Origin of the sequence: Faecalibacterium faecis (genome assembly GCF_040096475.1) — a bacterium.
Taxonomy (GTDB): domain Bacteria; phylum Bacillota; class Clostridia; order Oscillospirales; family Ruminococcaceae; genus Faecalibacterium; species Faecalibacterium taiwanense.
The window spans coordinates 1-52,428 of record NZ_JBBMEP010000020.1 but is presented as its reverse complement, the minus strand read 5'-3'; the positions used below and the strand labels follow the sequence as shown (position 1 = coordinate 52,428).

The 52,428-nt window shown below is 56.5% G+C and carries 55 protein-coding genes and 2 pseudogenes; 34 read left to right on the top strand and 23 right to left on the bottom strand.

Annotation, left to right across the window (positions count from 1 at the left end):
* Positions 1-144: 144 nt before the first annotated feature.
* Entirely contained in the window at positions 145-945 is an 801-nt protein-coding gene (locus WMO17_RS10655) for an SDR family oxidoreductase (protein WP_349138045.1), read from the bottom strand.
* Between the two features lie 520 nt (positions 946-1,465).
* On the opposite strand from WMO17_RS10655, the gene WMO17_RS10650 reads away from it, so the two are divergent.
* The 6 genes and pseudogenes from WMO17_RS10650 to WMO17_RS13215 form a co-directional block, all read left to right on the top strand.
* Entirely contained in the window at positions 1,466-3,520 is a 2,055-nt protein-coding gene (locus WMO17_RS10650; protein ID WP_349138044.1) for a TIM-barrel domain-containing protein, read from the top strand.
* A gap of 171 nt (positions 3,521-3,691) precedes the next feature.
* Positions 3,692-5,209, top strand: a complete 1,518-nt coding sequence (locus tag WMO17_RS10645) for a Y-family DNA polymerase (protein ID WP_349138043.1) — start codon at positions 3,692-3,694, stop codon at positions 5,207-5,209.
* On the top strand, positions 5,190-5,687 hold the full coding sequence (locus WMO17_RS10640; protein ID WP_349138042.1) for a YolD-like family protein: 498 nt from the start codon (positions 5,190-5,192) through the stop codon (positions 5,685-5,687). Before WMO17_RS10645 ends, WMO17_RS10640 begins: the two co-directional genes overlap by 20 nt.
* A gap of 97 nt (positions 5,688-5,784) precedes the next feature.
* Complete coding sequence (locus WMO17_RS10635) at positions 5,785-5,997, top strand: HFLK protein (protein WP_120080727.1); 213 nt, start codon at positions 5,785-5,787, stop codon at positions 5,995-5,997.
* A 116-nt stretch (positions 5,998-6,113) separates the two neighbouring features.
* A complete protein-coding gene (locus tag WMO17_RS10630) occupies positions 6,114-6,491 on the top strand; it encodes a desulfoferrodoxin family protein (protein WP_223387934.1) in 378 nt (125 codons plus the stop codon).
* A gap of 128 nt (positions 6,492-6,619) precedes the next feature.
* A pseudogene (locus WMO17_RS13215) lies at positions 6,620-6,703 on the top strand (DNA/RNA nuclease SfsA); the annotation flags it as partial.
* Positions 6,704-6,788: 85 nt separating this feature from the next.
* Here WMO17_RS13215 and WMO17_RS10620 read toward each other — a convergent pair.
* Positions 6,789-7,442, bottom strand: coding sequence for an NAD(P)H-hydrate epimerase (locus tag WMO17_RS10620; RefSeq protein WP_349138041.1), 654 nt, complete (start codon positions 7,440-7,442; stop codon positions 6,789-6,791).
* Positions 7,443-7,635: 193 nt separating this feature from the next.
* On the opposite strand from WMO17_RS10620, the gene WMO17_RS10615 reads away from it, so the two are divergent.
* The 7 genes from WMO17_RS10615 (at position 7,636) to WMO17_RS10585 (ending at position 12,794) form a co-directional block, all read left to right on the top strand.
* A complete protein-coding gene (locus tag WMO17_RS10615) occupies positions 7,636-8,619 on the top strand; it encodes a Gfo/Idh/MocA family protein (protein WP_349138040.1) in 984 nt (327 codons plus the stop codon).
* 95 nt (positions 8,620-8,714) lie between these two features.
* Positions 8,715-8,924, top strand: coding sequence for a hypothetical protein (locus tag WMO17_RS10610; RefSeq protein ID WP_097772305.1), 210 nt, complete (start codon positions 8,715-8,717; stop codon positions 8,922-8,924).
* A 582-nt stretch (positions 8,925-9,506) separates the two neighbouring features.
* Positions 9,507-10,277: an EFR1 family ferrodoxin gene (locus WMO17_RS10605; protein WP_349138039.1), complete on the top strand. Its 771-nt coding sequence runs from the start codon at positions 9,507-9,509 to the stop codon at positions 10,275-10,277.
* Between the two features lie 17 nt (positions 10,278-10,294).
* Positions 10,295-10,921: an alpha/beta fold hydrolase gene (locus tag WMO17_RS10600; RefSeq protein ID WP_337679666.1), complete on the top strand. Its 627-nt coding sequence runs from the start codon at positions 10,295-10,297 to the stop codon at positions 10,919-10,921.
* 32 nt (positions 10,922-10,953) lie between these two features.
* Positions 10,954-11,343 (top strand): C-GCAxxG-C-C family protein, encoded by a 390-nt coding sequence (locus WMO17_RS10595; protein WP_154258576.1) that lies wholly within the window; start codon positions 10,954-10,956, stop codon positions 11,341-11,343.
* A gap of 383 nt (positions 11,344-11,726) precedes the next feature.
* Complete coding sequence (locus WMO17_RS10590; RefSeq protein WP_349138038.1) at positions 11,727-12,485, top strand: cyclase family protein; 759 nt, start codon at positions 11,727-11,729, stop codon at positions 12,483-12,485.
* 18 nt (positions 12,486-12,503) lie between these two features.
* Positions 12,504-12,794: a YbaK/EbsC family protein gene (locus tag WMO17_RS10585; RefSeq protein WP_349138047.1), complete on the top strand. Its 291-nt coding sequence runs from the start codon at positions 12,504-12,506 to the stop codon at positions 12,792-12,794.
* Between the two features lies 1 nt (position 12,795).
* Here the strand turns inward: WMO17_RS10585 and WMO17_RS10580 are convergent, their stop codons facing one another.
* The 4 genes from WMO17_RS10580 to WMO17_RS10565 form a co-directional block, all read right to left on the bottom strand.
* Complete coding sequence (locus tag WMO17_RS10580; protein ID WP_349138037.1) at positions 12,796-13,695, bottom strand: 4Fe-4S binding protein; 900 nt, start codon at positions 13,693-13,695, stop codon at positions 12,796-12,798.
* On the bottom strand, positions 13,692-14,150 hold the full coding sequence (locus tag WMO17_RS10575) for an FMN-binding protein (protein WP_154255819.1): 459 nt from the start codon (positions 14,148-14,150) through the stop codon (positions 13,692-13,694). Before WMO17_RS10575 ends, WMO17_RS10580 begins: the two co-directional genes overlap by 4 nt.
* Complete coding sequence (locus tag WMO17_RS10570) at positions 14,147-15,256, bottom strand: FMN-binding protein (protein ID WP_349138036.1); 1,110 nt, start codon at positions 15,254-15,256, stop codon at positions 14,147-14,149. Before WMO17_RS10570 ends, WMO17_RS10575 begins: the two co-directional genes overlap by 4 nt.
* Positions 15,257-15,356: 100 nt before the next feature.
* Complete coding sequence (locus tag WMO17_RS10565) at positions 15,357-16,193, bottom strand: hypothetical protein (RefSeq protein WP_349138035.1); 837 nt, start codon at positions 16,191-16,193, stop codon at positions 15,357-15,359.
* A gap of 289 nt (positions 16,194-16,482) precedes the next feature.
* On the opposite strand from WMO17_RS10565, the gene WMO17_RS10560 reads away from it, so the two are divergent.
* From WMO17_RS10560 to WMO17_RS10550, 3 genes are all read left to right on the top strand, one after another.
* Positions 16,483-17,265: a ZIP family metal transporter gene (locus WMO17_RS10560; RefSeq protein WP_154255822.1), complete on the top strand. Its 783-nt coding sequence runs from the start codon at positions 16,483-16,485 to the stop codon at positions 17,263-17,265.
* A gap of 247 nt (positions 17,266-17,512) precedes the next feature.
* A complete protein-coding gene (locus WMO17_RS10555; protein WP_349138034.1) occupies positions 17,513-18,124 on the top strand; it encodes a class I SAM-dependent methyltransferase in 612 nt (203 codons plus the stop codon).
* A gap of 22 nt (positions 18,125-18,146) precedes the next feature.
* Entirely contained in the window at positions 18,147-18,383 is a 237-nt protein-coding gene (locus WMO17_RS10550) for a hypothetical protein (RefSeq protein WP_242961855.1), read from the top strand.
* A gap of 87 nt (positions 18,384-18,470) precedes the next feature.
* Here the strand turns inward: WMO17_RS10550 and WMO17_RS10545 are convergent, their stop codons facing one another.
* The 3 genes from WMO17_RS10545 to WMO17_RS10535 form a co-directional block, all read right to left on the bottom strand.
* Positions 18,471-19,601 (bottom strand): SLC13 family permease, encoded by a 1,131-nt coding sequence (locus tag WMO17_RS10545; protein ID WP_005939712.1) that lies wholly within the window; start codon positions 19,599-19,601, stop codon positions 18,471-18,473.
* Positions 19,602-19,724: 123 nt separating this feature from the next.
* The gene (locus WMO17_RS10540; RefSeq protein WP_005939716.1) at positions 19,725-20,183 is read right to left on the bottom strand and encodes a threonine/serine exporter family protein; all 459 of its coding nucleotides are present in this window, start codon (positions 20,181-20,183) and stop codon (positions 19,725-19,727) included.
* Positions 20,180-20,950 (bottom strand): threonine/serine exporter family protein, encoded by a 771-nt coding sequence (locus WMO17_RS10535; protein WP_005939719.1) that lies wholly within the window; start codon positions 20,948-20,950, stop codon positions 20,180-20,182. Before WMO17_RS10535 ends, WMO17_RS10540 begins: the two co-directional genes overlap by 4 nt.
* Before the next feature lie 425 nt (positions 20,951-21,375).
* On the opposite strand from WMO17_RS10535, the gene WMO17_RS10530 reads away from it, so the two are divergent.
* Complete coding sequence (locus WMO17_RS10530; RefSeq protein WP_005939725.1) at positions 21,376-21,846, top strand: Hsp20/alpha crystallin family protein; 471 nt, start codon at positions 21,376-21,378, stop codon at positions 21,844-21,846.
* 342 nt (positions 21,847-22,188) lie between these two features.
* Here WMO17_RS10530 and WMO17_RS10525 read toward each other — a convergent pair whose 3' ends face one another.
* Positions 22,189-22,317 (bottom strand): oxaloacetate decarboxylase, encoded by a 129-nt coding sequence (locus WMO17_RS10525; RefSeq protein WP_097782029.1) that lies wholly within the window; start codon positions 22,315-22,317, stop codon positions 22,189-22,191.
* Between the two features lie 13 nt (positions 22,318-22,330).
* A complete protein-coding gene (locus WMO17_RS10520) occupies positions 22,331-23,461 on the bottom strand; it encodes a sodium ion-translocating decarboxylase subunit beta (protein WP_005939727.1) in 1,131 nt (376 codons plus the stop codon).
* Between the two features lie 437 nt (positions 23,462-23,898).
* Between WMO17_RS10520 and WMO17_RS10515 the strand changes: the two genes are divergently transcribed.
* Both WMO17_RS10515 and WMO17_RS10510 read left to right on the top strand, forming a co-directional pair.
* Complete coding sequence (locus tag WMO17_RS10515; RefSeq protein ID WP_243111972.1) at positions 23,899-24,408, top strand: peptide-methionine (S)-S-oxide reductase; 510 nt, start codon at positions 23,899-23,901, stop codon at positions 24,406-24,408.
* A 2-nt stretch (positions 24,409-24,410) separates the two neighbouring features.
* Positions 24,411-24,551, top strand: coding sequence for a hypothetical protein (locus WMO17_RS10510; protein ID WP_242959377.1), 141 nt, complete (start codon positions 24,411-24,413; stop codon positions 24,549-24,551).
* Positions 24,552-24,653: 102 nt separating this feature from the next.
* Here the strand turns inward: WMO17_RS10510 and fabZ are convergent, their stop codons facing one another.
* From fabZ to acpP, 10 genes are all read right to left on the bottom strand, one after another.
* Entirely contained in the window at positions 24,654-25,124 is a 471-nt protein-coding gene (fabZ, locus tag WMO17_RS10505) for a 3-hydroxyacyl-ACP dehydratase FabZ (RefSeq protein ID WP_005939736.1), read from the bottom strand.
* A gap of 3 nt (positions 25,125-25,127) precedes the next feature.
* Positions 25,128-26,366, bottom strand: a complete 1,239-nt coding sequence (gene fabF / locus WMO17_RS10500; protein ID WP_097774745.1) for a beta-ketoacyl-ACP synthase II — start codon at positions 26,364-26,366, stop codon at positions 25,128-25,130.
* A 15-nt stretch (positions 26,367-26,381) separates the two neighbouring features.
* Entirely contained in the window at positions 26,382-27,131 is a 750-nt protein-coding gene (gene fabG, locus WMO17_RS10495) for a 3-oxoacyl-[acyl-carrier-protein] reductase (protein WP_349138032.1), read from the bottom strand.
* The gene (gene fabD, locus WMO17_RS10490; protein WP_349138031.1) at positions 27,128-28,060 is read right to left on the bottom strand and encodes an ACP S-malonyltransferase; all 933 of its coding nucleotides are present in this window, start codon (positions 28,058-28,060) and stop codon (positions 27,128-27,130) included. The genes fabG and fabD overlap by 4 nt, the downstream gene beginning before the upstream one ends.
* Positions 28,057-29,124, bottom strand: coding sequence for an NAD(P)H-dependent flavin oxidoreductase (locus WMO17_RS10485; RefSeq protein WP_332376677.1), 1,068 nt, complete (start codon positions 29,122-29,124; stop codon positions 28,057-28,059). Before WMO17_RS10485 ends, fabD begins: the two co-directional genes overlap by 4 nt.
* Positions 29,118-30,053, bottom strand: a complete 936-nt coding sequence (locus WMO17_RS10480; RefSeq protein WP_120019642.1) for a DUF561 domain-containing protein — start codon at positions 30,051-30,053, stop codon at positions 29,118-29,120. Before WMO17_RS10480 ends, WMO17_RS10485 begins: the two co-directional genes overlap by 7 nt.
* A 149-nt stretch (positions 30,054-30,202) precedes the next feature.
* The gene (locus WMO17_RS10475) at positions 30,203-31,156 is read right to left on the bottom strand and encodes a beta-ketoacyl-ACP synthase III (protein WP_249235711.1); all 954 of its coding nucleotides are present in this window, start codon (positions 31,154-31,156) and stop codon (positions 30,203-30,205) included.
* Entirely contained in the window at positions 31,153-32,106 is a 954-nt protein-coding gene (locus WMO17_RS10470; RefSeq protein ID WP_005939761.1) for an acetyl-CoA carboxylase carboxyltransferase subunit alpha, read from the bottom strand. The genes WMO17_RS10475 and WMO17_RS10470 overlap by 4 nt, the downstream gene beginning before the upstream one ends.
* On the bottom strand, positions 32,103-32,975 hold the full coding sequence (accD, locus tag WMO17_RS10465; RefSeq protein WP_097774750.1) for an acetyl-CoA carboxylase, carboxyltransferase subunit beta: 873 nt from the start codon (positions 32,973-32,975) through the stop codon (positions 32,103-32,105). Before accD ends, WMO17_RS10470 begins: the two co-directional genes overlap by 4 nt.
* An 11-nt stretch (positions 32,976-32,986) precedes the next feature.
* Complete coding sequence (acpP, locus tag WMO17_RS10460) at positions 32,987-33,214, bottom strand: acyl carrier protein (protein ID WP_005939770.1); 228 nt, start codon at positions 33,212-33,214, stop codon at positions 32,987-32,989.
* A 243-nt stretch (positions 33,215-33,457) separates the two neighbouring features.
* Here acpP and WMO17_RS10455 point away from each other — a divergent pair, with 243 nt between their 5' ends.
* From WMO17_RS10455 to WMO17_RS10395, 13 genes and pseudogenes are all read left to right on the top strand, one after another.
* Entirely contained in the window at positions 33,458-34,138 is a 681-nt protein-coding gene (locus WMO17_RS10455) for a GntR family transcriptional regulator (protein ID WP_338428659.1), read from the top strand.
* A gap of 173 nt (positions 34,139-34,311) precedes the next feature.
* Complete coding sequence (locus WMO17_RS10450) at positions 34,312-35,772, top strand: NAD(P)/FAD-dependent oxidoreductase (protein WP_097782022.1); 1,461 nt, start codon at positions 34,312-34,314, stop codon at positions 35,770-35,772.
* A 3-nt stretch (positions 35,773-35,775) separates the two neighbouring features.
* A complete protein-coding gene (locus WMO17_RS10445; protein WP_349138029.1) occupies positions 35,776-37,008 on the top strand; it encodes an NAD(P)/FAD-dependent oxidoreductase in 1,233 nt (410 codons plus the stop codon).
* Positions 37,005-37,367, top strand: coding sequence for a DUF1667 domain-containing protein (locus tag WMO17_RS10440; protein ID WP_349138028.1), 363 nt, complete (start codon positions 37,005-37,007; stop codon positions 37,365-37,367). Before WMO17_RS10445 ends, WMO17_RS10440 begins: the two co-directional genes overlap by 4 nt.
* 350 nt (positions 37,368-37,717) lie before the next feature.
* Positions 37,718-38,197, top strand: a complete 480-nt coding sequence (locus WMO17_RS10435; RefSeq protein ID WP_097774755.1) for a MarR family winged helix-turn-helix transcriptional regulator — start codon at positions 37,718-37,720, stop codon at positions 38,195-38,197.
* Complete coding sequence (locus tag WMO17_RS10430) at positions 38,184-39,929, top strand: ABC transporter ATP-binding protein (protein WP_349138026.1); 1,746 nt, start codon at positions 38,184-38,186, stop codon at positions 39,927-39,929. The genes WMO17_RS10435 and WMO17_RS10430 overlap by 14 nt, the downstream gene beginning before the upstream one ends.
* On the top strand, positions 39,919-41,565 hold the full coding sequence (locus tag WMO17_RS10425) for an ABC transporter ATP-binding protein (RefSeq protein WP_349138024.1): 1,647 nt from the start codon (positions 39,919-39,921) through the stop codon (positions 41,563-41,565). Before WMO17_RS10430 ends, WMO17_RS10425 begins: the two co-directional genes overlap by 11 nt.
* 371 nt (positions 41,566-41,936) lie before the next feature.
* Positions 41,937-42,848 (top strand): hypothetical protein, encoded by a 912-nt coding sequence (locus WMO17_RS10420; RefSeq protein WP_207698290.1) that lies wholly within the window; start codon positions 41,937-41,939, stop codon positions 42,846-42,848.
* A 201-nt stretch (positions 42,849-43,049) separates the two neighbouring features.
* On the top strand, positions 43,050-43,403 hold the full coding sequence (locus tag WMO17_RS10415; RefSeq protein ID WP_349138023.1) for a hypothetical protein: 354 nt from the start codon (positions 43,050-43,052) through the stop codon (positions 43,401-43,403).
* A gap of 173 nt (positions 43,404-43,576) precedes the next feature.
* Positions 43,577-44,206, top strand: a complete 630-nt coding sequence (locus tag WMO17_RS10410; protein WP_349138022.1) for a TetR/AcrR family transcriptional regulator — start codon at positions 43,577-43,579, stop codon at positions 44,204-44,206.
* A gap of 39 nt (positions 44,207-44,245) precedes the next feature.
* Positions 44,246-44,431: pseudogene (locus WMO17_RS10405) on the top strand (TfoX/Sxy family protein); the annotation flags it as partial.
* Entirely contained in the window at positions 44,416-44,655 is a 240-nt protein-coding gene (locus WMO17_RS10400; RefSeq protein WP_412375372.1) for an RNHCP domain-containing protein, read from the top strand. The pseudogene WMO17_RS10405 and the gene WMO17_RS10400, both read left to right, overlap by 16 nt.
* 241 nt (positions 44,656-44,896) lie before the next feature.
* Positions 44,897-45,637, top strand: coding sequence for a GNAT family N-acetyltransferase (locus WMO17_RS10395; protein ID WP_349138021.1), 741 nt, complete (start codon positions 44,897-44,899; stop codon positions 45,635-45,637).
* Positions 45,638-45,944: 307 nt separating this feature from the next.
* Here the strand turns inward: WMO17_RS10395 and WMO17_RS10390 are convergent, their stop codons facing one another.
* Together WMO17_RS10390 and WMO17_RS10385 are read right to left on the bottom strand one after the other, a co-directional pair.
* The gene (locus WMO17_RS10390) at positions 45,945-47,495 is read right to left on the bottom strand and encodes a helix-turn-helix transcriptional regulator (RefSeq protein WP_349138020.1); all 1,551 of its coding nucleotides are present in this window, start codon (positions 47,493-47,495) and stop codon (positions 45,945-45,947) included.
* Positions 47,496-47,527: 32 nt separating this feature from the next.
* Entirely contained in the window at positions 47,528-48,859 is a 1,332-nt protein-coding gene (locus tag WMO17_RS10385; protein ID WP_349138019.1) for an ABC transporter substrate-binding protein, read from the bottom strand.
* A gap of 455 nt (positions 48,860-49,314) precedes the next feature.
* On the opposite strand from WMO17_RS10385, the gene treB reads away from it, so the two are divergent.
* Positions 49,315-50,415, top strand: coding sequence for a PTS trehalose transporter subunit IIBC (gene treB, locus WMO17_RS10380; RefSeq protein WP_349138018.1), 1,101 nt, complete (start codon positions 49,315-49,317; stop codon positions 50,413-50,415).
* Between the two features lie 18 nt (positions 50,416-50,433).
* Positions 50,434-52,059 (top strand): alpha,alpha-phosphotrehalase, encoded by a 1,626-nt coding sequence (gene treC / locus WMO17_RS10375; RefSeq protein WP_349138017.1) that lies wholly within the window; start codon positions 50,434-50,436, stop codon positions 52,057-52,059.
* Positions 52,060-52,428: the final 369 nt, after the last annotated feature.

The following is a 52,428-nucleotide window of genomic DNA, read 5'->3' as shown; positions in this document are numbered from 1 at the left end:
ATGCCGACCCCTCCCCATAGTATCATAAACGGTTACTGTAATTTATGAAGGAGGGCTTGCCTTTTTTCCGGACTCCGAGGAGAACAACTCTGCTTCGTTGTCCACAAAATACGGATATAGCAGCTTTGCGGAGCAATGCGCCGGTTACCCGTATATTTTCCCCACGATCTTTCCGCGTGCTGCGGCAGGCAGGAGTTTGCACAGGAGACTCAGGAATTTATACTGTGCGCCGGCAACATAAACGACTGCCGGGTTCTTTTTCTCCACAATACCGGCGATGTACCGTCCAATGCGTGCCGGGTCCATGCCGTTTTGTTCGTCGTGCTCCATCTGACTGACGCTCCGGGAGATACGTCCGCCGTATTCATCGTCGCCGAGAATGCTTTTCTGACGTGCTTTTGTAAATCCGGTGCAGATGTCACCCAGCTCTACGACGGTGACATGGATGCCGTAGGGCTTGACTTCGTTTGCCAGCGCATAGGAGTAAGAGGAAACGGCGGCTTTGCTTGCAGAGTAGAAGGTCTGGAACGGAATGTGCGCTACGGCAGCAACAGAGCTGATGTTCACAATATGCCCTTTCCCTTGATGGCGCATGAAGGGGAGAACCGCTTTATCTACAGTGACTGTCCCGAAAAAGTTTACATCAAACTGTGCTTTGGCTTGCTCCATGGACGTAAACTCCACCGCACCGGAAATGCCAAAGCCTGCACAGTTGATCACTGCATCGATTTTGGTCTCTTTTTGGATGACCTGCTGCACAGCGGCGTTGACCGCATCTTCATCGGTCACATCGACAGACAGATGGGTAACACCCTCCATAGGGATATTTCTGCGGCTGAACTCATAGACGATGCAGCCGTTCTCTTTCAGAGCAGATGCCGTGCACCGTCCGATGCCGGAGCTTCCGCCGGTAACAATAACGACCTTGTTGGTTTCTCCCGCCATGATTTTTCCTCCTGAAAATGTTGATCTGGTTCGAGTATACCGCATCGCAAGATGACTGTCTATACTGATAGCCGGATTGTGAAAAAGCACAGGGATCAACTTGCGCAAATTTTTACGCAGATTGGCCTCTCTTTTTTACACAGCCAATGCCAATTAGCGCTTGAAATCGAAATGCTGCGCAAGTATACTATACTAGCTATGCTGTACAAGCTTGATCAAAAATCAGTATGCCAGTTGACCATAAAAGACATACCAGAATTGAAGTGCGTGGCAGAATCAAAACCCTATGAGGATGAAAATGAAATTCGATAGAAGGCTTACAGATGAAATCTACACTTCCGATACGGTAAGGCTGGGAAAAATGCGTTTCAGGCCATGCGGGAGACGATCTATCATAATGGTGGTGTTTCGTTTCGCGGTGCATCGGGCGAGATGATTTTGCATCGTTTGGATTTAAAGAAAATTTTTATCTCGACAGGATCAGCATGCGATTCAAAAAACAGAGGAGAGATATTTTACTATGATTTACAAAAAGCGATACGGTCAACCGTTTGATACCGAAAGTGTAGTGGGTTCTTTTTTGCCCATGATGGAAACGATACCCTATCTGACCAAGGAGCCGGATGGTTTCTCCTATGCCATGGAACCGCAGGATGTCCTGTATGGTCTTGGCGAGAACGTCCGTGGTATCAACAAGCGCGGATGGGTGTACGAAAGCAAATGCTCCGATGACGGCAACCATACCGAGGGCAAATCCTCGCTGTACGGTGCTTATAATTTTATGATCGTGTCCGGCAAGGATACATTTGGCTTTTTTATTGACTACCCGGGCAAGGTCACCTTTGACTGCGGCTACACCGACCTGGATACCTTACACATCACGGTGGCCGAGGAAAATTACGATCTCTACATCATTGAGGGCGAAAGCCTGACCGATATTGTGCGCCAGTTCCGCCAGTTGGTGGGGCGCAGTTATATTCCGCCCAAATGGGCTTTTGGCAACGCCCAGAGCCGCTGGAGCTACATGAACGAGGACGAGGTCCGCGAGGTGGTGGCAAATTACCGTGCCAATCATATGCCGCTGGACGCTGTGGTTCTGGATATCGATTACATGGAGCGTTACAAGGACTTTACGGTGGATGCGCAGCGCTTCCCGCGCTTTGCGGACTTTGCCGCCGAGATGAAAGCGCAGGGCATTCATCTTGTCCCCATCATCGATGCAGCAGTCAAGGTCGAAGATGGATATGATGTGTACGAGGAGGGCGTGAAAAACGGCTACTTCTGCACGAATCAGGATGGCACCCCCTTTGTAGCCGGTGTGTGGCCGGGACGGGTACACTTCCCTGATATGCTCAACCCGGAAGCCCGTGCTTGGTTTGGCAGTCAATATAAAGTTCTGCTGGATCAGGGGATCGAGGGCTTCTGGAATGATATGAACGAGCCTGCTATCTTCTACGCAGAAGAAAGACTGAAAAAGACCTTTGCTCAAATTGAGAAATACAGCAAGCAAAACCTGGATATTTCCAGCTTTGGTGCTTTTACCGGCATGGTGGCAGGGCTTTCCAACAACGAAAACGATTATAAGCTGTTCTACCACAACACCAAACAGGGGCGTATGCGGCACGACAAGGTACATAATCTTTTTGGTTATAACATGACCCGTGCGGCAGGTGAGGCTTTCGAGCGGCTGGAGCCGGACAAGCGCATTTTGATATACTCCCGTTCTGCCTGCATCGGGATGCACCGGTATGGCGGCATCTGGACTGGCGACAACCATTCTTGGTGGAGCCACATTCTGCTTGCGCTGCACATGATGCCCTCCCTGAATATGTGCGGCTTCCTGTACGAAGGCCCCGACATTGGCGGCTTTGGCAGCAATACCACGGAGGATCTGGTGCTGCGCTGGTACGGCTTGGGCATCTTCTCTCCGCTGCTGCGGAACCACTCTGCCGACGGCACCCGCCGGCAGGAGCCCTACCGCTTTAAGAACAAGGCTGCCTTTGCCGGTATTTTACAACTGCGCTACCTGCTGCTGCCCTACATTTACAGCGAGTACATGAAAGCTGCCCTGCACGACGGCATGTACTGTATGCCGTTGGCGTTCGCCTTCCCGGAGGACGACTTTGCCCGCCGGGTAGAGGATGAGGTGATGATCGGTGAAAGCCTGTTGATCGCCCCGGTATATGAGCAAAATGCCCGTGGTCGGTATGTTTATCTGCCGGAGGAGATGCTGCAGGTGCGGGTAAAGTGCAGCGAAAGCAACCGCATGGAAACCAGCGTGCTGCCGGCAGGCCATCATTACATTCCGGTGGAGCTGGATGAAGTGGTGTTCTTTATGCGCAAGGGACACCTTCTGCCCCTTGCCAAGGACGGCAAAAAGATCCAGAGCGTTGCCGATGTGGACTTTGCAGATCTGCGCCTGCTTGCCTATGCTCCCGATGGTGCATCCTATGAATACTATACCGATGACGGCGAGACAAAGGATTACGACAAACCGGAACATTTTGTGCATATCACGCTGGATGCGGATGGAAACGCAAAGAGCGATCGTGCTACGGTCAAAGTAGAAGGATAATCGTCAGTCATTACGCAGTTCCTACAGAGTGACAGCGTTTCAGCTTGAAATGCTGCCACTCTTTTTTGTTGTCTATATCACGGATAAAATGGCCATTCCATCTTGAAAACAGCGTAAAGATTTATTATAATAAGATAAATAGTTGTAGCTTTTGCAAAGGAGGGCTGAAGTATGGCAGCGCCGCGCACCTATCTGGCAATCGACCTGAAAAGTTTCTATGCCTCGGTGGAGTGCGTAGACCGCCATCTGGACCCCCTGACCACCAATCTGGTGGTGGCAGATGCCTCCCGCACCGAAAAGACCATCTGCCTTGCGGTGTCGCCCTCCCTGAAGGCCTACAAGATACCCGGCAGAGCACGGCTGTTTGAAGCCGTTCAGCGGGTGAAAGAGGTCAACGCCCAGCGGCTGCAAACTGCCATCCGGCAGAAAAAGGCAGTCCGGGGAGAGGACGGCAGGTACCACTTTGCCAGAACCTCTTTCGATGCCAATGCCCTGAACGCAGACCCGGCGCTGGGGCTGAGCTACATCGTTGCGCCACCCCGGATGCAGCGGTATCTGGACGTTTCCACCCAGATCTACAAGATCTACCTCAAATATGTGTCCCCAGCGGATATCTACCCCTACTCCATTGACGAGGTTTTCATTGATGTGACGGGATATCTGCCCTACTACCACATGAGTGCCCATGAACTTGCCATGACCATGGTGCGGGAGGTGCTGTACAACACCGGCATCACCGCAACGGCAGGCATCGGCACAAACCTCTACCTTGCAAAATTGGCGATGGACATTGTGGCAAAACACATCCCGGCGGACAAGGATGGTGTTCGCATTGCAGAGCTGGACGAGCAGTCCTACCGGTATCTGCTGTGGAATCACCGCCCTCTGACGGATTTCTGGATGACCGGCCCTGGTACCGTCAAGCGGCTGGAAGCCCACGGCATTTATACGATGGGGGACTTGGCACGGTTTTCCATCCATGGAGAAGATCGTCTGTATGAAATTTTTGGCATGGATGCAGAAATCCTTATTGACCACGCATGGGGCTACGAACCCTGCGGTATGGCAGAGATCAAAAGCTACAAGCCCAGCACCAATAGCATCAGCGAGGGACAGGTGCTTTCCACTCCTTATCCGTATGATAAAGCAAAACTCATTGTCCGGGAAATGGCAGAAATCTTGATGTTCCGGCTCACCGAAAAGAAGCTGGTGACGGAATCCATCACCTTGGAGATAGGCTACGACCGGGAGAACGTGGACAAGGGCGGTTATCGTGGTCTGACCCAGACCGACCGCTACGGCAGAACCATCCCCAAGGCAGCTCACGGCACTATCCGGTTTGATGCGCCCACCAATCTGGGCAGCACCCTCATCAACGAAAGCGCAAAGCTGTTTGAGCGTATCACCGACCCGGCGCTGACGGTGCGGCGCATTACCATCAACGCCAACAAGGTCACGCCGGACGAGGGCTTCTATCAGGTGGACTTTTTCACCGACACCAAGAAGCTGGAAAAGGAGAAAAAACTCCAGCAAGCCATGCTGGGCATCAAGAACAAGTACGGCAAAAACGCCGTGCTGAAAGCCAGCAGCTATGAGGAAGGTGCCACCATGCGACAGCGCAACGCACAAATCGGTGGGCACAGTGCAGGAGGTTCGGCGGGAGGGTCAGATGGAAAACTACAAAAATAGCAAAATCGGGCGGGAAACCGCCCAAAAGTACGGGAACATCCTGGAGATGGAACGCCCCCAGACCGAAGAATCCCTCCGCAAGCACCCCCGCATGACCCTTCAGAACCGTGCCAAGATCTTCTCGCCCTTCTCTCCGCTGCGGGGCTATGACGAGCAGCTTGCCGCAGAAAAGCAGCGCACCGAGCGGGTGACCAAGCGCATTTTGACCGAGGAAGAAATGTCGGCTCTGTCCGATCGGCTGATGCAGGTTACCAAGGGCATGACCATCACGGTGCGGTACTTCAAGGAGGATACCGCCCACCCGGAGGTTCCGGCAGTGGGCAACTACATCACCCTGACCGGAAAAGCAGACCGCATCGACCCGGTGTTCCGCACCCTGCAGGTGGGAGACACCGTGGTGCCCTTTGAAGATCTGGTGGAACTCGGCGGGGAGGGCATCATGGACATTGATGCGTATCTGGGCATCGGGGAAGAATGAGATGACAAGAAATGTTGAAAGAGATATTTATGGGACAGTTCTTTCGATAAAATAACCTCAGAAGAAGCAAAACACACTTCGGATGGAGGAAAATACAATGGCAAACGATGATTACGGCTATTTCGGCAAAGGTGACACGGGCTATGCCCAGTACATGACAGCCTTCAACCGCAACTTCGGTGGCTCGTCCGGCGGCGGTGGCGGCGGCCACAACAATGGTGGCGGCAGTGGTGGAGACGGAAGCGGCTGCGGCTGCCTCATCGCCATTGCGGTGGTGGTCGTGCTGGTGCTTATTGCCATGGGAAGCTGAGGGGCATTTCCACAGCACTGGACTGCTTGCGTGACCCGGTCACAGAAAATTTAACTAGGAAATGTTATCATATAGTCACAGGAAACACCAACAACATTCCGATGGAGGATTTTAATATGAAGGCAAAGTTTTATATCTGTGAGCACTGTGGCAACCTGGTCACCACCATCCACAACGCAGGCGTTCCGCTGGTCTGCTGCGGCGAAAAGATGAAGGAACTGCTCCCCAACACGGTGGAAGCCAGCGGCGAAAAGCATCTGCCGGTGGCAGAGCGTTCCGGCAGCACCCTCACGGTTACGGTGGGTGCGGTGGAGCACCCCATGGTGGATGTGCACCACATCCAGTGGCTCTTTGTGGAGACCGAAAACGGCGGACAGCTCCGCTACCTCGTCCCCGGTCAGGCACCCAAGGCGGTGTTTGAGCTGGGCGGCGAAAAGCCGGTGGCGGTCTACGCCTACTGCAACCTGCATGGTCTGTGGATGACGAAACTTTAAGAAATGAACGGGCTCCTGCCAGTGGTTAAACGCTTGCAGGAGCCTGTTTTGGCGTGCAGTCAATGGTTCTGGCGCAGGCGTATCAGACAAAAATGAAAATAGGGTAAACATTGAAATACAGAGAGATCGTGGACGGCATTTTTCTTGACCGTCCCAACCGTTTTATTGCCCATGTAGATGTGAACGGCACGGTGGAAACCGTCCATGTCAAAAACACCGGGCGGTGCAAGGAACTGCTGCTGCCCGGTGCGGCGGCTCTTTTGTGCGCAGGTGCTTTTCCGCAGCGGCAAGCCCTCGTCAAAATTCCGGGTGCCATTCATCCCGGATGCCAATGTCGGCACAGACGATCTTTCCGCACAGCGGCGCAGAAGCTTCTGCCATATGCAAAGGCTTATAGCTGTCGAAGGTTACGGTCAAGTCCGCATGGGCAGCACCTTCGGCAACCTCGCCGGTATCCGTATTGATGCCGCTGGGCAGGTCTACGGCCAGCACAAAGGCACCGCTCTTGTGCAGACGGCGCATCAGCCCGCAGGCAGCAAGGCCGGAAGGCCGCAGCTCACCATGGAACCCGGTGCCGTAGAGGGCATCCACAGCAGCATCAAAGCGCTGGGTTTCCAGCACGGAACCGTCGGCGCAGATGTGCAATGGCAGGGAGTGCAGACGCTCAAAGTTGCGGATGGCGTCAGCGGTTTTCGGCTCGCCCTCGGCCAGAAGAACGGTCACATTCCAACCATCTTTTGCGGCGGCGCGGGTGATCACGAACCCATCGCCGCCGTTGTTGCCCTTTCCGCAGACCACCAGCAGCCTGCCGGGATGTGGAAACTGCTTTTGCAGTTCGGCGTAAGCCGCCAGCCCGGCGTTTTCCATCATTTGCAGGTAGGGCAGACCGTGGGCATTCCCGGCTCGTTCAATTTCCTTCATCTGCACAGCCGTCACAATGCGATGTTTCATGTTGGCACCTTCTTTCTATCTCTATTATAATGGATGAGAATGTTTGGAACAAGATGAAGGATAACGGTGCATAGAATCTGTCCCCGGAGAGTTGGAACAAGCCCTCCGGGGGCATTTTTGTTTTTCGGAAGCTTTTCCACAAGGGAAAATCATGGTATACTGGACCCAAAGCCATAAAATGGGAGGTACCGTTATGAAGTGGGGAATTTTAGCGACCGGCACCATTGCCAAAAAGTTTGCGTCTACGGTGGAACAGATGGGCGCAGAAGGGGAGCAGCTTGTTGCCGTGGGCTCACGGCATCTGGAAAGCGCACAGGCGTTTGCGCAGCAGTACGGCATTCCCCGCTGCTATGACTCCTACGAAGCCCTTGCCGCCGACCCGGAGGTGGAGGCCATCTATATCGCCACCCCCAACACCCTGCACTACGAAAACTGCAAGCTCTGTCTGGAGCAGGGCAAGCACGTTTTGTGCGAAAAGCCCTTTACCATCAGCCCGGAGCAGGCGCAACAGCTGTACCGTCTGGCGGAGGAAAAGCACCGCTTTCTCATGGAGGCGTTCTGGATCTGGCTGCTGCCGCTGTACGACCGCCTGCGCGAGATCCTTACTGCTGGCACCATCGGGGAGCTGAAGCAGATCACCTGTCAGTACGGCTTTGTTGCCTCCGGTGCCCGGAAGGACCGCAAGTTTGATTCCGGTCTGGGCGGCGGTGCGCTGCTGGATATCGGCATCTACAATCTGGGCTTTCTGCGCATCCTCACCGGACAGGACCCGGAGAAGGTGGAGACCAAAGAGGTCCACATCAACGAGTACGGCACCGACGATTACAGCCGCCTTGCGCTGACCTACCCCGGCGGCTGCAAGGCGGAGTCTGTCCAGACCATCGGGCAGGAGCTGGAGCGCAATGCCCGTATCGTGGGTACCAAGGGCAGTATTTTCCTGCCGGATTTCCAGCACGCCGAGACCATGACGCTGGAAGTGGAGGGCAAAGAGCCGGAGGTCATCCGCTGCCCGGTGGACATCAACGGCTTTGAGTATGAGATCCGGGAAGCAAGCCGCTGCGTCAAACTGGGGCGCACCGGCAGCGACCGCTACACCCCGCAGGACAGCCTTGCCTTGACCCGCCTGATGTACGACACCCGCATGAGCTGGGGCATGAAGTTTGCGGGTGAGGTGTAAGCACACACCTTGCCGCAAAGGGCTTTTTACGTGCGGAGACTATGGCATACGGAGAGCGGCAACTCGGAATTGATATAAAAAAGAAGGACACATAGATGAAAACAGTGGTTCTTTATAATATTATTTCTTTTATCATCCTCGTTGCTTTGATTTTTGTCTTAAGGATTGTTAGTAAGAGTAATTTAAGACAAAATCAACAACTTGTTATTAAAGTCATTGCAACTATTTTAATTGTTTGTGTGATAGCGTTCGTGCTTTTTATTGATGCAATAGCATTTGGCATTATAGGACCAGTTCAAGATTAACAATTCCAGTTTGACAAGGAAGTGCTTTGCATGAAAAAGCGTATATCAAGGATTCTCGGTTTAATAATGCTGATTATAGCTATTGCATTTATAGTGTTTGCATTGAACCATCCAGAAATGAGTTTTCCTTGGAACAATACCATTACTTGGTTACTGTATGGTTTATATATTCTTGTGACAGTCATGTTGCTTATTGCGCCTAAGACGAAGAAGTAAACAATTCGCGTTTGTGGAGCGAAGCAGAACAATGAAAGCCCCAGTGGGGCTTTTAAGCGACCGAACGGTCTTGCGGCAGCAAGATGGAGGGGCCTCGCCCCGACAAGTTCGCGTTTGTGGAGCGAAGCGGAACAATGAAAGCCCCAGTGGGGCTTTTAAGTGACAGAACAGTCTTGCGTAGCAAGATGGAGGGGCCTCGCCCCGACAAGTTCGCGTTTGTGGAGCAAAGTGGAACAATGAAAGCCCCAGTGGGGCTTTTAAGCGACCGAACGGTCTTGCGGCAGCAAGATGGAGGGGCCTCGCCCCGACAAGTTCCAGTTTTCCGGGCAGACAGGTAACTGAAAAACACAAAATGAGGGAGCAGCCATGGTACTTTATTTTACGGGAACCGGCAACAGCCGGTATCTGGCGCGGCGCATTGCCGAAGGGTTGGAGATGCCGCTTTACGACCTGAACGCCTGCATCAAGGCAGGGAATACCGCCCCGGTGCAGACCGGGCGTGACGTGGTGCTGGTCACGCCTACCTACGCATGGCGTATCCCCCGGGTGGTGTCGGAGTGGCTGGGCAAGACCGCGCTGACCAGGGCAGAGCGTATCTGGTTTGTGATGGATTGCGGCAGCGAAATTGGCAATGCGGCAGGCTATAACCGGCAGCTTGCAGCGCAAAAGCAGCTGCAGTATATGGGCACAGCCCAGATCATCATGCCGGAAAACTATATTGCCATGTTCAATGCACCTCAAAAGGAGCAGGCACGGAGCATCGTGGAGCAGGCAGAGCCTGCGCTTCAGAAGGTGCTGGCGCAGCTCAAGGCCGGGCAGGAATTTCCTCCGCCGAGAGAGACCCTCTACGACCGCCTTATGAGCGGCCCGGTAAACCCGGTGTTCTATCGCTTTTTTGTAAAAGCGGATGCCTTCCGGGCAACGGATGCCTGCATCGGCTGCGGTAAGTGCGTGGAGCTGTGCCCCTTGAACAACATCCGTCTGGAAAACGGCAAACCGGTCTGGGGCAAAAACTGCACCCATTGCATGGCCTGCATCTGCCACTGCCCTAAAGAAGCCATCGAGTACGGCAAAAAGAGCAAAGGCAAGCCCCGGTATCACTTTGAAGCACTGGAAAGGAAGCAGCAGGACGTGTGAAGGAGAGCGGAAATTAGATGAAGTTTTTGTACTTACATGGGTTGGGACAAAAACCAGACAGTTGGGACAGAGTAATAAAAGAAACGAAGGTCTCGGATAGAAGCGCCAGCTTGAGCTTGGCAGAGATGCTGGAAGGAAAAGCGGCCACCTATAAGGAGTTGTATGCTGCATTCTCAGGAGAGTGTGATAAGGAACATGATGAAATCGTCTTGTGCGGGCTTTCCTTGGGTGCTGTTCTGGCACTTAATTATGCGATAGACCATCCGAATAAAGTAAAGGCACTGGTGCTAATTGCAGCACAATATAAAATGCCTGAAAAGCTATTGAAGTTCCAGAATATGCTGTTTCGCTTTATGCCGAATACAATGTTCAAGCAATTTGGATTCAAGAAAGCAGATGTGATTAGCTTGTGCGGTACGATGACGGAATTGGATTTCAGGGATTCATTATGTAAGGTGTCCTGTCCGGCATTGATCGTTTGTGGGGAAAAGGACAACGCAAACAAAAAAGCCTCAAAGGAACTTGCCAGTTATTTGAGCGATTCCCACTTCCATGAACTTCTGAAAGCAGGTCATGAAGCAAACATAGAATCTCCGGAGGAATTGGCAACAGTGTTACAGGAATTTTATGATAATGTCGAATAAACTACGATTCATCAAAGAAAGAGGACTTTAAAATGAACATCGAAGAACGGGCAGCACAGGCTGCCGCATGGAAAGCTACTGGACAGTGCAACTGTGCACAGGCGGTGCTGAAGGCATTTGAGGACAAGCTGCCGGTGGATGCCGACACCCTGATGAAGCTGGGCGCAGGCTATGCCGCCGGCATGGGCTGCATGGAGAGCACCTGCGGCGCACTGATCGGCGCTGTGATGGTGGCGGGCATCGTCACCGACGGCAAGCGCACACCCCGCATTTCTAAGGAACTGCTGCAAAACTTTCAGGAAAAGTGCGGTGCTACCATCTGCAAGGATCTGAAGGGGATAGAGAACGGCGCACCGCTGTGCCCGTGCCCGGAGTGCGTCCGCAACGCTGTTCTGGCACTGGGCGAGGTGCTGGGAGAGTAAGATGAAGAAGATCTTGTCTGTTTGCCATGGCAGGATGTGCTGGAGGGGTGCACCGCCCTGCTGGAAGAGCTGCGATAAAAGGGAAAGGGGATGACGAAACGTTATTGCAAGGGCGAACGGTTTGCTGACCTGTCGTTTGCCCGGGAAGTCTTTGAAAGAATAAACCTATTGACATGGTGCGAAAATGGGTTTATACTATCCCCAACACAAGGAAGGGAGCACAGACGGATGAAACATACAGCAGATGCCCGGCACAGACTACCCGGGCGAATGCGCTGCTCCCAGACAAATTCCCGGCAGACAGACTGAGAAAAAACAGGAAGATGCCGTTGTCTGGGAGAAGTGCCCGAACATACATCGTCACAATAAAAGGAGAACCGACAATGGCTGATTATAAACTGTGGAACGCACTGAAGAACGCTAAAAAATATCGCTGGGTGGAACTTTCTCACTCGCTGAACAACGAAAGCCCCTACTGGTCCGGCATCCCGGAAGGCTCTGTGGAGCTGGCAAAGACCGTGTGGGACTGGGGCAAGCCGGAACTGGAATGCCTGATCCAGACCTTCAAATTCCCCGGACAGTTCGGTACCCATATCGACTTCCCGGGTCACTTCATCAAGGGCAAAGCGCTGTCCGAAAAGTATGATGTGAACGACCTGATTTTCCCGCTGGTGGTCATTGATATTTCTGAGCAGGCCAAGAAAGACCCTCGCTACACTGTGACGGTGGAGGACATCAAAGCCTATGAGGCAAAGTACGGTCCCATCCCGGATGGTGCGCTGGTGGCTCTGCGCAGCGACTGGTACAAGAAGTGGCCGGATATGGATGCGCTGTCCGGCATCGACGCAGAGGGCAAAGAAAATGCTCCCGGCTGGTCGCTGGAAGCATTGGAGTATATCTACAAGGTGCGCAATGCCGCCGCCAACGGCCACGAAACGCTGGATACCGATTCCTCTGCGGTGGCGGAGGAAAAGGGTGACCTTGCCTGCGAGCGCTATGTTCTGGACAACGACAAGCTGCAGGTGGAGGTGCTTGCAAATCTGGATAAAGTTCAGCCTGCCGGTGCGGTGGTCATCGTTTCTTATCCCCGCATTGAAGGTGCAACTGGTCTGCCCGCACGGGTCTGGGCTATTACCGAATAAGAGCGGAGAAGTGGGAAAATGTCCTTTGAAAAAGCAAAAGCAGACCTAGAAGAAAAAGGCTTGGGAGACCATGTCATTGTGCTGAGCGAGTCCTCGGCAACCGTGGCGGAGGCAGCTCACGCACTGGGCGTAGAGCCTGCCAGCATCGCCAAAACGCTGTCGGTTTTGCAGGGCGAAAAGCCGGTGCTCAGCTTCAACTCGGCCCTCATCCTTCTGGGGGCTCTGGGCATCCTGCCCCCTGCCACCAGCGCCATGCTGCATAACCTTTCCACCCTTGGCATCAGCCTGCGCAGCAGCCTCCTTTTTTAGTTCAGATGAATCGGCAAAAGCCTAGCCAGCAGCCCAGCAGGAAGAAGAGCAGCGCTTTACCCAGCACCGGCAGCCATAGACGCTTGCACAAGGTGGTATCCCACCGGTGGATGTTCTGCTTGGGGCAGGTGCCAACGCAGGCTTCACAGGCGATGCATTCCCCGCTGCGCAGGCTGGTTTCCTCCAGCTTCAGGTACACCGGGCACTGCTGTTTACAGGCATTGCAGCCCGGGATGCAGCCGTCGCTCTGCCGGTGCAGCCGCGCAAATGGCAGCACCGGCAGCAGGGCAAACACCGCTCCCATGGGGCAGAGGAACTGACAGAAGAACCGGGGCTGCACCGCCATACCCAGCAAAATGAGCACAAGCAGCCCGATGCCCACACCAAAGCCCTCCGGCGGCAGATGCAGAGCCGTCAAGCGGGAAAACACCTCCCACGGGCTTGCGCCGGTCAGCATCTTTTCCTGCCGGGTCACATACAGTGCTACCAGCCATGCCAGCAGCAGATATTTGACCTTCTGCCCCAAAAGCACCGCCCGCTCCGGCAGACGGAGCTGCTTTTTGCGGTGGAACAGCTTTTTTTGAATAAGCCCGGAAAGCGCCCAGACGGCATCGCCCAAGCTGCCGAAGGCGCAGGCGTACCCACAGAAAAAACGGTCGAAAAGCAGGGTGAAGCCGCACAGCCCCAGCAGGGAAAGTGTGAAGCTGTCCACAGAGAGCACCTCGCCTGCACCAATGTGCAGAAAGATCTGTTTTACCCCGGAAAACCCGGCCACGAATGCGCCCGGCATGGACACAAAGAAGAACAACTGCACCCCGGTGCGCAGCCATGTACGGCGCTTTTTGTCCCGCTGACGCTGCTGCGCCGCTGTTAAAGGCTTTGCCTGTGTTTTTTCCATCATCCTGCCGCCTTTCCCAGTGCGTTCTCTACCGCACCGATAAGTCCTTCTGCCGTGAGGGTAGCGCCGGAAACGGTATCCACCTCAGCAGACTGCACTGCCAGCATCTCGTCCAGCAAAGGCAGCGCCTGCTTATAGTAGGGCTTATCCTCGCCGGAAGCATCCAGCACCGCAATATCGGTCATTTTTCCGTTCTGGATAGTCACCGACACCTGAATGACATCGCCAAAACCATAGGCGCTGCCCTCATAGATGCCGTCCCGGTAGCCGCTCTGCTCTGCCTGTGCTGCGCTCTGCGCCTGCAAAACGGAAGCATTGTAGGCTTCAACTTCGGCAATTTCCTGCTTGCGCTGGCTTACCGCTGCCGCCCGGATCAGCGCCACCTGCTGGTATTGCCACAGTACCCCCAAAATTAGCAGCAGGTTCACCGCCCGGAGGAGAAAATTTTTGTATTTCATTCTGCTGCTCCTTCCGTTTCAGATTCAATCCCGGTCTCTTCCGGCGGCAGTGCCGGCTCGGATGTCGGCAGCACTTCCTCAGAAGATGCCGGTTCCGGTTCAGAGGATGCCGGTGCATCTGCATAGAAAAGCTGCTGCCATACTTCCTTGAGCCACACGGGAACGGCGCTCTTTTCCTCCGGCTGCACCACCTCCACGGTGGGCGCGGTGACCGGCGTTTCCCCGGGCTCTGCTGCTTCAGACGGTGCGGTTTCCTCTGCCGTCTCTTCCGATGCAGTCTGCTCCGGAGCGGTTTTCTCTGCCAGGGCAACAGCCGCCTTTGCCAGCGCCAGCTTGACCGCGTTCAGGATGCCGGTGGAAGAGTAGGTCGCGCCGGAAACAGCATCCACGTTGGGGCTTTGTCCCTCCAGAATGGCGGGGATGACCTGTTTTGCCCGGGAGAGATATTCCTCCTCGTCCTCGGCGCTCAGGATCGTGATATCGGTAATTTTATCCTCTGCCACCGTGACCTGCACTGTGATCTGCCCCTCAAAGCCCGTGGCTTCGGCAGTGTAGATGCCGTCCAAGTAGATGGAGGGAGCCGTAAATTCCTCCACCACAAGCGTTGCAGCGGGCTTGGGCTGGGGCGGCAGGGGATTGTTGACTACCTCGCCGGTCAGGGCGTTCTGCACTGCGCCCAGAATGCCCCGGCTGGTGTAGGTGGCCTCGGAAACGGCATCCACCTCCCAGCTCTGAGTCTCCACCACGGTGGTCAAAAGCCGCTTGGCACGCCGCAGAAACTGCTTGGTCTCGTGGGGTGCGTCCAAGATCTCCACCTCCGTGATGCTGCCGTTTTCCATGGTGACCTGTACTCGGACGGCACCGCCGTAGCCCCGGGAAGAGCCGACGTAAACGCCGTCGGCATAGGGCAGCTTGGGCAGGGTTTCTTCCTCCGCTTCGGAGGAAACGGCTTCCACAGGCTGCTCCACCACGGTTGTCAGCTTTTCCGGCACGGCGGCCAGCACCGGAACGGTGCGGGGCAGGGCAAAAAGTACAGCTGCCGCTGCCGCCACCGTCGGGAGCAGTTGCACCAGCGGCAGCAGTGTATGGCATCGTTTTTTGTTCATTCCAACTCCTCCTGACACGGAAAAGCAAGGCCGCCTGATGCCAAGCGACCTTGCCGTTTTGTGTTATATTTTACAATAAATTAGGCAGTTTCCCGTGTATTCACAGCGCCACATTGACCGGCAGGACATACACGCCGTCGGCGGCGTAGAAGGTGATCTGAGTAATCGTCTTGCCGATGATGGATGCAAAGTAAGGATCATCGGCGTTGAAGCCCAGCTTGGTACCATGCCAGATGTTGGTCACATGATGCAGGCCGTACTCACTGCCATCGGCGGTGGTCAGAACTACGCCGTAGACCTTGTTGGCCTTGTAGTCCAGATCAAAACCGGAGATTTTCATCTCGTAGGTGGCATGGTGACCGTTGGTATTCAGCTCCACAGTGGTGCCCTCTACGGTGGTCTCGGTGGCGTGGACCTTGCCAAACTCCCACTTGCCGCTCAGCAGGTTATACCATGCGGTGATGTAGTAGGCAGGGGTCTCACTGAGCTTGTAGTAAGCGTAGCTCTCGTTCTCAAACAAGGCATCTGCGCCGGTGTAGGTGGTGGTGGATTCCTTGCCCTTTAGGGTAACGGTAATGTCGTAGCTGTCGGCATCGGTGACCTGCTTTGCATTCTTCAGCGCCCACGGGGTCAGCACCTTGACCGGGAAGGAAACGCCGGTGATGTCGGAGCCGTCCGCGTTGACGTGGTAGGAACCGGCGGCAAGGTTGCCCGCACGGGTCTTGTTCCTGGTGGCGCTGGTCACAGCGTCAATCTCAGATGCGTTGTCCACGCCGGCAGCCTTGTAGAAGTCGGCGTAGGGGATGTTCATCTGGACATAGCTGGAGGTCAGGCAGTTTTCCTGTTCCACCTCTTCCGCAGCGAAAGCCGGGACTGCCACAGCGCATACCAGCATAGCGGCCGCAAGTGCACCTGCAAATACTTTTTTCAATCTCATGGTAACACACCTCTATCTCAGTTTTGAAAAGATAGTTAGCTCTGCCTAACAATTGGCGCAAAAAATACAGGGGGAAAAACCCCTCAGATGGTTAGGCAAAACAAATTTTCGATGTAAAAATAGCACTCCCACCGGGCGTTGTCAAGTAGAAACCGGAAAGTTTGCAGAGGTGAATTTTCGATGCAGGAAACGATCTGCATCCTCTATACCGCAAAGCCCTTGACCTTTTTGCCGGAGCGCAGTATACTTTTTGCGGAGTTAGCCATGAATAACCGCAAGGAGGTACTACATGATACAAGACGCATTCTGGGGGATCCTGATTCCCTTTCTAGGTACAAGCCTTGGGGCAGGCTGTGTGTTCTTTTTAAAAAAGTCCCTGAGCGACGACATCCAGCGGGCGTTGACCGGCTTTGCCGCCGGAGTGATGGTGGCGGCATCGGTGTGGAGCTTGCTGATTCCGGCCATGGAACAGGCTGCAGATCTGGGCAAGTTGGCGTTTTTCCCGGCGGCAGCAGGCTTTTGGCTGGGCATCCTGTTTTTGCTGCTGCTGGACCATCTCATCCCACATCTGCACCAGAACAGCTTGCAGGCCGAAGGGCCAAAAAGCCAGCTCCAGCGCACCACTATGATGGTTCTGGCGGTGACGCTGCACAACATCCCGGAGGGTATGGCAGTGGGCGTAGTCTATGCCGGATACCTTGCCGGAACGGCTCAGATCACCGCCGCCGGGGCGCTGGCACTTTCCCTTGGCATTGCCATCCAGAACTTCCCGGAGGGTGCTATCATCTCCATGCCACTGCGGGCGGAAGGAATGAAAAAAGGCCGGGCGTTCTGGGGCGGCGTACTGTCCGGCATCGTAGAGCCCATCGGGGCAGTGTTGACGATTCTGGCGGCAGGCATCGTGGTGCCTGCTTTGCCCTATCTGCTCAGCTTTGCTGCCGGAGCCATGCTGTATGTTGTGGTGGAGGAACTGATCCCGGAAATGTCGCAGGGGCAGCACTCCAACGTTGGCACGGTATTTTTTGCGGTGGGCTTCAGCGTGATGATGGTGCTGGACGTAGCACTGGGGTGACGGTTGGGGGTTCCCGAAAGCGAAATCTCTTTCGGAATCTCCGAAAATACCTAAACTCCTTGACAGAGGAGACGGCAGGGCGTATTATTTTGGCAGAAGGACCGCTGAGAAGCGGCTTTTTATAGGATGAAAAGTTAGCATTGTCTAACTTGCAGCACGAGGAATTGCTGGCCTGTCATCCGGTGCAGTGGGCGTATCTGGTAAAAAGTATTGCATTGTGAACGGTAAACAGAAAGAGGGTGGCGTTATGTCTTTTTTTGAAAATACCCGAAAGCCCATAGGCCTTGGCGGGAAGATCATGGTTGCTATGATGAACTTTGGACACAGCGCAATGGCAGAATGGGGGCTGCGCTTTTTACAGCCTGCCCCGGATGCCATGGTGCTGGACTGCGGCTGCGGCGGTGGAGCGAACATTAAAACGCTGTTGAAACTGTGCCCCAACGGCAAGGTGCAGGGCATCGACTACTCAGCCGTCAGCGTGGAAAAAGCGCGAAAAGTCAATGCCAGAGCCATTGCAGCAGGACGGTGTACCGTGCAACAGGCAAGCGTGACAGAGCTGCCGTTTGAAGCGGAGCAGTTTGATGTGGTGACCGCCTTTGAAACGGTCTACTTCTGGCCGGAGCTTGCACAGAATTTCAGAGAGGTTTATCGAGTGCTGAAGCCCGGCGGAATCTTTTTCATCTGTAACGAAGCAAACGGCGAAACGACAAAAGACGACAAATGGACGCAGATCATCGATGGCATGGCCATCTATACGGATACTGCATTGAAAGAGTATTTGGAAAAAGCAGGATTTTGTCAGATCCAAAGCCACAAAAATAAAAAGGGCTGGCTGTGCGTTACGGCGCAAAAGCGGTGAAAGAGTGTAAGGAGGACGGAGCATGGAACGAAAAGAAGCAATCCGCAGTGCCTACCGGCTGACAGGCGGCAATAATTTTTATGACAGTATGATCACCTGTTCCACCCTGAGCGGGAAAGCAGTGTGCCGTCTGGTGTGGGACATGAACAAGGTGGAAAACGATGCCTATCTGGAAAAGGCACTGTCCGGTATCCCGGAGCATTTTTCCGGCAAGCTGCTGGAGGTGCCGGTGGGCACCGGCATTCTGACCATACGATAAAACCAAAGGGAGTTCTGCCCGGACCTTCGTCCGTGACGGAACTCCCTTTTTTAGCTTTATAGAAAAACCATAAGTCATCTGCCACACTCAGCGGAGCAAAAACCACACACCCAGCAGGATCGCAAGAAAAATCAGGTTGGACAGGGTGAACAGCCCAAAATACCGCTTCTTCCCCTGTGGCAGCTCCCGTGCGATCTGCCGGTAGGAAATAAGACTGGCCATGGATGCGATCAAAGTGCCAAGACCTCCGAGATTGGTGCCGATGATAAGGGCTTGTGTCTCTGCCGTGAACCCGGACAGCAGCAGGGCGGCGGGAACATTACTGGTGACCTGCGAAGCAAGAACCGCCACAAGAACTTCCCGGCCGGTCAGAAACTCCTGCAGCCAGCCGGAAAAGGCCGGAATGCGCCCCAGATTGCCAATGAAGATGAAAAAAGCCACAAAGGTCAGAAGCAGGGAATAGTCCACTGCCCGTAAGGTGTGCGGGTCTGCAAAAAGAACGCAGACGAGTACAGCGGCAAAGGCAATGCCATAGGGCAGTACCCGGATCACGGACAGCAGGCAGACGGCAAACAGAACCAGATACAGCAGGATGATCTTCTGATCTCCCTGAGATGCAGAAGAAGAAACAAGCTCGTCCACGGAAAGGGCGTCAGAGGCTTTCCGGCAGACCAGCGCTGCCCAAGCCAGCAGCAGGAGCAGAGAGACCAGAGTGTAGGGCAGCATAAGAAGAACAAATCCCCCGATGCTCATGCCGCTTTTTCCGTAAAGATAGAGGTTCTGCGGGTTGCCGATGGGGGTCAGCATACTGCCAAGGTTTGCCGCAATGGTCTGCATACAGACCACCGGGATCAGAAGGGAGCGGCGGACATCCGCTCCCAGACGGCTCAGGACCACGAACGTAAAGGGGACGAAGGTCAGCAGGGAAACATCGTTGGTGATGAACATGCTTCCGAAAAAGCACAGCCCGACCAGTACCAGCGTCAGCTGAAAGGTGCTGTGGGTACGGGACAGCAATGCCCGGCCCAGTCCATCAAAAAAGCCCTGCCGCCGCAGCCCGGCCATGACCGTCATCAGGGAAAATAAAATCGCCAGCGTGCGCAGGTCGATGTAGCCGAGATACTGCGCATCCGGCAGAACAAAAAAGGCGGAGACAACGGCCAGCACAGCGGCTGCGGTGAGGACCGTTTCCTGCTGAATGAATTGTTTGAGTTTCATAGAGACACATCCTTGTAATTGTAAAGGCAGCCCTGCTGCGGTGCCGGACGGCCTTTCTTCGTATTTCAGAGCAGCAGCTCAAACGACCCGATCATCAGCGGCATTCTTCAATGTGGAAGATCGCTACTTTCCCGAAGAACGGATTGCAAGTGCGTGCAGCTTCCGGCTCAAATCGGCCAGACACCATGCGATTGCCATACCGCCGGCAATTCCAAGAGCGGCCAGAAAGGTCTGCTCTCCGAAATGCTCTGCAGCAGACAAATCATTGGAGACGACTGCGTTCATGCAGTAGTAGAGGGTGCTTCCGGGAATGAGGGGAATGGCAGCGGTGATGAAGAAAGGCGTAGAGGGTGCATTGCAGCATCGGGCAAGAATTTCGGCATACAGAGCGGCACAGAAACCGGCCAACAGATTGGCAAGAAAGACGCTGTGCAGGGTGTTGGCGGCAAGAAGATAAGCCAGCCATGCCAGAAGTCCGCCTACACCGGCGGCGGGTAAGTAGCGCCGGTTCAGATTGAAGATCAGTCCGAAACCGACCGAACCAAGGGCAGCACTGAGCAACTGCGAAAAAACCTGTATCATGCGGAAATTCCTCCCATCAACCAGATGGCGGCCATCATGCCGAGTGCAAGGGTGGCGGCCATCAGAATGGCTTCCACCAGTCGAAGAGAGCCGGAAATAATGTCCCCAAGTAAGATGTCCCGGATGGAATTTGTCAGCATGATGCCGGGAATCAGCAGCATGATGATACCAATCAGAACTTTATCGGCATGAAACTGCATCCCAAAGCGGCAGAGCAGCAGAGTGGAGACACCGCTGAGAAATGATGCTATAAACTGAAATTCTACGCCATTCATACAAAAAGGCGAGAGATAGCGCTCCATCCAGCAAATCAGAACGGCAATGCCGCCGGCCAGCAGGCCGTCCCAGAGATTTCCACCAAAGAAGATGGCAAAACTGGAAGCAGCCAACACACTGCCGGCAAGATGCAGTCTTGGGTCCGGATGCTGTGCCAGAATGGCATTCAGCTGGCGCTGAAACTCTTCTATGGAAGGAGGCGCTGTGCAGATACGGCGGCTGAGCGCATTGAGCTTTTCCAATGTCAGCAGGTCATTGCTGGCAGCGTGACGCAGGCGGCGGGTCTCGGTCTGCGGCGGCAGCGAGGGCATGGTAAGCGTGACCACGATGCTGGATGTGATCACGAATACATTCACATCTTCTGCCCCATAGGCGATTGCGATCCGGTTCAAAGTGTCCTCAACGCGGAATACTTCTGCGCCGCTGTTTTGTAAAGCTTCGCCCATTCGGACCAGAATGTGGAGAAAATGACTGATCTCGGTCTCTTCCACAATATCACGCTCTTTTCATCTCGGTTTCTACATTATTATAGCGGGTGGACCGGCAGAACGCAAGACGCTGCAAGGACAGAGAGACTTTTTGATAACTGCATTGTTTACGCGGGCAATGGATCGCCTGGTTCTGAAAAAACGGCTTGCATCCGTTCTGTCACAGCGAAAGACTACGATTGGAGAAGAAAAAATTGAATCCAGTGCAAACGATTTTGCCGAGAATTGCATGAAATATTATAAAAGTATTATTCTTTTGTGAATTTTAGCACTCTGCTATTGACACTGCTAATAAACAGTGTTATAACAGTGGCGTGCTCAGGAGAAAGGGGCATGAGGGAACCGCAAGGCTCCCGGGAAGACTCCGCTTCTGATGCACGATCTTGATTTTATGCCCGACCCGAACGCCGGGATTGGAGGGTTGTTTTATGTTTATGCCTGCTGTTTTCCATGAAAATCTGTTCGATGATTTCTTTGATCCGTTCTGGAACGACGGTGCGCTGGAGCGTGCAATGAATCGTGAAGAGCGTGAGACCTTCGGCAAGCGCGGCGCAAACATGATGAAAACCGATGTGAAGCAGACCGCCGATGGCAACTATGATGTGGCTGTTGACCTGCCCGGCTGCAAGAAGGAAGACGTTCAGATGGAGCTGAGTGACGGCTACCTGACCATTCAGGCCGTCCGCAACCACTCCAATGACGAGAAGGACAACAATGGCCGTTATCTGCGCCGTGAGACCTTCTCCGGTACCTGTGCCCGCAGCTTCTATGTGGGTGATGCCGTGAAGAAGGAGGACATCCACGCAAAGTTCGAGGATGGCATCCTGCACATCGTACTGCCCGCACCGCAGCAGCAGAAGGCTCTGCCTGCGAATCCCAATCTCATTGAAATCGAATAATGTTTGTGCATCGGTGTGAGGAACACCGGCGCATAGAACCAACCCCCGGAGAACCGTAAAAAGCTCTTCGGGGGTTTTTGTATTCTGACATCTTTTCGGAAGTGAAAAAGCGTGGTACCCACAACACCGACACACAAGAGGACGCAGCAGTCAATCTTTTTGAAACCGCCGTCAAACACGCATAAAAGCGAAAAGAACCCGTTTTCAACATCAAATTGAAGTGAAAGCGGGTTCTTTATTGAAGTGACACCAAGTTGTCACAAAATCACAGTTTTAGAAGGCCTGTGCATCATATTTATAGCGATATTTCGCCGTAAATTCGTTTCTACTTGATGGGATGAATTATTTCCGACTTGTCAGCCGGTTGAGCAGCATCACAGCCAGGACAATAACACCAATGACGAGAAGAATGCCGACCATGCCGATGAGCATCATGGGCAGGGTGGTCATCCACGAAGAAAGATGAAGCATAAGTGTACCTCCGTTAAGCCATCAGGGTCAGAATCAGGCCGCCTGCAATGACGGATGCGATCTGCCCCGAAACGTTGACGCTGATGGAGTACATCAGCAGGAAATTCTGGTTATCTTCTTCCAATCCCATCTTGTTGACCACACGGCCGCTCATGGGGAAGGCGGAGATGCCGGCTGCACCGATCATCGGGTTCAGTTTTTTGCCTTCGGGCAGGAACAGGTTCAGCAGCTTTGCAAACAGCACGCCGCCTGCGGTATCAAAAACGAAGGCTACCAGACCCAGTGCAAGGATGAGCAGAGTATCGGGCCGGACAAACTTGTCAGCAGTCATCTGTCCGGCCACGGTCAGGCCCAGCACGATGGTGATGAGGTTTGCCAGCACATTCTGCGCGGTTTCGCTGAGGGCGTTCAGTACGCCGCACTCCCGCAGCAGGTTGCCGAACATCAGAAAACCAACTAGAGCTACGCTGGCAGGAGCTACCATACCGGCAATGATGGTTACAACAATGGGGAACAGAATCTTCGTCAGCTGGCTGACATTGCCCTTTTCATAGGGCATCCGGATGCGGCGGTCCTTCTGGGTAGTCAGCAGTTTAATGACTGGCGGCTGCACGATGGGCACCAGAGCCATGTAACTGTACGCTGCCACCATGATGGCACCAAGGTACTGGGAGTTGAGGGTGTTAGCTACAAAAATGGCGGTGGGACCGTCCGCTGCACCAATGACAGCGATGGAAGCAGCATCCTTCAAATCAAAGAAGAAGCCTGCCAGAAACAGGGTGAAGAAAATACCAAACTGCGCTGCGGCACCAAAGAGCATGAGCCACGGTTTTTCCAGCAGGGGGCCAAAGTCGATCATAGCACCAATGCCGATGAAAAGCAGCAGGGGAAACAGCTCGTTGGACATGCCTGCTTCAAACAGGGCAGAAATGGGGCCTACGGTATCGCCCTGCGTGATGGCACCGGACAGCGGCAGATTGACCAGAATGGCACCAAAGCCCATGGGTAAAAGCAGGCTCGGCTCCATTTTTTTGGCGATGGCAAGGTAGATGAGCAATGCACCAATGCCCCACATCACCACCATCTGCCAAGTCAGGTTTCCAAAATTGGAAAACAGACTTGCGAATGTGTTCAGAAAGTTCATAGTTTTCTTGCCTCCTATTGTGCTCCGGTACGGTGACAAGAAAAAGAGACTCCTGCCACAGCACCTTGTCTGTGACAAAAGTCTCAAGCGAACACATGACATCGGGCATTTCTGCCGTGATGACGCTGCCATGCAGCAGTCTCCCGAAGAATAAGCCGGAACACTGCCCTTTACTCCCTTTTATCAGATGTATTAAAACAGAATATGGGAAAACTGTCAAGAAAAATACAGAAATCTTTTCTGTATCTTATGAGGGTTCTTCCGCTGTGGTTCACGCAAGCTGATTACAGCAAAGCATTTCTGGAAGCCCATCGAGAGAAAATCACTCTGCACAAGGCGGCCCCGGAGAGCTGCGATAAGCCCTCCGGGGCCATTTTTGTTTTCCGACATCTTTCCGACAGTGGGAAAGCGTGGTAGAATAGGAGCAAAACTGATATATGATCAACAGGAAGGGGAAAATCAAGATGGAAACGGTCTATATCGCAGGCGGATGCCTTTGGGGCGTACAGCATTTTTTTGACACAGTGCCTGGTGTACAGATGACTGAAGCCGGCAGAGCCAACGGAACAACGAGTTCTCTGGATGGCCCATACGATGGATATGCAGAATGCGTAAAAGTGGTCTATGATGAGAAAAACACAAGCATTTCAGAACTGATGGCACACCTGTTTGAGATCATCGACCCCTACAGCCTGAACAAACAGGGCGTGGACGTTGGAAAAAAGTACCGGACAGGGCTGTACAGTACAGATCCCAGACATCTGGAAGAAGCAAGAGCTTTTATAAACGGCCGGGAGGACCGGGACAAGATCATGCTGGAAGTGCTGCCGCTGACAAATTATGTCCGGAGCGCTGAGGAGCATCAGCACCATCTGGAACGGCACCCTGAAGACTGCAGTTACTGCCATATCCCGGATGCTGTCCTGAACAGATACAGAAATCAGTAAATATGCGATCCTACCATTGCAGTAACACCAATGGAAAGTATCAGGAGCAGGAGAGTGCTCCGCTGGTGCGGGAATTTCTGGCGGATACCGGCATGACGGCGGCGCAGATCGACCGGGTGGCCTATCTGGTGGGGCACCACTGATGGTTCTGGATGTGGCGCTTGGCTGAGAGAGCGAAGCGGCTTCTCAATGGTAAAATAACGGAAAACACCCCTGTGAGCTTTTTTAAACTCACAGGGGTGTTTTTAGGCGTTGGGGTCGGTCAGCACAAAGGTCAGCTCGGCGGTGGCGGCGCACTTGCCGTCCACCCACGCCGAGGCTTTGCCCACGCCCACCGGGCCGTGCTGCTCTACCAGTTCACAGTGCAGGGTGAGCACATCGCCGGGGGTGACCTGTTTGCGGAAGCGGGCATTCTTGATGCCGCCGAAGAGGGCCAGTTTGCCCTTGTTCTCCGGCAGGCTGAGCGCCGCAACGGCACCGGTCTGGGCCAGTGCTTCCAGAATGAGCACTCCCGGCATCACCGGCTGGCCGGGAAAATGTCCGCAGAAAAATTCCTCATTGCGGCTCACGCACTTGCGGCCGATGGCCCACTGGCCCGGCTCATAGTCCAGAATGCGGTCCACAAGGGCAAAGGGATAGCGGTGCGGCAGAAGCGCCGCGATCTCCTCGCTGTTCAGGGCGTTTGCGTCTGCACGCACGGTGCGGGGTTCTGCCATGGGTCAGCCCTCCCATCTGCGCAGGGCGATGCAGGCGTTGTGCCCGCCAAAGCCCAGACTGTTGCTCAGTGCGTAGGTCATGGCTTGCGCACGGCCAGTGTTCGGCACATAGTCCAGATCACATTCGGGATCGGGCTGCTCATAGTGGATGGTGGGCGGCGCAAACTGGTCATGCAGGGCCAGCGCCGTAAATACGGCTTCAATGCCGCCCGCACCGCCCAGCAGATGGCCGGTCATGCTCTTGGTGCTCACCACAGTCAGCTGCTTTGCGTGTTCGCCGAACACCGCATGGATGGCGGCGGTCTCGCAGGCATCGTTCATGTGGGTGCCGGTGCCGTGGGCGTTGATGTGGTCCACCTGCTCCGGTGCGATGCCTGCATCCGCCAGCGTCAGCGCCATGCAGTCGATGGCACCTGCGCCGCCGGGGGCGGGGGCGGTGAAGTGGTAGGCATCGCAGTTGGCACCGTAGCCCACCACCTCGGCGTAGATGTGCGCACCGCGGGCACGGGCATGCTCCAGCTCTTCCAGCACCAGCACGCCGCTGCCTTCGCCCATCACGAAGCCGCCGCGCCGTGCGTCAAAGGGCAGGCTGGCTGCATCCGGGTCGGTCGCGGTGGAAAGCGCTTTCATGCTGGTAAAGCCGCCGATGCCCAGAGGGCTGATGCAGCTCTCTGCACCGCCGCAGACCATGGCGGTCTCGTAGCCGTCACGGATGCGGTGGAAGGCGTCGCCTACGGCATTGGTGCCGCCGGCGCAGGCCGTCACCGGGCAGGTGCACATGCCCTTCAGGCCAAAGCGGATGGCCACCTGTGCCGCCGCCATGTTGGCAATGGACATGGGCACAAAATAGGGACTTACCTTTTCCATGCCCTTTTCTTCACCGCGGGTGTGCTGCTCCTCAATAGTGGGCAGACCGCCGATGCCGCTGGAAAGGATGACGCCGATCTGTTTGGCTTCCGCTTCGGTGTCCAGACCGCTGTCTGCAACCGCTTCAGCGGCGGCAGCAAGGGCCAGAACGGTAAAGCGGGCCATCTTGCGGGCTTCCTTTTTGTCCACGATGGTTTCCGGGTCAAAGCCCTTCACCTCGCCTGCCAGCTTACATTTAAAATCGGTGGTATCGAACTGGGTAATGGGGCCGATGCCGCATTTGCCTGCTTTGGCAGCGGCCCAGCTGTCGGCGGTGTTGTTGCCCAGCGGGTTCACGGTGCCAAGGCCGGTGATCACGACTCTGCGTTTTTCCATGAGAGTTTTCTCCTTTTACATTGCCATGCCGCCGTCTGCACAGAGCACCTGCCCGGTGAGATAGCTGCTTTGTTCTGCGGCAAAAAATGCCACTGCATTTGCCACATCCTCCGGCTTTCCTGCGCGGCCTGCGGGGATGCCCTTTGCCATTTCGGCACGGACGGCTTCCGGCAGGGCGGCGGTCATGTCGGTCTCGATAAAGCCCGGCGCGACTGCATTCACGGTCACATTGCGGCTTGCCAGCTCGCGGGCAAGGCTTTTGGTCAGGCCGATCAGGCCCGCCTTGCTGGCGGCGTAATTGGTCTGGCCGGCGTTGCCCCGCAGGGCCACCACACTGGAAAGGTTCACGATGCGGCCCCAGCGCTGGCGCACCATGCGGCGGGCGGCCTCCTTGCAGCAGAGGAACGCACCCTTGAGGTTTGCGTTCAGCACTGCATCGAAGTCCTCTTCGCTCATGCGCAGGATCAGATTATCGCGGGTAATGCCCGCGTTGTTCACAAGGATATCCACCCGGCCAAAGGCGTTCATCGCCTGTTCAAAGAGCGCTTTGCAGCCCTCGGCAGTGGAAACATCGGCCTGCACAGCCACGGCATCTGCGTTTTCGGCCTTGCACAGAGCCACCGTCTCGGCAGCTGCAGCTTCGCCGTGGCAGTAATTCACCACAACATTGCAGCCCTGCTTTGCCAGCTGGATGCACACAGCCCGGCCAATGCCCCGGCTTCCGCCAGTAACAACGGCGGTGCGGATGATCGTTTCTTCGCTCATAGCTCTTCCTTCCATGCTGTCAGTGCGGCGTTCAGCTGCTCCGGGGTCTCCACCGAAGCGCAGACCACGCCGGGCAGGGTCTTTTTCACAAAGCCAGCCAGAGCACTGCCCGGGCCGACTTCCAGAATATGGTCTACGCCCAGCTCACCGAGGCGGTGGAGCGTATCTTCCATGTAAACGCTGCTCTGCACCTGCTTCACGAGCAGCGCCGGGATGCTGTCCTGCTCAGCTTTTTCACGGCCAAGGCAGTTGAACAGCACCGGCACCTGCATCTCGCCAAAGGGCTCAGACGAAAAACGCTTTGCCAGTGCATCCCCGGCGGGGGCCATGAGGCGGGTGTGGAACGGGCCGCTCACCTTGAGCGGGATGCAGCGGCGGGCACCGGCTTCTTTGGCCAGTGCGGCGGCTTTGTCCACAGCGGCTTTCTCGCCGCCGATGACCAGCTGACCCGGGCAGTTGTAGTTGCAGATCTGCACACAGCCGAGCTCTGCAGCCTGTTCACAGCAGGCTGCAAGTGCCTGCCGGTCAAGGTTCAGCACGGCGGTCATGCCGCAGTCGATGCCCTTTGCAGCTTCGGCCATGGCTTTGCCGCGGTAAGCGGCCAGCTCGATGGCCTGCTTTGCGGTGAACACCCCGGCAGCTTCCAGCGCGGAGTATTCGCCCAGCGAAAGCCCGGCCACATAAGCGGGTTTCACGCCCTGCTGGGCCAGCACTGCGGTCACGCCGCAGGCAAAGGCCACCATGCAGGGCTGGGTGTATTCGGTCTGATTCAAAAGGCCATCCGGGTCCTCAAAGCAGACGCGGTGCAGATCGAAGTCCAGTTCTGCACTGTCAAATGCCGCCCGGAACGCGGGAGAGCCTTCGTAAAATTCTTTGCCCATGCCGGGGTGCTGTGCCCCCTGACCGGCATATAAAACGGCAAGCTTCATTGATTTTGCCTCCATTCGGTCACAAGTTCATCCATCAGCTCCTGTACCGTGCGCATCCGGTCCAGCCTGCCCACGTTGGCCCCGCAGAAGAACAGGCCCTCCTCCACATTGCCCTTTACGGCTTCGATGAGCGCGTGGGTGATGCAGTAGGGCACCTTGGCGGGGTCGCAGGTCTTCAGGCAGCGGGCACAGTGCCGGGGAGGGAAGCGGGTCCCCTCTGCCAGCGCCTGCACCAGTGGGGTGTTCAGTGCACGGCCCGGCATTCCCACCGGGCTGTGGATGATCCGTACATCCTCGGGCCGGGCGTTCAGCAGAACGTCCTTGTAGCCCTGGGATGCGTCGCACTCGTAGGTGGTGATAAAGCGGGTAGCAAGCTGTACGCCTGCAGCGCCCATTGCGGTAAAGTGGGCCATATCGGCACCGGTGTACACGCCGCCTGCCACAAACACGGGGATGCTGTGGCCAAACTGTGCTTCAAAGGGCTTTACCTCGGCCAGCACCTCGGGCAGGATGTCATCGAGGGTCTGGCATTTGCCTGCCAGCAGGTCATCTTCGGCAAAGCCGAGGTGTCCGCCTGCCTTGCAGCCTTCGATCACCACAAAATCAGCGGTGCGGCCAAACTCTTTGGCCCAGCGACGCAGGATGAGCTTTGCGGCTCTTCCGCTGGAAACGATGGGAGCGATGGCAACATCCGTTGTGCCCACGATGCCGGGCAGCTCCAACGGCAGGCCCGCGCCGGACACCACCGCGTCCACGCCCGCTTCCACAGCGGTGCGGATCGCGGCCGCATAATCCTGCGTTGCCACCATGGCGTTGATGGCTACCATGCCCGCGCCCTTTGCGATCTCCTTTGCCTTCCGAATCTCGGCGGTCAGTGCACGGTGGTTGGCACTTGCCGGGTCGCGGGCAAAGTCCGGCTCACGGTAGCCTGCATCGGCGGTGGAGATGCACCCCATACCGCCGCAGGCTGCAACAGCACCGGCCAGCCCGCCGAGGGAAACGCCCACACCCATGCCGCCCTGTAGGATGGGCACAGACAGGGTCTTTCTGCCGAGGGTCAGCATTCGGTGCTCAGCGCGGCAATGCGCTGCCTCCCGCCGTTCCACAGGTCTGCAAGAATATCCGCCACCGGGCGCACCTCGTGCAGCATGCCTGCCACCTGACCGGCCATCAGGCTGCCAGTGGTGGTGTCGCCCTCAAACACGGCGCGGCGCAGGCTGCCAAGGGTGTACTTTTCCAGCTCCATCTTGTCGGCACCGGCGTTTTCCTGCCGGACATATTCGCGGCTCATGCGGTTTTTCAGCACTCGCACCGGCGCACCCACGCTTCGGCCGGTCACAATGGTATCGCTGTCCTTGGCCTTGAGCAGGGCGGCTTTGTAGTTTTCATGGATGGGGCACTCCTCGCTCACCAGCAGGCAGGTGCCTACCTGCACGCCGCAGGCGCCCAGAGCCAGAGCTGCTGCCAGCTGACGGCCATCGGCGATGCCGCCAGCTGCAATGACGGGTACATTTACGGCATCCACCACCTGCGGCACCAGCGCCATGGTAGCCATTTCGCCCACATGGCCGCCGCTCTCGGTGCCCTCAGCAATGACAGCATCGATGCCCAGCGGCTCCAGATGCTTTGCCAGCACGGCGGCGGCGACAACCGGGATCACCTTGATGCCTGCCGCTTTCCACGCGGGGATATATTTGCCCGGGTTGCCTGCACCGGTGGTCACAACGGGCACGCCCTCTTCCACCACGATCTTGGCAAACTCATCTGCCTGCGGATGCATGAGCATGATGTTCACGCCAAAAGGCTTGTCGGTCAGCTCTTTGCAGCGGCGGATGTTCTGGCGCAGGGTGTCGGCGTTCATGCCGCCCGCACCAATGATGCCCAGCGCACCCGCGTTGGAGCAGGCGGCGGCAAACTCGCCAGTGGCAATGTTGGCCATGCCGCCCTGAATGATGGGGTATTTTGTGCCTAGAATTTCATTTAAAAGTTTCATTGAAAAACCCTCTCAGTCAATGCCTTCCGGCATTGACAGCTCCCCCGAGGGGGGAGCTTTTTTCTGCTTTTCTGTCAGCTGGACCTTCTCTTGGAAGGCACACTGACCCTACCCGCCCATAAAGCTCCCCCTTCGGGGGAGCTGGCGCATCAGCGCCTGAGAGGGTCGTATTCCACGATCATGCCGCCCCATGTCAGGCCGCCGCCAAAGCCGATGCAGGCCAGAAGCTGGCCCGGCTGCAGCTGCCCGTTCTCGGCAAGCTCGTTCAGGGCTACCGGGATGCTGGCGGCACTGGTGTTGCCGTGGCGGTCCATGTTCTTGTAGAACTTTGCCGGGTCGGCCTTCAGCGCCCGCACGCAGTGGTCGATGATGCGGCTGTTGGCCTGATGGCAGACCACCCACTCAAGATCATCGAGGGTCAGCTGTGTTTCATCCAGCACAGTGTGCAGGCACTTGGGCAGGGCATCCACTGCAAAGCGGAATACGGCCTTGCCGTCCATGGTGATGGGCGCGGAACCTGTGCGGTTCGGCCCGCCCGCATGGAGAACATCGCTGCCGCGCGCGCCCAGCGTCAGAGCAAAGGGAGTGTCCGACAGCTGAAAAATGGCAGCACCGGCTCCATCCCCAAACAGTACACAGGTGGAGCGGTCGGCGGGGTCCATCAGGCGGGAAAGGGCTTCGCACCCAATGACGAGGGCATACTGTCCACCCAAAGTTGTCAGCAGTCCCCGCGCCACGGCTATGCCGTAGAGGAAGCCGGAACAGGCCGCGTTGACATCCAGCGCAGGCCGGTCCTCGGGAAGGCCCAGCGCCGCCTGCACCTGACAGGCTACACTGGGGGTCGCGTCTGGGGCGGACAGGGTGGCACAGATGCAGCACCCGATCTGCGCAGGGGCAAGGCCGCTGCGGGCCAAAGCCTGCTTTGCGGCGGAAATGGCCAGCGTGGCGGCAGATTCATCCTCCGTGCACCAGTGCCGGGTGCGGATGCCGGTGCGGCTGGTGATCCACTCGTCGCTGGTATCCACCATGCGGCTCAGATCTTCGTTGGTGACCGTCCGGCCGGGGATGGCCCCGCCGGTGGCGATCAGCTGTAAACCACTCATGCGTTCCTCGTTTCTCCGATCTGGCGGTATTTTTTATAGCGCTGGTCGGCCAGCTGGCGGCCGCTCATGCGGCACAGCTCTTTCAGGTGCACCCGCAAAGCAACATCCAACTGTTCAAACAAGGCTGCGTGGCTGCGCTGTGCGCCGCCCAACGGTTCCGGGATCACCTGCTCCACGATGCCATCGCTGTACAGATCCTGCGCGGTCAGCTTCATCATCTCGCAGGCTTCGCCGCTGCGGGAAGCATCCTTCCACAGAATGCTGGCAAAGCCCTCGGGGCTGAGCACCGAGTAAACGGCATTTTCCAGCATGAGGATGTGGTTTGCCACACCCAGTGCCAGCGCACCGCCGGAAGAGCCTTCGCCGGTGACAACGGCAATGACCGGCACGGTCAGGCCGCTCATTTCCATCAGGTTGCGTGCAATGGCTTCGCCCTGACCGCGCTCCTCGGCATCCTTGCCGGGGTAAGCGCCCGGCGTGTCAATGAAGGTGATGATGGGCCGGCCAAACTTTTCGGCCTGCTTCATCAGGCGCAGGGCCTTGCGGTAGCCCTCCGGCCCCGGCATACCAAAGTTACAGGCCAGATTTTCTTCCAGTGTGCTGCCCTTGCGGTGGCCGATGACCGTCACCGGCAATCCGTGAAAACGGGCGATGCCGCCCAGAATGGCAGGGTCTTCCTTGCACTGACGGTCGCCGCGCTGCTCAAAGAAGTCGGTGAACAGGGCAGAAACAGTCTCATCAATGTGGGGGCGCTCCGGGTGCCGGGCCAGAAACACCCGATCCTCGGCGGTCAGCGGGCCGCAGGTGCGCAGGATCTCGTCCTCTTCCACAGCCAGCTCTGCCAGCTCGGAGGCATGGGCCGTGATGGCATCCATCTCGTTGCCGCTGCCTTTCAGCGCGGCGATCTGGGCATCCAGCGGAGCCAGCTGCTCTAAAATTTCCTTGATCATTCGTGTTTTCCTCCTGCATGGAGCTGCAAGACCTGGATCAGGGTATCCCGCAGCTGGCTGCGGGGCACCACCTGATCCACAAAGCCGTGCTCCATCTGGAACTCGCTGCGCTGGAATCCGGCAGGCAGCTTTTCGCCAATGGTCTGCTCAATGACCCGCGGACCTGCAAAGCCGATCAGCGCGCCAGGCTCTGCCAGCATGATGTCGCCAAGGCTTGCAAAGCTGGCCGTCACACCGCCGGTGGTGGGGTGGGTGAGCACACTGATGTACAACCCGCCCTTTGCCGAAAAGCGCTGGATGGCGGCACTGGTCTTTGCCATCTGCATCAGGCTGAAAATGCCCTCCTGCATCCGCGCGCCGCCGCTGGCCGAAAAAATAACCAGCGGCAGGTGCTTTGCGGCGGCGTACTCGATGGCGCGGGTGATCTTGTCGCCCACGGCAGTGCTCATGCTGCCCATGAAAAAGCGGCTGTCCAGCACGGCAGCCACGCAGGCCACCCCGCCGATGCGGCCGGTGGCCGTTACAGCGGCTTCGCGCAGGCCGGTCTTGTTCTGGGCGGCGGCAAGCTTTTCACGGTAGCCCGGAAAATGCAGCACATCCTGCGGAGCAAGGTCGGCATCCAGTTCCCGGAAGCTGCCGTGGTCCAGCACCAGACTGAGCCGGTAGTACCCGCCAATGGGCATGTGGTAGCCGCAGTTGGGGCAGACGTAAAGGCTTCTTGCCCACAGGGTGCGTGCGGCGCGGCGGCCGCACTGCTTGCACTCCACAAACTGCTGCTCGTGCCAGACGGCACCGGCATCCCGCTTGGCCTTCAGCTGGAAGGTGCGCTCCCGCATTCGGCCGGGGAAAAGATCTCGGATATCGTTCATTGCTTTTTGCCTCAGATATGTGCGGTGATGTAGTTGTAGATATCGCCCACGGTCTTGAGCTTTGCCAGCTCTTCGTCCGGGATGGACACGCCGCAGGCATCTTCCAGAGCCATGTTCAGCTCCACGGCATCCAGACTGTCGGCCTCCAGATCCTCGGTCAGGCTGGCCTCCATGGTCACCTTGTCCTCGTCGCAGTTCAGGGTATCAACAACGATCTTCTTCATTTCTTCAAACGTCATGGTAGTAGTCTCCTTTGATTTGTTTTGAATATCTAAATTTTTTGAAGTTTCTTGCGAACACGACCATTATAGCCGAATCGTTGGATAAGTCAAGAATAATAGTTAAAATATTTTATCTTTTACAATTCTGACACAGTTTTCTTCCTTTTATATATTGTCCTCTTTTACGCCGGTGTGCAGTGTGGTATACTTGACCCAGCAGTCTGAGAACAGTGTTTCCCTGTGAGGGAAAGGAGCCTTCCGATGATTACGATTTCAGAGCGCAGAGAGCATGAATCTGCAAAAAGTTTTGTTCTGCGGGTATTGATCGATAATATTATCAACACCCGTCTGGAGCCGGGTGAAAAATTGAACGAGCCGGAATTGTGCGAACAGCTGGGGGTGAGCCGCACCCCCTTCCGGGAAGCAGAGCTGGAGCTGGCGCAGCGGCGGCTCATTGAGATCCGGCCCAAGATCGGCACCTATGTTTCTCTCATCGATGCGGAGCTGGTGGAAGAAGTGCGCCATCTGCGTGCTGTACTGGAAGCAGAGATCGCCCGCATGGCGTGCGAAAAGCTGACCCCGGCGGATATCGACCAGCTGTGGGAGAACGTGGCGCTCTGGCGCATGTACATTGAGCGTGCACAGGAAGAAAAGATCTTTGAGCTGGACAAGGGGTTCCACCGGCTGCTTTATGTGCAGTGCGGCTGCCCGTACTGGTACGATCTGGTGGAAAATCTGGCTCCGCATTTTGACCGCACCACCATCCTCAGCTTCCGCTGCAGGCCCGCAAAAACGATCTACGAAGATCACGTCAGCCTGCTGAAAGCCATTGAACAGAAGGATGAGGCGGCAGCACACCGCATTGCCGGGCAGCATATGCAGCGCTACACGGAGAACCTTTCTGCGATCCGGGAAGCATTCCCACACTATTTCAAAGCCTGAAACAACCGTATCACGTTCAGAAATGCCGTATCTATGCCAAAAGATGCGGCATTTTTTTGTGCAGTTTTTTGCCGGAAACGGCTTGACAGAGATTATGAAATGTTATATATTTTAGTCAATGAAATATATAACATAAAAGCCGGATCTCCAAATCAGGAAGAAAGGTGGATACCATGAAAAAACAATACGATGTGGTCATCATCGGTGCGGGTGTCGTGGGCAGCGCCATTGCACGCGAACTTTCGCGCTACAAATTGAGCATTGCAGTGCTGGAAAAAAATCTGGATGTCTGCAACGAGACCAGTGGCCGCAACTCTGCGGTGGTGCACGGCGGCTTTGCCAACCCCATTGGCAGCCTGAAAGCGAAGTGCTGCGTAGAAGGCAACCGCATCATGGATCAGCTGGCCGAAGAGCTGAACTTCCCGTTCAAGCGTTGCGGCAAGGTGCTGGTGGGCAACACCCCCGAGGACATGGAGCAGCTGGAGCGCACCATGAAGCAGGGCGCTGTCAACGGCTGCACCGGCCTGGAGATGATCGATGAAGCAAAGCTGCACGAGCTGGTGCCCGCCGTGGTGGGCAAGTTTGCCATGTGGTCCAAAAACAGCGGCATCATGGACCCGTTCCTGTACACGGTGGCTCTGGCCGAGAACGCACACGCCAACAGCGTGGACTTCTTCTTTGACCACAAGGTAGAGGCTATCACCCGGGAAAATGAGCTGTACTACCTGCATACTGCCCATGGCGATTTCTGCACCCGCTGGGTGGTCAACGCCGCTGGTCTGGGCGCAAAGCAGATCTCCGACCTGCTGGGCCTGACCGGCTACCGTGTCATCGGCTCCCGCAGCAACTACATCATCCTGCACAAGCGCATGGGCAAGCTGCTGCCCATGCCGGTGTACCCGGTGCCCAGCAACACCTATATGGGCATCCACATCACCCCCACCGTGGACGGCAACGTGACTGTTGGCCCGGACGCGGAGAACACCGATGTGCTGGACGACTACGGTGTGCCGCAGGCCAACATGGACAGTCTGGCCGTGGAGGGCGCAAAGCTGTGGCCCCACATCTTCAAAAAGGATCAGATCCGCACCTTCGCCGGCATCCAGCCCAAGTGGGTGGATGAAAACGGTGCCATTCAGGACTGGAAGGTGGAGATCCGGGACGACGTGGCACCCAATGCCGTCAACCTCGTGGGCATTGAATCCCCGGGCCTGACCGGCAGCGTGCCGCTGGCCCGCTACGTCATCGGTCTGATGCAGGAGCGCGAAAAGTTTGAGGAAAACCCAGACTTTGACCCGCACCACAAGGGCATCGTCAAGTTTGCCGAGTGCACGCCGGAACAGCAGGCAGAGCTCATCGCGCAGGACCCCGATTACGGCGAGATGATCTGCAGTTGTGAGGAAGTGACCAAGGCGGAGATCCTGCAGGCTATCCACAACCCGCTGGGCGTTTCCACCATGACCGGCATCAAGTACCGCACCCGCGCCATGATGGGCGGCTGTCAGGGCGGCTTCTGCCAGATGAAGATCGAACACTTCATTGAGCAGGAGCTGGGCACCGAGCCGGAGAATGTGCGTTACAGCCGTCAGGGGTCATGGGTACTCACCGGCAATATGCGGAAGGAGGAGAACTGAGCGATGGAACAGAAAGACGTTGTGATTATCGGCGGCGGCCCTGCAGGTCTTGCCGCAGCGGTGGAGCTGCACAAGCAGGGCATCCGCAACATGATCATTCTGGAGCGCGAGGCGATGCTGGGCGGCATCCTGCGCCAGTGCATCCATGACGGTTTCGGTCTGGGCCGCTTCGGCGAGAGCCTGTCCGGCCCGGAATATGCACAGGCGTTCATTGATGAAGTGAACAAGCGTGAGATCCCTTACGAGACCAGCGCCACGGTGCTGAGCCTGACGGAGGATCGTGTCGTCACCGCATCCACCCGCAGCGGCCTGCGCCAGTATCAGGCAAAGGCTGTGGTGCTTGCCATGGGCTGCAAGGAGCGCAGCCGCGGCGCACTGGGCATTCCCGGCGAGCGTCCGGCGGGCGTGTTCACCGCAGGCACCGCGCAGGCTTACATGAACCTCTACAACCGGATGCCCGGCAAGGAGGTCGTCATCCTCGGCTCCGGCGATATCGGCATGATCATGGCACGCCGCATGACGCTGGAAGGCGCTCATGTGCAGGCAGTGTTCGAGCTGATGCCTTACCCCTCCGGCCTGCCGCGCAACATCGTGCAGTGTCTGGATGACTACAATATCCCGCTCTATCTCAGCCACACCGTCACCGAGATCCATGGCCGTGACCGTCTGACCGGCGTGACCATCTCCGAGGTGGACGCGAACCGTCGGCCCATCCCCGGCACCGAGAAGGAGTACAAGTGTGATACGCTGATTCTCTCCGTGGGCCTGATCCCGGAGAACAAGCTGCTGGAGGATGCCGGCATCGCCATTGACCCCCACACCAACGGCGCTGTGGTGGACGAGAACCTGCAGACCAACGTGCCCGGCGTGTTCTCTGCCGGCAATGTGCTGCATGTGCATGATCTGGTGGACTTTGTTTCCATGGAGTCCGAGGCACTGGCACGCCACGCTGCCGCCTACGTTGAGGGCAAGGGCATCGCCCCCTGCACGCTGGACGTGAAGTGCGGCGAGGGCGTGGGCCACACCATTCCGCAGAAGGTCAGCGGCAAGAACGACTTCAGCCTTTCGCTGCGCGTGCGGAACCACTACCGTGACTGCCGCATCGTGGTGCGCCAGAACGGTGTGGAAGTTGCTGCCAAGAAGATGAAGAAAGCCATTCCTGCGGAGATGATCCAGTTCAAGGTCTCTGCTGCCAAGCTGCAGGAAACGGGCGCACTGGAGGTGTCGGTGGAATGAAAAAGCAATTTACCTGTATCGTCTGCCCCAACGGCTGCGAGATCGAAGCCGAAGTTGAAAATGGTCAGGTGATCTCGGTCACCGGTCACACCTGCCCCCGCGGCGAACAGTATATCCGTCAGGAGCTGACTGCGCCCCGCCGCACCATCGCCAGTTCAGTGCTGGTTAAGGGCGGCGAGCTGCCCGTTACCAGCGTGCGCCTGACCAAGGCCGTCCCCAAGGATATGATCTTCCCGGTGATGGACGAGATCCGCAAGGTGGTGCTGACCGCCCCCGTCAAGGCAGGCACCATTGTGCTGCACAACGTCTGCGGGCTGGACAGTGACGTGATGGTCACCAAGAATGTGGATGCCTGCTGACCGGCTGAAATAAAGAAATACGGAAAAACAGTCCTGATCGTCTGCCTGCTTTTACAGCGGACACGGTCAGGGCTGTTTTGATGCTATAAACCTGTTGACATGATGTGGAAATGGGCTTATATCGGCCTCAACGTGGGAAAGGACTGCGGCAAACGCCAAAAGCGGGCAATGCCGCAGCACATGGCTGGTCTGTACAGGCGCGGCCCATGCACTGGGTGTGGAGCCTGCCAGCATTGCAAAAATACGGGCACAAAAAGAACTGTTTGCATTTTGGAAACGAGATGCTATACTATTGATTGTACATACAACGATGTAGATATAACTTCCTGCAATGAAGCCCGGAGGAGTCTATGGATATTACGGAACGAAAAATCACAAAGATCGCACGCGAAGCGGAAAAACTGGTCCTGCTCACGATGCGGGAGGAAGGGGTCGGCACAGCAGAGATCGACCTGATCCATGCGGTGCGGCATCACCCCGGCTGCACGCAGGCGCAGCTGGCGGAACTGCTGCACGCAGATAAGGCTGCCATTGCGCGGCGGACAAAAAATCTGGAAGCAAAGGGTCTTCTGATCCGCAGAGATGCCCCCAGCGACCGGCGCAGCCAGCTGCTGTACCCCACCAAAAAGGCGGAAAGCCTGAGATCCTCCAAGGCAGAGATCGAAGCGGCCTTTTACGAATACCTGACCAATGTGCTCACCGCCGAGGAAGCCGCTGCCTTTGCCGCTGCGCTGAACAAGCTGTACACAGCATCCAAGACCGAGAGCCGCGCGGGCTTCCCGCATTTCCGGAAAGCTGCAGGAGGTGAGGCTGCTCATGAAAAAGGATAAAACGTTCCGCCCGGACAGGGTGCTCTCCTATTTCAAAGCAGAGTGGCTCCCGCTGGCCTTTGTCACGCTGTCGGGCCTTGTGTATAACATCGGCCTGCTGGCAACGCCTTGGTTCGAGGGCCGGCTGGCCCAGTGCCTTGCCGACATTCTGGGCGGCAGTGAGACGGCGGCAAAAATGGCCATGCTGGTGCTGGCCTATATCGTGGTCACGCTGGCGGTGCAGGCGGCGCGCTTTATCAAGCGCTTTTATGTCCGCCGCTTTGCCAACAACATCAACCGCCGGATGAAGGGCATCCTGTATGCCAATCTGGTGCGGCAGAGCCGGGCGGCGCTGGAAAAAGAAGGCGTCGGTGAACTGATGACCAAGGCCATCTCGGATGTGGACGACTGCGTAGAGGGGATGCGCAAGTTCACCACCGAGATCTTTGATACCGGCGTGGCGCTGGTGGGCTATGCTGTGATGCTGCTGGTGTACGACTGGCGGCTGGCGCTGCTCAGCCTGCTGTTCACGCCGTTTTCCTACATGTGCGCGGCATGGATGAAAAAGCCGGTGCAGCGCGCCGGTGCAGCGTACAAAAAGGCAGCAAGTGCGTTGAGCGCTGCCACCCTCGACCGCGCCCGGAATGCTGTGACCTACCGCATTTACGGCTGTGAGGATGCCCGCATAGAAAAGTACGAGGAAGCCCTGAACACCTACGAAAAAACAGCCGTGCGCAACAATGTGTGGCAGTCCGCTCTGCCGCCGCTGTATCTGGCAGCGTCCGAGGCAGGCGTGCTGTTCATTTTGTGGTTCGGCGCTAAAAATGTGCTCGGCTCCGGCTGGAGCACATGGGACATTGCGGCGTTCACCACCTTTCTTTCCTGCTTCACGAAACTGGTGGTCAAATCCTCCAAGGTGGCAAAGCTGTTCAACTCGGTGCAGAAAGCCGAGGTCTCGTGGAAGCGCATCAAGCCACTGATGAAGCAGCCGGAACAGCTGGAAGCATTGAATATCCCGGCGGCGCAGGACGTGACGCTGGAAAACCTCTCCTTTGCCTATGGCGAAGGACCCATCTTTTCCGGCCTGAGCCTGACGGCGCACCCCGGCGATATCATTGGCGTCACCGGCCCGGTGGCCTGCGGCAAATCCACCTTCGGCAGGGTGTTCCTGTGCGAAGCACCCTACGGCGGCTCGGCAAAATTTGGCAAAACGGAATTTGCTGCCATGACCCCGCGGCAGATCTCTGCCACCGTTGGTTACTTGGGCCATGATCCGGAGCTGAGCGCCGATACAGTGCAGAACAATGTTCTCTGCGGCAGTGAACAGGATGCCATGCCGTGGCTTGCTGCCGCTGCGTTGGACGGCGAAGTGCTGGCCATGGAGAACGGTGTGGATACCGTCATCGGCCCCAGCGGCACCCGCCTTTCCGGCGGTCAGGCCCAGCGCTTGGCACTGGCAAGAACGCTGGCCCACCCGCGCCCGGTGCTGATCCTGGACGACCCGTTCTCTGCGCTGGACCGCCATACCGAGGATACCGTGTTTGCCGATTTGCAGAGCGATGCAAAGGATAAGGTGGTCTTCCTCATCTCGCACCGGCTGTACCACTTCCCGCAGATGCAGAAAGTGATCTTTATGGACGGCGGTAAAACCACCGTTGGTACCCATGCCCAGCTGATGGAAACGGTTCCGCTGTACCGCCAGCTGTACGAGAGCCAGACGGTGCAGAAAGAAGGCGATCTGGATGAAGAGTAAAAAGGATAACGGCGTATTTGAAGCCATCCGCATGGCCGCCATGTCGCATCATCTGCTCACGGCGGGCACCATCCTGTGCGTGGCGGCATCGGTGGTGGCATCACTGTTGCCGCCGCTGCTGCTGGCCGGTATCATTGACCGGCTCACCGCAGGCATCCCGCTCACCATTGCAGCAGTGCTGCTTTACTTTGGCAGTCTGGCGCTGGAAGGGGGGCTTTCCTCCGCGCAGGAAAGCCTGCTGGTGCTCTTTGGCCAGAAAATGACCCACGCGCTGCGGTCGGAAATGTCCCGGAAGCTTACTCGGCTGCCCGCAAGCACGCTGGCAGGCCAGAACCCCGGCGAGGTGGCGGCACGCTTTTCCGGCGATGTGGACACGGTGGAAGCGCTGTTCACCTCCGGCATCATCAGCATGGCGGCAGATGCCTGCCGCATCATTTCCATCATGGCGGTCATCGCGGTAAAAAACACCGGCATTGCGCTGGTGCTGCTGCTGGTGCTGCCGCTGTTTGCGGTGTTCACCCGCCATGTGCAAAAGCGGATGTTGGCCGCACAACTGGATAACCGCCGTGCCGTTGCAGCTGTCTCCGGTCAGGTGCCGGAGACGCTGCACAACATCCGCACCATCCGGGCGCTGGGGCTGGAAAGCTATAGGGAACGCCGCTATGACCGCTGCATCGGCGAGAGCTACGCCGCTATGGAGCGCACCAATTTTTACGATGCCATCTATTCGCCGGTGGTGCTGGCGCTGAACGCGGTGGTGGCAGGCATCGTGATGCTGCTTTCCGCTTCCGGCAATGCCATGGTGCTTACATTCTTTGGGATGTCGGTGGGTACCTCGGTGGCGATCATCAACTACATTTCCCGCATTTTTGCTCCCATTGAAAGCCTTGGCATGGAGATCCAGACCATCCAGTCGGCCATGGCAGGTGTCAAGCGCATCGATGCCTTTCTCGCTCAGCCGGAGCGCACGATCCCTGCCGAGCGCCGGACCGCTGCGCGCGGGGATGTGGAGCTTGCGCATGTGACCTTCGGCTATGGCGAAAAGCCCGTCCTGAGTGATTTCTCCATGACGGTAAAGCAGGGCGGGCAGGTCACGCTGGTGGGCCGCACCGGTGCGGGCAAGAGCACGGTGTTCAAGCTTCTGCTGGGCCTGTACCAGCCGCAGGCGGGCACTGTTACCATTGGCGGCGTGGATGTGGCACGCATCACCGACCGCGAGCGCCGCACCTGCATCGGCTGCGTGGAGCAGCATTTCTCCCGTGTGCCGGGCACCGTGCTGGAGCAGATCACGCTGGGCGATCCGCAGATCACTGCAGAGATGGCACGGAATGCGGCAAAGCTTGCAGGTATTGACGAAGCCATTCAGGCCCTGCCGGAAGGCTGCGACACCGTTTGCAGCGATGGCATGTTCTCGCAGGGCGAGTGGCAGCTGCTGTCCATTGCCCGCGCTGCGGCGGCGGACCCGGCTGTGCTTTTGCTGGACGAGGTCACGGCAAATCTGGACGCTGAAACGGAAGCCCGTGTGCTGGAAGCACTGCGCCGCGCCTCTGCAAGCCGCACGGTGCTCTCAGTCTCCCACCGCATTTACGAAAACCTGGGCGGCAGAACGGTGAAGATCGAGCCGCAGAGCATGTGAACCGAAACATTTTTCGCAATGCACGAAAAACGTTTCATCTCTTGACAGAACAGGCGCTGTGCTGTAAAGCAAGGCGCGAAAGCCGGGCAAAGCTCGTCTCGTTCTTTCAGGAATGGTAAGGAAGATCAAAAATCTGTTTTTTCATGTCAGACATAAAGATACTTCTTGTTCTTTCGCAGAGAAAGGAATATAATGAGAAAGATAAGATCACCAGCATGCACATGATAAAACTTGGAGTGCGCTCAAGGTCAAGAGGAAGATGATTTCTTTCCCGGCAGGACTGTGCTATACTGACAAAAAGATCTCCGGGTGCAGCGCAAAAGCTGCTGCAGGGAAGCTGAAACTTACAGAAATGAGGAACACACACGGCAATGGCACAGCACGAACGCAGCACGGCATATTATCATCTTCCGGGACTGTTTGAATTTTATGAACTGTACCGTGTGTTTCTGCCGCTGTTCCGTGAACACAGGGAATATTTTTACGACTGGTGCGAGATCGGTTCGGTCTACGGTGCACCGGCCGACTGCATCTGGGGCGGGGGCCGCACTGGCTTTGGCGATGCACAGCCGCACCGGGTGCTTGCACTGATGCAGGAATATGGCATATCGGCCCGGCTCACCTTCAGCAATTCGCTGCTCCGGAAAGAGCACCTTGCAGACCGGAAATGCAATGCCCTCTGTGCGCTGTTTGAAAAAGAAAACCGTGTGCAGAATGGTGTCATCGTCCATTCGGACCTGCTGCTGGACTACCTGAAAAGGCAGTATCCGGGCCTTTATTTCGTGTCCTCCACAACAAAAGTCCTTACAGATTTTCAGCAGCTCCGCAGAGAGACGGAACGGGAAGAGTTCCGCTATGTTGTGCCGGATTTCCGCCTGAACAAGTCGTTTGCAGAGCTGGATACCCTGCCGCAGGATCAGAAGGACAAGGTGGAATTTCTGTGCAACGAATGCTGCTGGTACGGCTGCCGGGACAGAAAGCACTGCTACGAGAATGTCAGCCGCAAAAATCTGGGCGAGGACTGCCCGGACCACCGCTGCACAGCGCCGGGCGCACAGCAGGGCTATCGTTTTTCAAAGGCAATGGAAAACCCCGGCTTCATCGGGGCCGGGGATATCCGCAAAATTTATCTGCCCGGCGGCTTTTCCAACTTCAAAATCGAGGGGCGGGGACTGGGCAGCGCGTTGATACTGGAATTTCTGCTTTACTACATGACAAAGCCTGAGTATCAGCTGCGCGTCCGGGAAGAAATTTATCTGGACAACATGCTGGATCTGTTCTGATGGCCCTGAGCCGCGTTCATATTTGCTTCCGTGATGCATCCTGCCGCCTTCGGGCGGCTTTTGTTTTAGGATGTACGGATTGACACGAAGCGTGTCGCTTTTGTGACGAGCTGATGCTTTTGTGATAATCGTTGCTGGAATCTGCCTGTTGGCAGTTCAAATCATATCCCTTACGTCTTTTATCCAAGGAGGTTGTCAATTATGGATCTTATCTTGAAAAAAGCAGTCCCAGTGATCTGTATTGCTCTTGCTGCGCCACTCGTTCTTTCTTCTTGCAGCCGGACAGTAAGTTCTTCCGATACCGCTGCTCCGGCAAGCAGCGTAGTTCAGGAGCAAGCCCCATCTGCTGAATCGGAAGATTTGGCAGAAAGCGCCGCTTCTTCTGATGAAAGCTGGAAAACCGATTTTGAAAAAAGCCTTTGGGAAAATTACAACGTCACCCCGGAATACTACGAAGATCTGGGGGATGGCATCTATCAGGTCTACGTCAAAATTGATGGAAAAACCGTGCCCTATGTTTGCGTAGATTCTGCTACGGGAGACTATCACGGTTAAGTTGAACCCAAGTGAGGATGCCAGCCGGTGGAGAGTGTTGAAGCAATCATGGACGCTGTTGGCCTGTGGTAACGATTTTGTTTCCATTGTCTTTCAGAAAAAACGCTTGACAACGGAAACTTTTTTGATTATAGTAGAACTAACAAATGTTAGTTAGTAAAGGGCGAGGGAAAATGGAAGATACCAAGCAGCGTATTCTGGAAAAATCTCTGGAACTGTTTTCGGCCAAAGGGTATGATGCGGTCAGCGTGGGGGAAATCGCAAAGGCGGTGGGCATCAAGGCGCCCTCGCTTTACAACCATTTCCCCAGCAAGCAGGCGATTTTTGATGCCATCGTAGAATCAACGGCTGCCCACTACGAAAAAGATACGGGCTGGATCGACATTCATGTGCAGAATGTAAAGCAGGACTGCCCTACGTTTTCTCATATCCCGGAGCAGGCTCTTGCGGACAAAGTTCGGCAGATCTTTCTGTATTCTTTGCACGATAAGCAGGTCAGTCAGTTCCGCCGGATGATGACGCTGGAGCAGTTCCGCTCCCCGGAGCTTGCAGCATTGTTCTCGGAACGCTATGTGGACCGTATGATCTCTTACCATGCAGGAATTTTCCGTTCCCTGATCGCAGGCGGTGAAATTCGGGATGAGGACCCGGATACATTGGCATGGATGTACGTTTCCCCGGTCATCACCCTGCTCAGTGTCTGCGACCGCCAGCCGGAACGAGAAGCCGAAAGCCTTGAAAAGTTGGACGCCCATGTAAAGCTGTTCTTCCGTACCTTTAACATTGAACGAGGTGAAAAATGAAATCATCCGATGAATCAATACGAAGGGTGGTGTGAAATAATGGCTTCCAGCAAAGAATATCTTCATTTTATTTTGGAACAGCTATCAGATTTGGATGGTATCTCGTATCGGTCTATGATGGGAGAATATATCCTTTATTATCGCGGTAAAATCGTCGGCGGAGTCTATGATGACAGATTGCTTGTAAAGAAAACAAGATCTGCTTTGGAATGTATGCCTGCGGCGGCATCATGGAGCCGGTGGCCGTCTGGGTGCGCAAGGGCGGCGAATGGGCCATCATCCACCGCTGCAAACGCTGCGGAAAGCTCAGCTCCAACCGGGTGGCGGCAGACGACAATCCCATGAAGCTCATGAGCATTGCCATGAAGCTCCTGTGCTCTCCGCCGTTCCCGCTGGACTATCTTGAGGAAATGACCGCCTTGATGGGCGGCGATGGACGGATGCGGTAAGCCGCAGCCAAAAACAAAAAGGTCGCTGTGTCGGAGAAGCGCTCTGCGACACAGCGGCTTTTTACAACTTACTGCACTCATCATGGAACAATCGGGCGTTCTGTGCTATATTCTTTAAAGAGCCTTGAGTGGAGGAGATCCAAAGCATTGCTGCCGGGCAGATCACCGTCAACGGCACGGCAGACGGGAAAATGGAAGAAACTGTGCCGGAAAAGGCATAAGGATATAGGGGGACGCTTCGATGGAGTATATCCGAATCACAAAAGAAAACATCGACAAGGAACACATCTGTTGTGCCATGTCCGGCAAACAGAGCCTTGCCAAGAAGGAATGGCTTAAGCAGCGATTTGAGGAGGGGCTTGTTTTTTACCGCAGTGCGGAGCGCGGCAAATGCTTTATCGAGTACATCCCGGCAGAAAACGCATGGGTGCCCATTGAAGCGGCAGGCTGGCTTTATATCAACTGTCTGTGGGTCTCCGGCTCCTTGAAAGGGCACGGCTATTCCAGCGAGCTGCTGGAAGAATGCCTTCGGGATGCCAAGGCGCAGGGCAAAAACGGCGTTTGTATTCTGTGTACAGAGGGGCGCAAACGAGAATTCCTTGCTGACCCAAAGTTTTTGAACCATAAGGGCTTTAAGGTTTCGGACATCTCCGATTGCGGCATCAACCTCATGTATCTGCCCCTTGCAGAGAATGCCCAGCCGCCAAAATTCAAGGCCTGCGCCAAGCATCCCAAGGTGGAGGAAAACGGCTTTGTCCTCTACTATACCGACCAGTGCCCCTACACCTATTATTGGGTGCCAAAGGTGCAGGAGGCTGCAAGGGAACACGGGATTCCGTTCAAAGCCATCCACATCACCGAGAAAGAGACGGCACAGAATGTGCCCGCACCCGTCACAACATACGCGTTGTTCCGGGATGGGAAGTTTGTGACCCAGAGCATCCAGTCGGACAAGAAATTTTTGAAATTGGCGGCAGAATAATTCAATCAAGCAAAACGCCAGACGCTCAGACGCAGTGCAGCCCATAGAATTGGGGTGCGCTGCGTTTTTTATTTTGGAAGATAAAGAATAGGAGACCCTGCAATGAAAAAAATAAGGACGGATTCGCTTTTCCTGCTTATGGTTCTGGGAACCGGGCTGGTGCTGATGGCTCCAAGGTGAAGGAAAAGCGGTTCCGTTATAGCTGCCATTATAATGTACGGCATCCGGGTCAATGCGATGGACAGTCCGGCTAGCCCCTTCATTTTTGCTTGTTTCCGGTGAAAGCTGCGGCGCGGGAATGTTCCATTCAGCGGGCCTTCTTGGGGCCGCTTTCGTCCGGGGTGCTGCCGCTGCCGGAGTTCAGGATCGCCACGAACTGCTGCAGCTGCTTGAGGGAGCTGACACCCAGTTTGTCGTAGATGTTCTTGTTGTGGAAGCGCAGGGTGCTGTCCTTGATGTCCAGCTGCTGCGCGATCTCCCGGGTGCGCAGCCCGGCCGCGTAGCCGTCAAAGATGCGGCGTTCGGTCTTGGTCAGGGTGGGGATGCCCGCCACAAAGGTCTGGAAGGCATCGGGCACCGACTCGTTGCGGCACACGTCTGCCAGCCGGGACAGCTCAGTCTGCATCTGCTGGCGTTCCAGCTGCAGCTCGTCCATCCGCCGCCGGGACTCCCGCCGGTCCTCCTCAAACTGCCGGAACGCCGGCGAGAGGATGCGTCGGTGGAAGTTCATGCAGCAGAACACCACGAAAAAGGCGATGAACAGGCCGATGAGCAGCATCTGCAGATTGCCGGAAAGGACCAGTCTCCGGTAGTCCGCCATGGGGATGCACACCGCCAGCCGGTAGGACTGGCTCTCGCTCAGGCGGCATAGCTGGGAGATGCCCGCATAGGCGCTGTCGGGGCCGGTCAACTGGGTCAGCCCGCCGCCCATGCTGCGCAGCACCAGCGTGTTCCGGGGGGCATGGTAGTAGCCGCCGGTGGTGCCGCTGCTGAGGGCGGCATCGGCGGCAAGGCCGTCCCCCGCAGGGGCCAGCAGGCAGCTCAGCCGGTCAAAGCCGGTGGGCTGGGCAAAGTTCTGCTTGAAGTAGCTCTCGCTGATCTCAAAGCCGCACAGCCCGTACATCGTGCCGTCCCGCCCCCGCAGGGGCAGCAAAAACAGCTGCACCTCCTCCGAGGTGCCGGGCAGCTCGAACCGCTCGGTCAGCGTGTAAGACTGGTACAGCGGGGCGCTGCCGGGGGTCATCCAGCGGTCGTAGTCCGGGAACTGGTCGGTCTGGAACTCCATGCGCCACTTGCGGTGGGGCATCACGCTGTGGGCCTTGCCCACCTCCGCACTGCCCCGGTACAGCAGCAGGGGCACGGTGGGGGTGTCGGCACCGCTTTTCTGCACATACAGCCCGGCGCGGGAATGCTCTGCTCCCTCCATGCGGGTGTTGACGGTGGCATCCAGCAGCACAAAAGCGCCGGAACAGCCGGTCTGGCGCAGACGGCGGCACAGCGGCTCGATCATTTTTTCCTCCAGCGCGTTCAGCACCTCGGGAGAGTCGTTCAGCTGGGCAAAGGACATCTGCCGCAGGGCAAGCTCCTTGTCCACCTCTGCGCTCATGTCCTCGGACAGGTTCACGCCCATGACCGCCAGCTGTTCAAAATAGCGCTCCATATCGTTCTGGAACACCGAAAACTGGATCTGCAGACTGCAGCTGATGTCCTTTTTGGTGTTGTGCAGGCTGGCAAACAGGAACAGTGCCGCACCAAAGGTCAACACCAGCAGCAACACCAGCAGCAGGCAGGCCCACAGCAGCCGGCTGCTCATGGGGCTTTGGTGGATCTTTTCACGGTGCCGGTCAACAAAGTGCATCAAAGTCCCTCCTTTCCGGCTGAGCGGCAGGCTCAGGCATTGTCACACAGCAGCTGCCATGTTTCCTCGGCAAGGGCTTCCAGCGTTTCGCCGTCCGCAAGGCGCTGGGGATAGTCCTTCTGGCGCTGGCGCAGGCTGTCGTACAAGGCTTTGGCCTTGGCGTGGTACCCCACGATGCCCGGTTCGGACAGGGGGGTGTTCTGGATGCGCATTTCGTTGTAAACGTCGTACAGCCGCTGATAGCTCTGCTGCTCAAAGGGATAGTCCGCAATGGCGTCAAAGGCGGCGCTGGACACCGGCATGTAGCCGGTATCGGCGGCAAATTCCAGATTGCGCTGCTGTTCGGTGAGCCAGCGCAGGAACACGGCGGCGGCTTCGGCTTTCTGGTCGGTGGTCTTGAAGGCGCACAGGCCAACACCGGCCTGCGGCATCAGGGGCGTGGCGGTGCCTGCGGCGTGGGGCAGGGGAGCCAGCAGCAGGTCGGTAGGCTCGGTGGTGTTGTCCGGGTAGGTGACGAAGTCATTGTAATAAAGGATGGCCGCAGAGCTGCCAAGGCCCGCCAGCGTTTCGCCGGTCATCACCTGCGTGTTGGAGTACAGGTCCGAGATCAGAATATCGCCCTGCACCAGCGCCCGGGCAAACTCCATCCACGAAGCGCGGAAGGTCTCGTTGGTCAGATCGTACCAGCTGCCCTTGTACAGCTCTGCGCTGCCCTGTTCCAGCGCGTTCAGCTCCACCAGACGCAGGGGGTAGTCCAGCGCGCAGAAGGGCTTGCCCTGCGACCACTGCCGGTAGGCACCCGCCATTTCAAAAAAGCCGTCCCATGTGGCAAGGGTGGAAAGCTGCGCCCCGGTGTCCGCCGCAAACCGGGCGTACTGGGAGCCGTTCAAAAAAATGAGCTGGGTGGATTTGGACACCGGGAACACCACCTGCCGCCCGTCAATGATGCCGTCCTGCACAAAGCCGGGCACATAGGCCGCCATGTCCTCGGCGGTGAACCAGTCGTTCCAGTCCACAAGGTTCTCAATGCCCAGACCGCTGGCATCCGCGGGGTGGGCCGAGAACAGGTCCGGCAGGTCCAGCGCGCCGGGCTTGCCGGCCTTGGCGTCCTGCAGCTGGCCGCCGATGGCGGCGCTGTTGGTCATGTTGGTCACGTTGAGCAGGATGCCCTTCTCTCTGCCCACTGTGTCGTTGAACTCGGTCAGCAGGCGGTTCATGGGTGAGTCGGCCTGTTCGCCGTACACATGCCAGATGCTGAGCATGGTGGGGTCCTTGGGCGAGAGCAGGGTCTTGCTGCCGCCGCAGCCCGCAAGTGCCAGACCGGGGACGAGCGCCGCAAGCTTTAAAAATGTCCTTCGTTCCATTTTTCATGATTCCTTTCCGCACATTGCAGCCAGAGGAGGAAACCGGCACAGGCAGGGCTGCAGCTGCCTGTTTTGGTGGGAAACTCCCCCAAAATCCCCCCAATTTTGGGCTTTTTGGGGGGATTTTTTGAGGGGGAAGCCCCAAAGCCCCAAAAATTATTTTGGAATTGCCCCCCCCAAAAAACGGCTTTTCTGAGGGGGCATTTTTTTCCCGGGTATGGTACAGTACAACCAGAAAAAGTCCTGCGCCGGTGCAGAAAGCCTGTCGCTGTGCACAAAACGTGTCAATAGACAACTGCGGATTCTATTCATAAGGATAGCATAAGATGGAGCGGACTGCAAGTGCAGAGAATACCAAAACCAAAGCCCCCTAAAAGCAGGGGAACCAACAGAAAGGAGCACCCCCATGAAAGAGATGAACCGACGCGAATTCCTCACCCTCTCCGGCGCAGCCGTTGTGGCGCTCTCGCTGGCAGGCTGCGGCGGCGGGTCCTACGCACCTCCCGCACCTCCGGCCTCTGAGAGCAAAGAGCTGGCCCTGCTCAGAGCCATCAACGAGGTCTGGTATCCAGACGCTGTGCGACATCAGCCAGTTCTGGTCCGGCGTTGACAGCTTCCTGTGGCTGATCGGCGAAGCCATCTTCCATATGCTGCCGGTCTGCATCTGCTGGTCTGTCACAAAGAAAATGGGCACGACCCAAAGTCTGGGCATCGTCCTCGGCCTGACGCTCGTCTCCGGCCAGCTGCTCAACGCCTACGCCGTGGCTTCTACTGCGGCGGCGGATATCCCCAAATGGGATTTCGGTTTCTTCACCATCAACATGATTGGCTATCAGGCGCAGGTCATTCCCGCCATGCTGGCCGCGTTCACGCTGGTCTATCTAGAAAAATTCTTCCGCAAGATCTGCCCGGCGGTCATTTCCATGATCGTGGTGCCCTTCTGCTCGCTGGTGCTGTCCGTCATCATCGCCCACACTGTCCTTGGCCCCATCGGCTGGAAGATCGGCACCTTCATTTCTGACATCGTCTACGCCGGCATTTCCGGCTCCTTCCGCGTGGTCTTTGGCGCAATCTTCGGTTTTGTTTATGCCCCGCTGGTCATCACCGGCCTGCATCACATGTCCAACGCCATCGATATGCAGTTGATCGCCGACTTCGGCGGTACGATGCTGTGGCCGATGATCGCGCTGTCCAACATTGCACAGGGCTCCGCCGTGCTGGGCATGATCTACCTGCAGCGCAAGAATGCTGCCGCACAGGAAGTCAACGTTCCCTCCTGCATCTCCTGCTACCTCGGCGTTACCGAGCCCGCTATGTTCGGTGTCAACCTGAAATTCCACTTCCCGTTTATCTGCGGCATGATTGGATCTGCCATCGCAGCGGTCGTCTGTGTGGCAACTTCCACCACGGCCAACGCCATCGGTGTCGGCGGCATCCCTGGTATTTTGTCAATCCAGCCCGCCTATATGCTCAGCTTTGCGCTGTGCATGGCCATTGCCATCGTCGTCCCCTTTGTGCTGACCGTCAGCGTCGGCAAAAAGAAAGGCATTGCTTGATTTTGTGAGGTGTGTACCATGAATGATTTTAAAGATAAAGTTGTCTACCAAATTTACCCGAAATCCTTCATGGACTCGAACGGTGACGGCTTCGGCGATTTGAAGGGCGTCACCGCGAAACTGGACTACCTCGCCGACCTGGGCGTTGACTATCTCTGGCTGACGCCGTTCTTCCCCTCGCCCCAGCGCGACAACGGCTATGATGTGGCCGACTACCGTGCCGTTGACCCGCGCTACGGCACGATGGAGGATCTGGAGGAGCTTATCCGCGAGGCGGACAGGCGCGGCATCGGCCTGATGTTGGATATGGTGTTTAACCACACCTCCACTGGGCACGAGTGGTTCAAAAAAGCACTGGCAGGAGATAAGAAATATCAGGATTACTACATCTTTAAGAACGGAACCCCGGACAATCTGCCCACAAACTGGGTGTCCAAGTTCGGTGGCCCGGCATGGCAGTATGTGCCGCAGCTGGGCAAGTGGTATCTGCACCTGTTCGATGTGACACAGGCAGACCTGAACTGGGAGAACCCGGCGGTGCGGGAAGAAATGGCCGACATCCTCCGTTTCTGGAAGGCGAAGGGAATCAAGGGATTCCGCTTTGATGTGGTCAATCTGATTTCCAAACCGGAAGTGTATGAGGACGACTTTGCGGGCGACGGCCGCCGCTTCTACACCGATGGCCGCAACGTCCACAAGTACCTGAAGGAGCTGGTCGCCGCGGGCGGCATCGACGGTATGATAACCGTTGGCGAAATGTCCTCCACCACGCTGGAAAACTGCATCGGCTATACCGCTGAGGGCAATCACGAGCTGACGATGTGCTTCAATTTCCACCACCTGAAGGTCGACTACAAGGACGGGCAAAAGTGGGAATTGATGGAGCCTGATTACCTCGCCATGAAGAAACTGTTCCAGACCTGGCAGGAGGGGATGCAGGCCCACGGCGGCTGGAATGCGCTGTTCTGGTGCAACCACGACCAGCCCCGTGCGGTCAGCCGCTTTGGCAGCGACACGACCTACTGGAAGGAAAGCGCCGAGATGCTGGCGGTGGCCATCCACTTTATGCGCGGCACACCGTACATTTATCAGGGTGAGGAGCTGGGCATGACGAACCCGCACTTCACAAAAATCGAGCAGTACCGCGACGTCGAGAGCCTCAACTACTACAGGATCCTGCGAGAGCAGAACAAGACCGAGGCCGAGACGCTGGACATTATCGCCCAGCGCAGCCGCGACGACAGCCGCACCCCGATGCAGTGGGACGCGAGCGAGAACGCCGGGTTTACCACCGGTACGCCGTGGATCGGCATTGCCGATAACTACGAGGCCATCAACGCCGCTGCCCAAATGGACGCCCCGGATTCCATCCGCAGCTTTTACAAAACGCTGGTGGCCCTGCGCAAGAAAATGCCGGCCATCAGTGCGGGAAAAATCGAGTTCTTGTACCCCGACAATGCGGATTTGTTAGCCTATCGCCGGTACGACGGCGAGACGGAGCTGCTGGTTCTCTGCAACCTGCGGGAGCGGGAAATTGCCAAGCCCCTGCCCGTAGGCTGGACCGATGCCGAGAAACTGCTGGGTAACTACCCCGACACCGCCGACACGCTGCGCCCCTATGAGTGCGTAGTGCTGAAAAAGTGAAGGCTGCCGTATTATCTTTTCGCTATTGGGAGTTGACCGTATCCTTTGCGATAGTAACCTCATAGTGAGCAAGACAAAAGCACTTTCCCTTATTTGCAATGCAAATATAAGGGAAAGTGCTTTTTTGTACCGTGTTTCGACAAAGGGACAGGTCGAAAAGGATGACATCCCCATGGATGCCCCCGCCCGGTTCGCATCCGACTTCAGGGTTCGGAGCCCGGCACGGTCTGCCAAAGGTTTTTGGACATAAAAAACGCCGCATCGTACAAAAACGATGCGGCAAAAACGAAAATCTCCCCGGTAGACATTCCTACTGGTTGGGACCCGCGCACGAAGCAACAGCGACGAGTTGCGTTAGCTGATTTTTCC

Coding starts and splice junctions, on each gene's coding strand:
- WMO17_RS10655 (WP_349138045.1), bottom strand. CDS start 945: ATGGCGGGAGAAACCAACAAGGTCGTTATTGTTACCGGCGGAAGCTCC.
- WMO17_RS10650 (WP_349138044.1), top strand. CDS start 1,466: ATGATTTACAAAAAGCGATACGGTCAACCGTTTGATACCGAAAGTGTA.
- WMO17_RS10645 (WP_349138043.1), top strand. CDS start 3,692: ATGGCAGCGCCGCGCACCTATCTGGCAATCGACCTGAAAAGTTTCTAT.
- WMO17_RS10640 (WP_349138042.1), top strand. CDS start 5,190: ATGGAAAACTACAAAAATAGCAAAATCGGGCGGGAAACCGCCCAAAAG.
- WMO17_RS10635 (WP_120080727.1), top strand. CDS start 5,785: ATGGCAAACGATGATTACGGCTATTTCGGCAAAGGTGACACGGGCTAT.
- WMO17_RS10630 (WP_223387934.1), top strand. CDS start 6,114: ATGAAGGCAAAGTTTTATATCTGTGAGCACTGTGGCAACCTGGTCACC.
- WMO17_RS10620 (WP_349138041.1), bottom strand. CDS start 7,442: ATGAAACATCGCATTGTGACGGCTGTGCAGATGAAGGAAATTGAACGA.
- WMO17_RS10615 (WP_349138040.1), top strand. CDS start 7,636: ATGAAGTGGGGAATTTTAGCGACCGGCACCATTGCCAAAAAGTTTGCG.
- WMO17_RS10610 (WP_097772305.1), top strand. CDS start 8,715: ATGAAAACAGTGGTTCTTTATAATATTATTTCTTTTATCATCCTCGTT.
- WMO17_RS10605 (WP_349138039.1), top strand. CDS start 9,507: ATGGTACTTTATTTTACGGGAACCGGCAACAGCCGGTATCTGGCGCGG.
- WMO17_RS10600 (WP_337679666.1), top strand. CDS start 10,295: ATGAAGTTTTTGTACTTACATGGGTTGGGACAAAAACCAGACAGTTGG.
- WMO17_RS10595 (WP_154258576.1), top strand. CDS start 10,954: ATGAACATCGAAGAACGGGCAGCACAGGCTGCCGCATGGAAAGCTACT.
- WMO17_RS10590 (WP_349138038.1), top strand. CDS start 11,727: ATGGCTGATTATAAACTGTGGAACGCACTGAAGAACGCTAAAAAATAT.
- WMO17_RS10585 (WP_349138047.1), top strand. CDS start 12,504: ATGTCCTTTGAAAAAGCAAAAGCAGACCTAGAAGAAAAAGGCTTGGGA.
- WMO17_RS10580 (WP_349138037.1), bottom strand. CDS start 13,695: ATGATGGAAAAAACACAGGCAAAGCCTTTAACAGCGGCGCAGCAGCGT.
- WMO17_RS10575 (WP_154255819.1), bottom strand. CDS start 14,150: ATGAAATACAAAAATTTTCTCCTCCGGGCGGTGAACCTGCTGCTAATT.
- WMO17_RS10570 (WP_349138036.1), bottom strand. CDS start 15,256: ATGAACAAAAAACGATGCCATACACTGCTGCCGCTGGTGCAACTGCTC.
- WMO17_RS10565 (WP_349138035.1), bottom strand. CDS start 16,193: ATGAGATTGAAAAAAGTATTTGCAGGTGCACTTGCGGCCGCTATGCTG.
- WMO17_RS10560 (WP_154255822.1), top strand. CDS start 16,483: ATGATACAAGACGCATTCTGGGGGATCCTGATTCCCTTTCTAGGTACA.
- WMO17_RS10555 (WP_349138034.1), top strand. CDS start 17,513: ATGTCTTTTTTTGAAAATACCCGAAAGCCCATAGGCCTTGGCGGGAAG.
- WMO17_RS10550 (WP_242961855.1), top strand. CDS start 18,147: ATGGAACGAAAAGAAGCAATCCGCAGTGCCTACCGGCTGACAGGCGGC.
- WMO17_RS10545 (WP_005939712.1), bottom strand. CDS start 19,601: ATGAAACTCAAACAATTCATTCAGCAGGAAACGGTCCTCACCGCAGCC.
- WMO17_RS10540 (WP_005939716.1), bottom strand. CDS start 20,183: ATGATACAGGTTTTTTCGCAGTTGCTCAGTGCTGCCCTTGGTTCGGTC.
- WMO17_RS10530 (WP_005939725.1), top strand. CDS start 21,376: ATGTTTATGCCTGCTGTTTTCCATGAAAATCTGTTCGATGATTTCTTT.
- WMO17_RS10525 (WP_097782029.1), bottom strand. CDS start 22,317: ATGCTTCATCTTTCTTCGTGGATGACCACCCTGCCCATGATGCTCATC.
- WMO17_RS10520 (WP_005939727.1), bottom strand. CDS start 23,461: ATGAACTTTCTGAACACATTCGCAAGTCTGTTTTCCAATTTTGGAAAC.
- WMO17_RS10515 (WP_243111972.1), top strand. CDS start 23,899: ATGATCAACAGGAAGGGGAAAATCAAGATGGAAACGGTCTATATCGCA.
- WMO17_RS10510 (WP_242959377.1), top strand. CDS start 24,411: ATGCGATCCTACCATTGCAGTAACACCAATGGAAAGTATCAGGAGCAG.
- fabZ (WP_005939736.1), bottom strand. CDS start 25,124: ATGGCAGAACCCCGCACCGTGCGTGCAGACGCAAACGCCCTGAACAGC.
- fabF (WP_097774745.1), bottom strand. CDS start 26,366: ATGGAAAAACGCAGAGTCGTGATCACCGGCCTTGGCACCGTGAACCCG.
- fabG (WP_349138032.1), bottom strand. CDS start 27,131: ATGAGCGAAGAAACGATCATCCGCACCGCCGTTGTTACTGGCGGAAGC.
- fabD (WP_349138031.1), bottom strand. CDS start 28,060: ATGAAGCTTGCCGTTTTATATGCCGGTCAGGGGGCACAGCACCCCGGC.
- WMO17_RS10485 (WP_332376677.1), bottom strand. CDS start 29,124: ATGCTGACCCTCGGCAGAAAGACCCTGTCTGTGCCCATCCTACAGGGC.
- WMO17_RS10480 (WP_120019642.1), bottom strand. CDS start 30,053: ATGAAACTTTTAAATGAAATTCTAGGCACAAAATACCCCATCATTCAG.
- WMO17_RS10475 (WP_249235711.1), bottom strand. CDS start 31,156: ATGAGTGGTTTACAGCTGATCGCCACCGGCGGGGCCATCCCCGGCCGG.
- WMO17_RS10470 (WP_005939761.1), bottom strand. CDS start 32,106: ATGATCAAGGAAATTTTAGAGCAGCTGGCTCCGCTGGATGCCCAGATC.
- accD (WP_097774750.1), bottom strand. CDS start 32,975: ATGAACGATATCCGAGATCTTTTCCCCGGCCGAATGCGGGAGCGCACC.
- acpP (WP_005939770.1), bottom strand. CDS start 33,214: ATGACGTTTGAAGAAATGAAGAAGATCGTTGTTGATACCCTGAACTGC.
- WMO17_RS10455 (WP_338428659.1), top strand. CDS start 33,458: ATGATTACGATTTCAGAGCGCAGAGAGCATGAATCTGCAAAAAGTTTT.
- WMO17_RS10450 (WP_097782022.1), top strand. CDS start 34,312: ATGAAAAAACAATACGATGTGGTCATCATCGGTGCGGGTGTCGTGGGC.
- WMO17_RS10445 (WP_349138029.1), top strand. CDS start 35,776: ATGGAACAGAAAGACGTTGTGATTATCGGCGGCGGCCCTGCAGGTCTT.
- WMO17_RS10440 (WP_349138028.1), top strand. CDS start 37,005: ATGAAAAAGCAATTTACCTGTATCGTCTGCCCCAACGGCTGCGAGATC.
- WMO17_RS10435 (WP_097774755.1), top strand. CDS start 37,718: ATGGATATTACGGAACGAAAAATCACAAAGATCGCACGCGAAGCGGAA.
- WMO17_RS10430 (WP_349138026.1), top strand. CDS start 38,184: ATGAAAAAGGATAAAACGTTCCGCCCGGACAGGGTGCTCTCCTATTTC.
- WMO17_RS10425 (WP_349138024.1), top strand. CDS start 39,919: ATGAAGAGTAAAAAGGATAACGGCGTATTTGAAGCCATCCGCATGGCC.
- WMO17_RS10420 (WP_207698290.1), top strand. CDS start 41,937: ATGGCACAGCACGAACGCAGCACGGCATATTATCATCTTCCGGGACTG.
- WMO17_RS10415 (WP_349138023.1), top strand. CDS start 43,050: ATGGATCTTATCTTGAAAAAAGCAGTCCCAGTGATCTGTATTGCTCTT.
- WMO17_RS10410 (WP_349138022.1), top strand. CDS start 43,577: ATGGAAGATACCAAGCAGCGTATTCTGGAAAAATCTCTGGAACTGTTT.
- WMO17_RS10400 (WP_412375372.1), top strand. CDS start 44,416: ATGTATGCCTGCGGCGGCATCATGGAGCCGGTGGCCGTCTGGGTGCGC.
- WMO17_RS10395 (WP_349138021.1), top strand. CDS start 44,897: ATGGAGTATATCCGAATCACAAAAGAAAACATCGACAAGGAACACATC.
- WMO17_RS10390 (WP_349138020.1), bottom strand. CDS start 47,495: ATGCACTTTGTTGACCGGCACCGTGAAAAGATCCACCAAAGCCCCATG.
- WMO17_RS10385 (WP_349138019.1), bottom strand. CDS start 48,859: ATGGAACGAAGGACATTTTTAAAGCTTGCGGCGCTCGTCCCCGGTCTG.
- treC (WP_349138017.1), top strand. CDS start 50,434: ATGAATGATTTTAAAGATAAAGTTGTCTACCAAATTTACCCGAAATCC.